Source organism: Methylogaea oryzae (genome assembly GCF_019669985.1).
Classification (GTDB): domain Bacteria; phylum Pseudomonadota; class Gammaproteobacteria; order Methylococcales; family Methylococcaceae; genus Methylogaea; species Methylogaea oryzae.
In genome coordinates this window covers 581,094-636,274 of record NZ_AP019782.1, presented here as the reverse complement: position 1 = coordinate 636,274, position 55,181 = coordinate 581,094, and the positions used below count along the sequence as shown (strand labels likewise).

Annotated in this window: 60 protein-coding genes (2 of these 60 cut by a window edge); 14 read left to right on the top strand and 46 right to left on the bottom strand. The window is 62.2% G+C overall.

The window, feature by feature from the left end; translation table 11 throughout:
- Together K5607_RS03205 and K5607_RS03200 are read left to right on the top strand one after the other, a co-directional pair.
- A protein-coding gene (locus K5607_RS03205) for an SPFH domain-containing protein (protein ID WP_054774578.1) crosses the window boundary here: on the top strand, positions 1–1,216 show its 3' portion. Its footprint begins 8 nt before the window's first position; the window shows 1,216 of its 1,224 coding nt (coding positions 9–1,224); its start codon lies off the left edge, out of view; the stop codon is at positions 1,214–1,216.
- A 24-nt stretch (positions 1,217–1,240) separates the two neighbouring features.
- Positions 1,241–2,083 (top strand): sterol desaturase family protein, encoded by an 843-nt coding sequence (locus tag K5607_RS03200; protein WP_246598942.1) that lies wholly within the window; start codon positions 1,241–1,243, stop codon positions 2,081–2,083.
- Positions 2,084–2,222: 139 nt separating this feature from the next.
- On the opposite strand, the gene K5607_RS03195 is transcribed toward K5607_RS03200, so the two are convergent.
- The 4 genes from K5607_RS03195 to K5607_RS03180 form a co-directional block, all read right to left on the bottom strand.
- A complete protein-coding gene (locus K5607_RS03195; protein ID WP_221048172.1) occupies positions 2,223–3,266 on the bottom strand; it encodes a methyltransferase domain-containing protein in 1,044 nt (347 codons plus the stop codon).
- 31 nt (positions 3,267–3,297) lie between these two features.
- Complete coding sequence (locus tag K5607_RS03190; RefSeq protein WP_221048171.1) at positions 3,298–4,311, bottom strand: Gfo/Idh/MocA family protein; 1,014 nt, start codon at positions 4,309–4,311, stop codon at positions 3,298–3,300.
- A 78-nt stretch (positions 4,312–4,389) separates the two neighbouring features.
- Positions 4,390–4,767, bottom strand: coding sequence for a helix-turn-helix transcriptional regulator (locus K5607_RS03185; protein WP_221048170.1), 378 nt, complete (start codon positions 4,765–4,767; stop codon positions 4,390–4,392).
- A gap of 387 nt (positions 4,768–5,154) precedes the next feature.
- Positions 5,155–5,922, bottom strand: coding sequence for a Nif3-like dinuclear metal center hexameric protein (locus tag K5607_RS03180; protein WP_054774149.1), 768 nt, complete (start codon positions 5,920–5,922; stop codon positions 5,155–5,157).
- 169 nt (positions 5,923–6,091) lie between these two features.
- Here K5607_RS03180 and K5607_RS03175 point away from each other — a divergent pair, with 169 nt between their 5' ends.
- The gene (locus K5607_RS03175) at positions 6,092–7,240 is read left to right on the top strand and encodes a phosphoserine transaminase (RefSeq protein WP_221048169.1); all 1,149 of its coding nucleotides are present in this window, start codon (positions 6,092–6,094) and stop codon (positions 7,238–7,240) included.
- Positions 7,241–7,244: 4 nt separating this feature from the next.
- Entirely contained in the window at positions 7,245–7,901 is a 657-nt protein-coding gene (locus tag K5607_RS03170; protein ID WP_221048168.1) for an HAD-IB family phosphatase, read from the top strand.
- A gap of 98 nt (positions 7,902–7,999) precedes the next feature.
- Here K5607_RS03170 and K5607_RS03165 read toward each other — a convergent pair whose 3' ends face one another.
- The 10 genes from K5607_RS03165 to cysM are packed head-to-tail and all read right to left on the bottom strand — an operon-like array spanning position 8,000 to position 17,458.
- The gene (locus K5607_RS03165) at positions 8,000–8,587 is read right to left on the bottom strand and encodes a PqiC family protein (protein ID WP_221048167.1); all 588 of its coding nucleotides are present in this window, start codon (positions 8,585–8,587) and stop codon (positions 8,000–8,002) included.
- A gap of 5 nt (positions 8,588–8,592) precedes the next feature.
- The gene (locus K5607_RS03160; protein WP_221048166.1) at positions 8,593–10,194 is read right to left on the bottom strand and encodes a PqiB family protein; all 1,602 of its coding nucleotides are present in this window, start codon (positions 10,192–10,194) and stop codon (positions 8,593–8,595) included.
- Positions 10,187–10,813 carry a paraquat-inducible protein A gene (locus K5607_RS03155; protein WP_221048165.1) on the bottom strand — a complete coding sequence of 209 codons (627 nt, stop codon included), beginning with the start codon at positions 10,811–10,813 and terminating at the stop codon, positions 10,187–10,189. The genes K5607_RS03160 and K5607_RS03155 overlap by 8 nt, the downstream gene beginning before the upstream one ends.
- Positions 10,814–10,824: 11 nt before the next feature.
- Entirely contained in the window at positions 10,825–11,469 is a 645-nt protein-coding gene (locus K5607_RS03150) for a paraquat-inducible protein A (RefSeq protein ID WP_217994918.1), read from the bottom strand.
- A gap of 52 nt (positions 11,470–11,521) precedes the next feature.
- Positions 11,522–12,613, bottom strand: coding sequence for a redox-regulated ATPase YchF (gene ychF / locus K5607_RS03145; RefSeq protein ID WP_054773327.1), 1,092 nt, complete (start codon positions 12,611–12,613; stop codon positions 11,522–11,524).
- Between the two features lie 55 nt (positions 12,614–12,668).
- The gene (locus K5607_RS03140) at positions 12,669–13,859 is read right to left on the bottom strand and encodes a GGDEF domain-containing protein (protein ID WP_221048164.1); all 1,191 of its coding nucleotides are present in this window, start codon (positions 13,857–13,859) and stop codon (positions 12,669–12,671) included.
- Positions 13,856–14,722, bottom strand: coding sequence for an HDOD domain-containing protein (locus K5607_RS03135; RefSeq protein WP_221048163.1), 867 nt, complete (start codon positions 14,720–14,722; stop codon positions 13,856–13,858). Before K5607_RS03135 ends, K5607_RS03140 begins: the two co-directional genes overlap by 4 nt.
- A 14-nt stretch (positions 14,723–14,736) precedes the next feature.
- Positions 14,737–15,234, bottom strand: a complete 498-nt coding sequence (locus K5607_RS03130; protein WP_054773324.1) for a L,D-transpeptidase — start codon at positions 15,232–15,234, stop codon at positions 14,737–14,739.
- Positions 15,234–16,568 carry a 23S rRNA (uracil(1939)-C(5))-methyltransferase RlmD gene (gene rlmD / locus K5607_RS03125; RefSeq protein WP_221048162.1) on the bottom strand — a complete coding sequence of 445 codons (1,335 nt, stop codon included), beginning with the start codon at positions 16,566–16,568 and terminating at the stop codon, positions 15,234–15,236. The genes K5607_RS03130 and rlmD overlap by 1 nt, the downstream gene beginning before the upstream one ends.
- Complete coding sequence (gene cysM / locus K5607_RS03120; protein ID WP_054773323.1) at positions 16,568–17,458, bottom strand: cysteine synthase CysM; 891 nt, start codon at positions 17,456–17,458, stop codon at positions 16,568–16,570. Before cysM ends, rlmD begins: the two co-directional genes overlap by 1 nt.
- 258 nt (positions 17,459–17,716) lie before the next feature.
- Here cysM and K5607_RS03115 point away from each other — a divergent pair, with 258 nt between their 5' ends.
- Complete coding sequence (locus tag K5607_RS03115) at positions 17,717–18,778, top strand: agmatine deiminase family protein (protein WP_246598941.1); 1,062 nt, start codon at positions 17,717–17,719, stop codon at positions 18,776–18,778.
- A gap of 56 nt (positions 18,779–18,834) precedes the next feature.
- Positions 18,835–19,722, top strand: coding sequence for a carbon-nitrogen hydrolase (locus K5607_RS03110; RefSeq protein WP_054773322.1), 888 nt, complete (start codon positions 18,835–18,837; stop codon positions 19,720–19,722).
- Between the two features lie 195 nt (positions 19,723–19,917).
- Here K5607_RS03110 and K5607_RS03105 read toward each other — a convergent pair whose 3' ends face one another.
- The 14 genes from K5607_RS03105 to K5607_RS03040 all read right to left on the bottom strand — a co-directional run bounded on the left by K5607_RS03105 (position 19,918) and on the right by K5607_RS03040 (position 31,137).
- Positions 19,918–20,274, bottom strand: coding sequence for an H-NS histone family protein (locus tag K5607_RS03105; RefSeq protein WP_343222962.1), 357 nt, complete (start codon positions 20,272–20,274; stop codon positions 19,918–19,920).
- Positions 20,275–20,392: 118 nt separating this feature from the next.
- On the bottom strand, positions 20,393–21,160 hold the full coding sequence (locus K5607_RS03100) for a TatD family hydrolase (RefSeq protein WP_221048161.1): 768 nt from the start codon (positions 21,158–21,160) through the stop codon (positions 20,393–20,395).
- 148 nt (positions 21,161–21,308) lie between these two features.
- Entirely contained in the window at positions 21,309–22,310 is a 1,002-nt protein-coding gene (locus tag K5607_RS03095) for a DNA polymerase III subunit delta' (protein ID WP_221048160.1), read from the bottom strand.
- Positions 22,292–22,918, bottom strand: coding sequence for a dTMP kinase (tmk, locus tag K5607_RS03090; protein WP_054773938.1), 627 nt, complete (start codon positions 22,916–22,918; stop codon positions 22,292–22,294). The genes K5607_RS03095 and tmk overlap by 19 nt, the downstream gene beginning before the upstream one ends.
- Positions 22,915–23,913, bottom strand: coding sequence for an endolytic transglycosylase MltG (gene mltG / locus K5607_RS03085; protein ID WP_221048159.1), 999 nt, complete (start codon positions 23,911–23,913; stop codon positions 22,915–22,917). Before mltG ends, tmk begins: the two co-directional genes overlap by 4 nt.
- A 74-nt stretch (positions 23,914–23,987) precedes the next feature.
- The gene (gene pabC, locus K5607_RS03080) at positions 23,988–24,833 is read right to left on the bottom strand and encodes an aminodeoxychorismate lyase (RefSeq protein WP_221048158.1); all 846 of its coding nucleotides are present in this window, start codon (positions 24,831–24,833) and stop codon (positions 23,988–23,990) included.
- Positions 24,834–24,900: 67 nt separating this feature from the next.
- The gene (gene fabF / locus K5607_RS03075; protein WP_221048157.1) at positions 24,901–26,139 is read right to left on the bottom strand and encodes a beta-ketoacyl-ACP synthase II; all 1,239 of its coding nucleotides are present in this window, start codon (positions 26,137–26,139) and stop codon (positions 24,901–24,903) included.
- Positions 26,140–26,221: 82 nt separating this feature from the next.
- Positions 26,222–26,452, bottom strand: a complete 231-nt coding sequence (gene acpP, locus K5607_RS03070) for an acyl carrier protein (protein WP_054773941.1) — start codon at positions 26,450–26,452, stop codon at positions 26,222–26,224.
- 148 nt (positions 26,453–26,600) lie between these two features.
- Positions 26,601–27,338: a 3-oxoacyl-ACP reductase FabG gene (gene fabG / locus K5607_RS03065; protein ID WP_221048156.1), complete on the bottom strand. Its 738-nt coding sequence runs from the start codon at positions 27,336–27,338 to the stop codon at positions 26,601–26,603.
- A complete protein-coding gene (gene fabD / locus K5607_RS03060) occupies positions 27,335–28,285 on the bottom strand; it encodes an ACP S-malonyltransferase (protein ID WP_221048155.1) in 951 nt (316 codons plus the stop codon). Before fabD ends, fabG begins: the two co-directional genes overlap by 4 nt.
- A 70-nt stretch (positions 28,286–28,355) precedes the next feature.
- Complete coding sequence (locus K5607_RS03055) at positions 28,356–29,324, bottom strand: beta-ketoacyl-ACP synthase III (protein ID WP_221048154.1); 969 nt, start codon at positions 29,322–29,324, stop codon at positions 28,356–28,358.
- Positions 29,321–30,367: a phosphate acyltransferase PlsX gene (plsX, locus tag K5607_RS03050; RefSeq protein ID WP_082411326.1), complete on the bottom strand. Its 1,047-nt coding sequence runs from the start codon at positions 30,365–30,367 to the stop codon at positions 29,321–29,323. Before plsX ends, K5607_RS03055 begins: the two co-directional genes overlap by 4 nt.
- A 55-nt stretch (positions 30,368–30,422) precedes the next feature.
- Complete coding sequence (rpmF, locus tag K5607_RS03045; protein ID WP_054772701.1) at positions 30,423–30,614, bottom strand: 50S ribosomal protein L32; 192 nt, start codon at positions 30,612–30,614, stop codon at positions 30,423–30,425.
- Between the two features lie 25 nt (positions 30,615–30,639).
- Positions 30,640–31,137, bottom strand: coding sequence for a YceD family protein (locus K5607_RS03040; protein WP_054772700.1), 498 nt, complete (start codon positions 31,135–31,137; stop codon positions 30,640–30,642).
- A 24-nt stretch (positions 31,138–31,161) separates the two neighbouring features.
- Here K5607_RS03040 and K5607_RS03035 point away from each other — a divergent pair, with 24 nt between their 5' ends.
- A complete protein-coding gene (locus tag K5607_RS03035) occupies positions 31,162–31,800 on the top strand; it encodes a Maf family protein (protein WP_246598940.1) in 639 nt (212 codons plus the stop codon).
- 6 nt (positions 31,801–31,806) lie between these two features.
- Here the strand turns inward: K5607_RS03035 and K5607_RS03030 are convergent, their stop codons facing one another.
- From K5607_RS03030 to K5607_RS02950, 17 genes are all read right to left on the bottom strand, one after another.
- On the bottom strand, positions 31,807–32,661 hold the full coding sequence (locus K5607_RS03030) for an HDOD domain-containing protein (RefSeq protein ID WP_054772699.1): 855 nt from the start codon (positions 32,659–32,661) through the stop codon (positions 31,807–31,809).
- A gap of 6 nt (positions 32,662–32,667) precedes the next feature.
- On the bottom strand, positions 32,668–33,210 hold the full coding sequence (locus K5607_RS03025; RefSeq protein WP_343222959.1) for a lytic transglycosylase domain-containing protein: 543 nt from the start codon (positions 33,208–33,210) through the stop codon (positions 32,668–32,670).
- 110 nt (positions 33,211–33,320) lie between these two features.
- Positions 33,321–34,520: a formate-dependent phosphoribosylglycinamide formyltransferase gene (purT, locus tag K5607_RS03020; RefSeq protein ID WP_221048152.1), complete on the bottom strand. Its 1,200-nt coding sequence runs from the start codon at positions 34,518–34,520 to the stop codon at positions 33,321–33,323.
- Between the two features lie 19 nt (positions 34,521–34,539).
- Positions 34,540–35,460, bottom strand: coding sequence for a tetratricopeptide repeat protein (locus tag K5607_RS03015; protein WP_162232274.1), 921 nt, complete (start codon positions 35,458–35,460; stop codon positions 34,540–34,542).
- A gap of 57 nt (positions 35,461–35,517) precedes the next feature.
- Entirely contained in the window at positions 35,518–36,474 is a 957-nt protein-coding gene (locus tag K5607_RS03010) for a type II secretion system F family protein (RefSeq protein WP_221048151.1), read from the bottom strand.
- Between the two features lie 3 nt (positions 36,475–36,477).
- The gene (locus tag K5607_RS03005) at positions 36,478–37,455 is read right to left on the bottom strand and encodes a type II secretion system F family protein (RefSeq protein ID WP_221048150.1); all 978 of its coding nucleotides are present in this window, start codon (positions 37,453–37,455) and stop codon (positions 36,478–36,480) included.
- Positions 37,456–37,470: 15 nt separating this feature from the next.
- Positions 37,471–38,895: a TadA family conjugal transfer-associated ATPase gene (locus tag K5607_RS03000; protein WP_221048149.1), complete on the bottom strand. Its 1,425-nt coding sequence runs from the start codon at positions 38,893–38,895 to the stop codon at positions 37,471–37,473.
- Positions 38,892–40,079: a CpaE/TadZ family protein gene (locus K5607_RS02995; RefSeq protein WP_221048148.1), complete on the bottom strand. Its 1,188-nt coding sequence runs from the start codon at positions 40,077–40,079 to the stop codon at positions 38,892–38,894. The genes K5607_RS03000 and K5607_RS02995 overlap by 4 nt, the downstream gene beginning before the upstream one ends.
- A gap of 72 nt (positions 40,080–40,151) precedes the next feature.
- Complete coding sequence (locus K5607_RS02990) at positions 40,152–40,631, bottom strand: TadE/TadG family type IV pilus assembly protein (RefSeq protein ID WP_054772692.1); 480 nt, start codon at positions 40,629–40,631, stop codon at positions 40,152–40,154.
- Positions 40,628–41,167, bottom strand: coding sequence for a TadE/TadG family type IV pilus assembly protein (locus tag K5607_RS02985; protein ID WP_082411322.1), 540 nt, complete (start codon positions 41,165–41,167; stop codon positions 40,628–40,630). Before K5607_RS02985 ends, K5607_RS02990 begins: the two co-directional genes overlap by 4 nt.
- Before the next feature lie 36 nt (positions 41,168–41,203).
- A complete protein-coding gene (locus K5607_RS02980) occupies positions 41,204–42,601 on the bottom strand; it encodes a TadE/TadG family type IV pilus assembly protein (RefSeq protein WP_221048147.1) in 1,398 nt (465 codons plus the stop codon).
- 64 nt (positions 42,602–42,665) lie between these two features.
- Positions 42,666–43,028: a hypothetical protein gene (locus K5607_RS02975; protein ID WP_054772688.1), complete on the bottom strand. Its 363-nt coding sequence runs from the start codon at positions 43,026–43,028 to the stop codon at positions 42,666–42,668.
- Entirely contained in the window at positions 43,025–44,434 is a 1,410-nt protein-coding gene (locus tag K5607_RS02970) for a type II and III secretion system protein family protein (protein WP_221048146.1), read from the bottom strand. Before K5607_RS02970 ends, K5607_RS02975 begins: the two co-directional genes overlap by 4 nt.
- Before the next feature lie 86 nt (positions 44,435–44,520).
- Complete coding sequence (cpaB, locus tag K5607_RS02965) at positions 44,521–45,315, bottom strand: Flp pilus assembly protein CpaB (protein ID WP_221048145.1); 795 nt, start codon at positions 45,313–45,315, stop codon at positions 44,521–44,523.
- A gap of 365 nt (positions 45,316–45,680) precedes the next feature.
- Positions 45,681–46,247: an A24 family peptidase gene (locus K5607_RS02960; protein WP_221048144.1), complete on the bottom strand. Its 567-nt coding sequence runs from the start codon at positions 46,245–46,247 to the stop codon at positions 45,681–45,683.
- A 109-nt stretch (positions 46,248–46,356) separates the two neighbouring features.
- Complete coding sequence (locus K5607_RS02955) at positions 46,357–46,548, bottom strand: Flp family type IVb pilin (protein ID WP_221048143.1); 192 nt, start codon at positions 46,546–46,548, stop codon at positions 46,357–46,359.
- A gap of 161 nt (positions 46,549–46,709) precedes the next feature.
- Positions 46,710–46,898 carry a Flp family type IVb pilin gene (locus K5607_RS02950; protein ID WP_054772683.1) on the bottom strand — a complete coding sequence of 63 codons (189 nt, stop codon included), beginning with the start codon at positions 46,896–46,898 and terminating at the stop codon, positions 46,710–46,712.
- Between the two features lie 209 nt (positions 46,899–47,107).
- Between K5607_RS02950 and K5607_RS02945 the strand changes: the two genes are divergently transcribed.
- The 6 genes from K5607_RS02945 to K5607_RS02920 all read left to right on the top strand — a co-directional run bounded on the left by K5607_RS02945 (position 47,108) and on the right by K5607_RS02920 (position 54,445).
- Positions 47,108–48,640, top strand: coding sequence for a hypothetical protein (locus tag K5607_RS02945; protein ID WP_221048142.1), 1,533 nt, complete (start codon positions 47,108–47,110; stop codon positions 48,638–48,640).
- A 41-nt stretch (positions 48,641–48,681) separates the two neighbouring features.
- The gene (locus K5607_RS02940; RefSeq protein ID WP_221048141.1) at positions 48,682–50,151 is read left to right on the top strand and encodes a hypothetical protein; all 1,470 of its coding nucleotides are present in this window, start codon (positions 48,682–48,684) and stop codon (positions 50,149–50,151) included.
- 115 nt (positions 50,152–50,266) lie between these two features.
- Complete coding sequence (locus K5607_RS02935) at positions 50,267–51,220, top strand: glycosyltransferase family 2 protein (protein ID WP_217995110.1); 954 nt, start codon at positions 50,267–50,269, stop codon at positions 51,218–51,220.
- Between the two features lie 3 nt (positions 51,221–51,223).
- A complete protein-coding gene (asnB, locus tag K5607_RS02930) occupies positions 51,224–53,089 on the top strand; it encodes an asparagine synthase (glutamine-hydrolyzing) (RefSeq protein WP_221048140.1) in 1,866 nt (621 codons plus the stop codon).
- Positions 53,090–53,165: 76 nt separating this feature from the next.
- Entirely contained in the window at positions 53,166–54,095 is a 930-nt protein-coding gene (locus K5607_RS02925) for a class I SAM-dependent methyltransferase (RefSeq protein WP_221048139.1), read from the top strand.
- Positions 54,092–54,445, top strand: a complete 354-nt coding sequence (locus K5607_RS02920) for an EamA family transporter (protein WP_054773393.1) — start codon at positions 54,092–54,094, stop codon at positions 54,443–54,445. The genes K5607_RS02925 and K5607_RS02920 overlap by 4 nt, the downstream gene beginning before the upstream one ends.
- 9 nt (positions 54,446–54,454) lie before the next feature.
- On the opposite strand, the gene K5607_RS02915 is transcribed toward K5607_RS02920, so the two are convergent.
- Complete coding sequence (locus K5607_RS02915) at positions 54,455–54,781, bottom strand: hypothetical protein (protein ID WP_054773392.1); 327 nt, start codon at positions 54,779–54,781, stop codon at positions 54,455–54,457.
- A gap of 191 nt (positions 54,782–54,972) precedes the next feature.
- On the opposite strand from K5607_RS02915, the gene ettA reads away from it, so the two are divergent.
- Positions 54,973–55,181, top strand: partial view of an energy-dependent translational throttle protein EttA gene (gene ettA / locus K5607_RS02910; RefSeq protein WP_221048138.1) — the start only. Its footprint extends 1,459 nt past the window's final position; 209 of the gene's 1,668 nt are visible here — the first part of the coding sequence; it begins with the start codon at positions 54,973–54,975; the stop codon falls past the right edge of the window.

The following is a 55,181-nucleotide window of genomic DNA, read 5'->3' as shown; positions in this document are numbered from 1 at the left end:
AACAGCCACGCCGCGCCCGGCCACGGGCATGCGCAAATTCACCGGCATCAGCCTGTCGCTGTTGCTGTTGTTCGTCGGCCTGTGGTCGTCCACCAACCTGGTGGAAATGCTCGACTCCACCGAGGTGATGGTCATCCAATACCCCAACGGCACGCTGATCGCCGCCACCGAACCGGGCTGGTATATGCAGTGGCTGGGCCGGGTGCAGAAATATCCGCTGCGCAAGCAGTTCTCCTTCGCCGAGTCCGACAACGAAAGCCTGCGCATCCGCTTCAACGACGGCGGCCACGCCAACGTGTCCGGCGTCATTTCCTGGGAAATGCCCACCGACAGCGAACACCTCATCATGATCCACCGCAAGTTCGGCAATCCCCATGCGGTGGAGCAGCAAATCGTCCGCCCCACGCTGGAGTCGGCCGCCTACACCTCCGGCCCGTTGATGTCGTCCACCGAGTCGGCGGCGGAAAAACGCAATATGCTGCTGCAATTCATGCAGGACCAGGCCAAAAACGGCACTTACAACACGCGCATGGTGTCGCTGCGCGTGCCGGATCCCCTGACCGGCATCGAAAAAACCGTCAATTCCGCCGAAATCGTCATGGAGGGCGGCAAGCCGGCGCGGGAACAGGAAAGCCCAGCCAAGGTGTTCGGCATCAACCTGCTGCCCATGACCATCAATGCGATCAAATACGACGCCGCCATCGAGCAGCAGATCACCAACCGGCAGATCGCCATCCAAGGCGTGCAGATCGCCCAGGCCAACGCCCTGAAGGCGGAACAGGACGCCATCACCACGGAAAAGACCGGCCAGGCCAAGGCGGCGGAAGCCAAGTGGGCGCAGGAAGCCATCAAGGCGCAGAAAGTCACCGAAGCCCAACAAAAGCTGGAGGTGGCCCAGTTGGAAGCCCAGGCCGCCGAACAGTACAAGCGCAAGATGATCCTGGAAGGCCAGGGCGAGGCGGAAAAGAAACAGCTGGTGATGAACGCCGACGGCGCCCTGGACCAGAAGCTGGCTGCCTACGTGGCGATCCAAAAGGCCTACGCCGACGCCATCCAAAACTACAAAGGCAACTGGGTGCCGCAGTTCGTGACGGGCGGGGGCGCCGCCGCCGGCTCCGGCGCGCAGCAGATGATCGACCTGCTGTCCATCAAGGCCGCCAAGGACTTGGGCATCGACATGTCGATCCAGGGCGCCGCCAACACGGCGAAAAAATAGCCGGCGACCCAGCTCTTCCTGCCCGTGGAACAACTACTCCGCTTCGAGCCGGCCATCCGGCTGGCCTGTTTCCTCGGCGTATTCGCCGCCATGGCGCTGTGGGAAACCCTGGCGCCGCGCCGCGCCCGCCTGCTCAGCCGCTGGGCGCGCTGGCCCAGCAACCTGGCCGTATCCACTCTCAACAACCTGCTGCTGCGGCTGCTGCTGCCCACCACCGCGGTCGGCCTGGCCGCCGCCGGCGGCCAACAGGGCTGGGGCCTGCTCAACCACTACCCGCTGCCGGCCTGGGCCGCCGTCGTCCTGTCGGTGACGGCGTTGGACTTGATCATCTATTTCCAGCACATCCTGTTCCATGCGGTTCCCGCCCTGTGGCGGCTGCACCGCATGCACCACGCCGACCTGGACCTGGACGTGACCAGCGGCTCGCGCTTCCATCCCCTGGAAATCGTCCTGTCCATGGGCGTCAAGCTCGGCGCCGTCGCCGCCTTGGGCGCGCCGGCTACGGCCGTGCTGATTTTCGAAATCCTGCTCAACGCCACGGCCATGTTCAACCACAGCAACGTGCGCCTGCCCGCGCGTCTGGACCGTATGCTGCGCCGGATACTGGTGACGCCGGACATGCACCGGGTACACCACTCGGTGTTGCCCGAAGAAGCCAACAGCAACTTCGGCTTCAACCTGCCTTGGTGGGATCGCTGGTTCGGCACCTACCTCGATCAACCCGCCGCCGGCCACGAGGGCATGACCGTGGGCCTGGAGCAGTTCCGCACAGCGCGCGACCATTGGCTGGACCGGATGCTGCGACAGCCCTGGCGCGAAGACCGGGGCCGCTACACCATCGGCCGGCAGCCGCCGGCGGCGGGGTAGCCGGGCGAGAAACGATTGGAGGCCAGGTCGCAGAGAACCCGGCCAAGCGGATAGCTCCCTCTCCCGAGGGGAGAGGGGACAGAAAGGCAATGATTTCTGGGTTAAGGACAGAGGAGAGGGATTCCGAACACCGAGCCGGCTAACAACAAGCCCCGAAGCTTTCGCCGCCGCCGGCCGGCGGGCCGCAATCGAACAAGCCGTAGTGGGTGGACATATTGCCCTCGACGCGGAAATGCCCGCCGTAGCGGGTGTCGCGCAGCATGGCGGCGGTGTTGCCGCAGACCAATAGCGGTTGGCCGGTTTTCAGCAAGTGATGGTCGTCCAGGGCGAAAGCGTGGGGATGGCCGGGGATGCTGCCCAGGTAATAAGCCACCTGGCCGTAGTCCTCGCAGCGGTCTTCCAGATCCAATTTGAAAGCGCGCACGGTCATGGAGCGGAAGCCGATCATGCCGGCTTTCGCCTCCACCTCCGGGTCGTTCAAAGCGATACGGGCGCTATGGGTGATGCGGTAGTCCAGGCAGCCGATGGCGGCCATCAGGCGGCGGAAATCCTCCACATAGAGGGCGCCGCCCAGGCACTCGCCCAACAGCACCGGATCCCGCGCCAACGGGGCCGGCACGCGGCGGTCGGCGAACACGTCGGAGAAATACAGCTCGCCGCCGGGCTTGAGCACCCGCCAGATTTCCGAGAACACCCGGCCCTTGTCCGGCGACAGGTTGAGCACGCAGTTGGATACCACCACGTCCACCGAGGCGTCGGCCAGGCCCAGGCTTTGCAGGTCTTCGATGTAACCCTGCAGGAAACGCACATTGGGCCGCTGGTAGCCGAATTTTTCCGTGTGGTAGCCGATGTGGCGGTTGGCCACCGCCAATTGTTCCTCGGTCATGTCCACGCCGATGACCCGCCCTTGCGCTCCCACCAGCTTGGAGAGAATGTAGGCATCCCGCCCCGACCCGGAGCCCAGGTCCAGCACCGTGCGGCCCTCCAGCAGCGGCGGAATGGGCGAGCCGCAGCCGTAGAAGCGCTCCTTCACCTCCGGATGCAGCTCCGCCAGAATCGCCCGCAAGGGCTCGGGCATGGCATCGCCGGTGCAGCAGGCGCTGGTTTTCAGGTCGGCTTTGGACGCCAGCACTTTGCCATAGTAGTCCTGGATGGCGGCGCGGGTGAGATGTTCGCTCAGCATCGGCGCAACTCCTTCGATATTGCCGGCGGCCTCAGCCGATTTTCACCGTACGCCCTTCCGCAGCCGATTGCAGCGCCGCCACGATGGTGCGGCAGTTGGCCTTGGCGTCGGCGAAGGTCAGCCGGGTAGGCTTGCCGTTCAGCACGCAGTCGCTGAAGTGTTCGATTTCCAGGTTGAAGTGATTGGCCGCCGGCAGCCGCTCCTCGCTTTGCCGGCCGTCCTCCGTCCACCATGAAATCACCGGTACATCGCCCGGCAACTGCCATACCACGTGGCATTTGATGCCGCCCTTGGTGCCGGTGATTTCGTATTCGGTGCGGCGGGCCCGCTCGAAGCTGATGTCGAACTGGGCGTGCCGGCCGCTGCCGAAGTCGAGGACGCCGCTGGCGGTAACGTCCGCGCCGCTTTCCACGTATTTCGCCAGGGCCGTCACCGCCAGGGGATCCGTATCGAACCACTGGCGCGCCGAGTGGATGGCGTAGCAGCCGATGTCCCACATGGCGCCGCCGCCCTGCTCGACGCTGTCCGCCAGGCGGTACATGCGCGCCGGCCGCATCATGAAGGAATAGCTGGCGCGCACGCTGCGCACTTCGCCGATGAGGCCGGAATCCAACAGCTCGCGCACCCGGGCGTGCTGGGGATGGAAGCGGTACATGAAGCCTTCCATGACGGTGACGCCCCGCTGTTTTGCCGCCGCCTCGATGGCGTCGATGTCGGCCACCGTCAGCGCCATGGGCTTTTCCACCAGCACGTGCTTGCCGCGGCCGATGGCGCGCAGCGCCCACTCGGCGTGTTCCTTGTTGGCCATGGGGAGATAGACCGCCTGAATGTCGGCATGGTCCAGCAGCCGGTCCAGATCGTCGTAACACTGCACGCCCTGCTGCTGCGACGCGTATTTGGCCAGGGTTTCCGCAGCGGCGCCGGGGCGGCGGCTGGCGATGGCCACCAGTTCGGCATTGGGCGCTTCGACGATGGCCGGCAGCAGACGCTCGTTGACGCGGGCCGCGCCCAGGATGCCCCAGCGGAGTTTGGTTGGATTGGTCATGCACTCGCCTCCTCTTCGTTCTTGCTCGATCCGCGCATGATAACGGAGGCGGCGGTTCGATGCCGCTCCGGCGGCGAATCAGGCGCCGGCTTTGCGAAACGCCTTGGGCGTCACGCCGTAAGCCTTGCGGAACGCGCGGGTGAAGTGGGCGTGGTCGTAAAAGCCCAATTCCAGGGCGATGTCGCAGATGGGGCGATGGAGGGCGTTGGGATCGGCCAGCTTTTCCCGCGACAGCTCCAGGCGGCGGCGATGGATGTATTGGCAGAACGTGCTGCCGCTTTCGGCGAAAATCTTGTGCAGATAGCGCTGGGAAATGCCCAAGGCTTGCGCGGCCTTGAGCGGGCTGAGGTCGGCGCTGTACAGGTGGCGGTCCACGTACTCCTTGATGGCTTCGCAGCTGACCCGCTTGCTGGCCTGCCTGGCCAGATTGAGGTTTTTTTGGACGTCGCCGCTCAAGGCACGATCGGTTTTAAGCCCTGTCGAGCCCTCTCGTCGCCGTTCGTGTAGCGTCTGTTTCATAGCTTCTGCGCAGGCCTGAGGCAACCGTTCGCGGAGCCGCAAGATTGTTTTTGTTATCGGGGTCAGGCCCTAACCATCCTCCGCGCAACGGTAAGCCTGCGGTTCGATGCCTTGCGTCGGCGCCGATTCGCAACGATTCTAGCGCCCCTCCAAGGGTGCACTTGTAAGCCTAAGCTGATATGCGTGTAAGCCTAGGCTTACAAATTTCCGAAAATATGGATCAAAGCCTGAACATTCCGGCATTTGCCTTATTCATTGTTTTTCCTTATTAGTAACAAGGTCAAACCTGTGCTAGCGACCCGGCGTGATCGCTCGATCTCGCGATCACGCCGGATTGTCGCTGCCGATATAGAAACACTCCACCCCCAGCTCCGATCGCACCCGCTCCATCAGCGCCTGTATGCCGAACTGCTCGGTGGCGTGATGGCCGCCAGCGTACATGTGGATGCCGGCTTCCTGCGCCTCGTGCCAATCGTGCTCGCTCATTTCGCCGGTGAGGTAGGCGTCCAGCCCCTCCCGCGCCGCCTGCCGCCACTCGCTGTTGGCGCCGCCGGTGATAATGCCCAGGCTGCCCACCAAGGCGTCGGGATCGGCGGAGGCCAACAGCACTTCATGCTCCAATACTTGCCGCAAGCGCTGCCGTAACAGGGCGGCGGCCATGGGCTGGGCCAACACGCCCTTGACCCCGGTGGGAGAACCTTGGTAATCGCCGAAAGGCTGCTGCTGCTCCAACCCGATCAAGCGTCCCAGCGCCGCCGCGTTGCCCACTTCCGGATGGCCGTCCAGGGGCAGATGGTAGGCGAACAGGTTCACGTCATGTTTCACCAGGGGCGCCACCCGCTTGGCGTAGGGCCCGACGATGGGCCGAGCGCCGTGGAACTTCCAGAACAAGCCGTGGTGCACCACCAAAGCCTGCGCGCCGCCCGCCACCGCCTGGGCCACGGAGTCGGCGGTGGCCGACACGGCAAAGGCGATCCTGTCGATCCGCTTGCCCCCCTCCACTTGCAGGCCGTTGGGTCCGTAGTCGGCGTAACTTTCCGGCTGAAGCAGTTGGCTGAAAAATTGTTGCAGTTGGCGGCGGGTCAAGCTCATGGCGGCATCCGGGAAAAGAAAGGCCGCCGCAGCTTAGCGGCAAACGCTCGCCGCCTCAACGGCGGCAAAAACCGCATTGCACGAGCGAAAATCGCCCGGTTTGGGTAGACTGGCGGCAGTTTTCAACGAGAACCCACTCCCCATCGGGAACCGAGCAGAAAGTCCATCCATGAAACCGACCAGCAAACCGCAAAGACCCTTTTTCTCCTCCGGCCCCTGCGCCAAGCGTCCGGGCTGGACCACCGCAGCCCTGGACGGCGTCTGCGCCGGCCGCTCGCACCGCTCCAAGCCCGGCAAAGCCAAGATCACCGAAGCGCTGAACCTCAGCCGCGCCGTGCTGGGCCTGCCGGACGACTACCACATCGCCATCATGCCCGGCTCCGACACCGGCGCGGTGGAAGCGGCACTGTGGTCGTTGCTGGGCGAGCGCGGCGTGGACGTGCTGGCCTGGGAAAGCTTCGGCGAGGGCTGGGTGACGGACATCGTCAAGCAGCTGAAACTGACCGACGTCAATGTTTACAAAGCCGGCTACGGCGAGTTGCCCGACCTGTCCAAGGTGGACTGCAACCGCGACGTGGTATTCACCTGGAACGGCACCACCTCCGGCGTACGCGTGCCCAACGGCGACTGGATCGCCGCCGACCGCCAAGGCCTGACCATTTGCGACGCCACCTCCGCCGCGTTCGCCATGGACCTGCCCTGGAGCAAGCTGGACGTGGTTACTTACTCCTGGCAGAAAGTGCTGGGCGGCGAAGGCGCCCACGGCATCCTCATCCTGTCGCCGCGCGCCGTGCAGCGCCTGGAAAGCTACACGCCGCCCTGGCCGCTGCCCAAGCTGTTCCGCCTGACGGCCAAAGGCAAATTCGCCGCCGGCATCTTCCAGGGCGACACCATCAACACCCCCTCCATGCTGTGCGTGGAAGACTATCTGGACGCCCTGCGTTGGGCCGAATCCATCGGCGGCCTGCCGGCCTTGATCCAGCGTTGCGACAGCAACTTCGGCCTGATCGCCGACTGGGTGGCGCAAAGCAACTGGGCCGGCTTCCTGGCGCAAGCGCCGGAAAGCCGCTCCACCACCTCGGTGTGCCTGTCCGTGGTCGATCCGGCCTTCCAGAAACTCTCCCCGGAAGAACAAGCCGCCTTCACCAAGAAACTGGCGGCGCTGCTGGACAAGGAAGGCGTGGCCTACGACATCGGCGGCTACCGCGACGCCCCGCCGGGCCTGCGCATCTGGGCCGGCGCGACCGTGGAAGCGGACGACCTCCGCGCCCTGCTGCCCTGGCTGGACTGGGCCTACGCCGAAGCCGCCGCGGCTTAAGCCCATGGTCAGCGCAACCCCCTACGACGCGGTGCTGTTCGATTGCGACAGCACCCTGTCGGCCATCGAAGGCATCGACGAACTGGCGCGGCAGGCAGGCCTGTACGACAAGCTGGCCCCGCTCACCGCCGCCGCTATGGAAGGCAAGCTGAGCCTGGAAGCGGTCTACCGCCAACGGTTGGACGCCATCCGTCCGACCCTGGCGGCGGTGGCCGCCCTGGGCGAATGCTATATCCGCCACGTGGTTCCCGGCGCCGGCGAAGTCATCGCCGCCTTGCAGCAAAGCGGCAAGCGCGTCCACATCGTCAGCGGCGGCCTGCGCCAAGCCGTGCTGCCCCTGGCCGCCTACCTGGGCGTGGCGGCGGAAAACGTCCATGCCGTGGACATCTATTTCGACGAAGAAGGCCAATACCGCGACTTCGACGAAGCCTCCCCCCTGGCCCGCAGCGGCGGCAAAACCGTGGTCTGCCGGCAAGTGGCGGAGCGGGAAGGCAACATCGTGCTAGTGGGCGACGGCATGACCGACTTCGAAGTCACCGAATCCGGCGTGGACTTCATCGGCTTCGGCGGCGTAGTGAAACGAGAGTCGGTGCGGCACAGCGCGCCCCGCTACATCGAAGACGCCACGCTGCTGCCGGTGTTGGATTACGTGCTGGCCTAACCGCTAGAACCGGACCCTGCCCGCGATGGCTCATATCGCGGGCAGGCCCCACTCCCACAACGGCTGCCCAACCCCGCAATTCTTCCGCCGCAACGGCCTCAGCGCCGCTCCGCCCTGCGCACCGTCGCGGCGATTTCCTTGCTGATCTGCGCCAGGGCGTCGCCGTAGGCGGCGGCTACGGCTTGGTAGTCCGTGCCCGGCAGTTTGGCGCGGGCGCCGGCGCGGCCGTGCAAGGGCGGGGCATCGGGCGCGCCGCGCACGGTCCACAGGGCTTCCACGACGGCGTCGCCGCCCAGGGTGGCTTGCAAGTCGACGATGTCCACGGCGACGCGCAGATCCCCTTCCACCCCGGTGGCGGTGCCGAACACGGACACGCGGGGCGTGCCCAGTTCGCGCGCCAGGTTGGCGGCCAGCACGCGGGCCACTTGGCTTTTGAGAGGCTCGGCCCAGCGGTGGGCGTCGCTGATGTCCACGGTGTTGTCGCCGCTGCGCAGCACCAGTTGCACCCGGTCCACCGCTTCCGGCAAATTCACCGGTCCCACCACCACGCCGGCTTGCGCCTTGTCGGAAGGCTGGCCGGCGGACGCGGGCGGCATTTGCAAGGTGTAGTAACGGGGTTTCGGCGAGCTGCCGCAGCCGGCCAAAGCCAGGCAGGCGATGAGGACGCGGAAGGTTCTGGTGGTCATGGGAATTAGTCCTCTTTGCCGCGAATCAGCGCTTCCGGTTGGGTGTCCAGGGTGTCGGTGAGGGATCTGAGCGCGCGGGCGGCCCTGGCGGTTTCGTTGAGGGTGTCGCGCAGTTCCTGTTGCAGGGGCGAATCGGCTTTCAGCGTGCGGCGCAGTTCTTCCAGGGTGGCGCGGGCTTCCGGCGCGGTTTCCTTGTCCAACCGTTGCAGCAGCTGATCCATGCTGGCGACGGTGCGGTTCAAAGTTCCCAGGGCGGCGTTGACGTTGCCGCCGATCTGCTCCAACGGCACTTTGTCGACTTTCTTCAACAATTTGGCCAGGGACATTTGCAGTTCTTCGATGCTGCCCGGCACGGCGGGCAATTGCAGCGGCTTCCTGGCCCAGTTGATCTTGAACGGCGGCACGTCGGGGAAAAAGTCCAACGCCACGTACAGCTGCCCGGTCAGCAGGTTGCCGCTGCGCAGCTGGGCGCGGAAGCCGCGGCTGACCATGGCGTCCAGCAGCTCGTTGCCGCCGCCTTTTTCCGTTTCCGCCAGCTTGCCTTCGCCCAGATGGGCGCGCATGCGCTCCGGATAAATGGCGATTTCCACGGGAAAGTGAAACCACTGGCCTTGCTTCTGGTACTCCACGTTGATGGACACGACTTCGCCGACGACGATGCCGCGGAAGTCCACCGGCGCGCCGACGGTGAGCCCGCGCAGGGACTCCGGGAAATGCAGGACGAAGCGCTGCGGCTCGCCGTCGGGCGGTTTCATGGCGGCAGCGTGGTCCGGATAGAGGACGAACTGGGCGTCGTCGCTCGGCGCAGGACTTTCGCCGGCGTCGGGCAAGGTTTCGAACGCGATGCCGCCCAGCAGCACCGAGACCACCGACTGGGTGTGTACGTGCATGCCGCTGGCATCCAGGGAGACGTCCACGCCGCTGTCGTTCCAAAAGCGGGTGGCGCGGGTGATGAATCGGTCATAGGGCGCATGGACGAAGACCACCACATGCACGTCGGTGCCGTTTTTGTCCAATTCGTGGGCGATCACTTCGCCGGCCTTGATATGGCGGTAGTACACCGGGGAACCGATATCTAGCGACCCCAGGTTGCCGGCTTGCAGGGTGATTTTGCGGCCGGGCAGATCGCCGGTGAGGATAGGCGCCACTTCCAGCCCGGTGAATTCGCGCCGGGGCTCGTCGGACTTGCCCACGTCCACGCCGATATAGGCGCCGGACAACAAGGTGCTGACGCCGCTGACCTGCCCGCCGGTGACGCGCGGACGCACCACCCAGAAGCGGGTGTCCTTCATCAGGAATTTCTCGGCGTCCTTGTGGAATTGGGCGGTGACGATAATGTGGCTGCGGTCGTCGGAAATGCCGACCTCCGTCACCTCGCCGATGTCCACGTCTTTATAGCGGATGCGGGTTTTGCCCGGCTCCAGGCCTTCGGCGGTGAGGAAGCTGATGGTCACGGTGGGGCCGCGCTGCATGACGGCGTGTATCGCGATCCAGCCGCCGATGAGCGCGGCGACGATGGGCACGATCCAAACCAGCGGCAACGGCGCGCGTCGGCGCGGCAAGGCGATGGCTTCGGGAATATCTTGCAATGGCGGTATTTCAGGCATCGTCGTTATTCTGCGTGTCCCAAATCAGGCGCGGATCGAAAGCCTTGGAGGCCAGCATGGTCAACACCACCACCGCGCCGAAAGCGATGGCGCCCGGCCCGGCGCTGATGGTGGCCAGGGAGCGCAGCTGCACCAAGGCGGAAAGTATCGTGATGACGTAAACGTCCAGCATGGACCAGCGGCCGATAAATTCCAGCAAACGGTAAAGCTTGGTGCGCTCCAGCGGCCGCCAGGCGGAATCCCGTTGCACCGACACCAGCAAAAAAGTCAGCGAAGCCAGCTTCACCAAGGGCACCACGATGCTGGCGAAAAACACCAGCGCCGCCAGCGGCCAAGAGCCGCTGACCCAGAGGTAGACGACGCCGCTCATGATGGTGTCCTGCTGGGTTCCGGTGAGAGAGGCGGTCCGCATCACCGGCAGCAGGTTGGACGGAACGAACAGGATATAAGCCGCAATCAGCAAAGCCCAGGTGCGCCCGATGCTATCCCGCTTGCGCCGGTGCACGGCGGCGCCGCAGCGCGGGCAGAGCGAGCCGTGCGCGCCCGGCGGCGCGCGCGACACCAATCCGCACACGTGACAGGTTTGCAAACCCAAATCCGCCGCCGTCAAGGGAGGCATGGCCTGGCCGCTCATCGACCCGCCGGTATCCGGTCCCACAGGCCGTGGGCGTCCAATGCCGCCGACGACGCGGCCAGCAGCACCATCAAAGCGGCGTAAGCCCACAGCGCGATGCCCGGCACGATGCCGGCGAGATGCGACAGCTTAACCACCGACACCAGCACGCCCAGCATGAACACCTCGATCATGCTCCACGGCTCCAGCGCCAAAACCACGCGCAACAACAACGGCAGCGCGCGCAACGCCACGCCAAAATACAGCAAACCCAACACGAAAATGGTGATAGCCAACTCAAACGCCGGTGCCAACATGGTGGTGAAGAACACCAAGCCGGCCACCAGGGGCATGTCCTCGTCCCACAGCGTCAGGACGGCGCCGAACAAGGTGGTGGCGTTGTGATTGCCCTTCGCCTCGATGCCGACGATGGGGAAAGCGTTGGCCAGGACGAACACCATCGCCGCGGCCAACAGCAGGGCCAGAGGACGGTCGAGGCTGGCCGAACCGTTGCGGTACAGCAATGCCCCGCAACGGCAGCATATCGCCGCCCCGGCGGGCGGCAGCGGGATTTCCCGCTGCAATTGGTCGCATTCGTGGCAGGCGATGAGCTTGGCAGCGGAACACACGTCAATCACCGCGCCGGCATGGCGTCGATTCACCGCCGCGGGCTACAGCACGAAAAACCGCCGCCATACTGACGATGCTTTTTGCTTAGACGTTGAAGCGGAAATGCACCACGTCGCCGTCTTTCATGACGTAGTCTTTGCCTTCCAGGCGCCATTTGCCCGCTTCCTTGGCGCCGGCCTCGCCGTTGTATTGCACGAAGTCCTCGTAGGCGATCACTTCGGCGCGGATGAAGCCTTTTTCGAAGTCGGTATGGATGACGCCGGCCGCTTGCGGCGCGGTGGCGCCGACGGGGATGGTCCAGGCGCGCACTTCCTTCACGCCGGCGGTGAAATACGTGTAAAGATTCAGCAGGCTGTAGGTGGCGCGGATCACGCGATTCAGGCCCGGTTCCTCCAGCCCCATGTCGGCCAGGAAGTCGCCTTTTTCCGCGTCGTCCAACTGGGCGATTTCCGCTTCCATGGCGGCGCACACGGGCACCACTTGGGCGTTTTCGGCAGCGGCCATGTCGCGCAGCCGATCCAGCAGGAGATTGTTGTCGAAACCGTCCTCGTCCACGTTGGCGATGTACATCATCGGCTTGATGGTGAGCAAGTGCAGGTCGCGCAGCAGCACCGCCTCTTCCGGTGTCAGGGACAAGGTGCGGGCCGGCTTACCGCTGTCGATGTGCTGGTAGAGGGCCTCCAGCACGCGCTTCTTTTCCAGTTCTTCCTTATTGCCGGTTTTAGCCACCTTGCTGGAGCGTTGCAGGGCTTTTTCCACGCTGGCGAGATCCGCCAGCCCCAGTTCCGTGTTGATCACCTCCACGTCGGACAGGGGGTCCACTTTGCCGGAGACGTGCACGATATCGTCGTTCTGGAAACAACGCACGACGTGGGCGATGGCGTCGGTCTCGCGGATGTGGGCGAGGAACTGGTTGCCCAGGCCTTCGCCCTTGGAAGCGCCGGCCACCAAACCGGCGATGTCGACGAACTCCACCACGGCGGGCTGGATCTTTTGCGGCTTGACGATGGCGGACAAGGCGTCCATGCGCGGATCGGGCACCGGCACCACACCGACGTTGGGGTCGATGGTGCAGAAAGGGTAGTTTTCCGCGGCGATGGCGGCTTTGGTGAGGGCGTTGAACAGGGTGGATTTGCCCACGTTGGGCAGGCCGACGATTCCGCAGTGTAATGCCATGATAATGCTAGGTAATTAGAGAAAAATTGAAGGCGGGCCCAAGGCCGACGCCGGTTTAGGGGAAGCTGGAGCTCACCACCCGATCGCGCCCTTCCCGTTTGGCTTGGTATAGCGCCCGGTCGGCTTGGGCCAGCAAATTGTCGAAGGCCCAGCCTTCCCGTTGCGCCAGGTCGTGATCCAGGGCCGCGACGCCGATGCTCACGGTAACGCACAACCGCAAAGCGTCCACGCCGACGGTCAATGCGCGCGCCGCTTGGCAAAGCCGCTCGGCGAATTTTACCACCTGCTCGGCATCGGTAACGGTGGCGACGATGGCGAACTCCTCGCCGCCCATGCGGCCGAGGATATCGACCTCCCGCGATTCGCGCTGCAGCATGGCGGCGAAACCGCTCAGCACTTCGTCGCCGGCGGCATGGCCGTGCTGGTCGTTGATGGATTTGAAATAGTCCAAATCCAGCAGCATCACGCTCAAAGGCTCGCGATAGCGCAGGGCGCGAACGAAAGCGGTCTGCGCCTGCGGCATGAGGTAACGGCGGTTGTATAGCCCGGTCAGCTCGTCGACGAAGGACAGCGCCTCGAAGCGCTGCTTGAGGGTGCGCGCCTCATCCAAAGCCTGCTGCAACTCCAGGGTGCGGGCATGCACCGCGCCTTCCAATTGGTGCAACAAACGGCTGTTGCTCAACATCAGCGCCAGCAGCGCGCAATAAACGTCCAGCAACCGCTCGTGCCATTCGGTGAAATGGTTGGCGTGGGGGTGGGAAATATTGAGCACCCCCATCAACTCCCCTCCCGACAAGATGGGCGCCGAAATCAGGCAGCCCGGCCCGGTGGCGGCTTCGCCCTTGGCGGCGAATCTATCGTCGTTCTTGCAATCGCGGCAATGCTGCAATTTGCGCGTTTGCGCCGCCCGCCCCATAACGCCCTCGCCCACGCCGAATTCCAGCGGACTCACCGCCTGGCGGACGGCCGGCTCCAGGCCCAGCGGCTCGGCGCACTCGTCCCAGTCCACGCCGGTGACATTCACCAAGCGCTCGCCCTGGAGCAGGAACAGCGAGCAGCGCTCCATGTCCTGGTTGCGCATCAAGGCGATCAGCGCGTGCCGCACCAGCGTGCGTTCGTCCAGGAGCCGCACGTCCAAGCGCATCAGCTCGTGCATGGTAGAGAGCGAGCCGATCAAGTCGATGAATTGAACGCCCAGCTCGCTGCCGGCCGACTTCAGCTCGCCGATGAAACTGTCCGGCATCATGGCGGATTGCCCAGCAAGCGAGCGCTTTCGGCCAATTCCAGCCGCTTGGCCTTAACGGCCTCGAGCACGCGCGGCAAGCCGTCCGCCTCCAGCCCCAGCTCCTCGGCCAAAGCCTCGTACGCCTGACGGTCGTCCTCGCCCCGGTAGCACTGCTGCGCCAGGCAACGGGCCAAACGCACCACGGAAGCCAAAGGCGAAGCGGCCTGGGAGCCGCCGTCGGCCATGGACATGATGGCCAGGCATAAAGCGTCCGGGAAATGCCAACGCGACGCCAGCCAAGCGCCCGCGCGGTACTGATCCATGCCCAGCTCGCCGCGCAACTGTTGGGACAAACGGACGCCGCTTTCCTCCGCTGCGCGGAACATGGCGGCCATTTCCTCGGGAAAGGTATGCACCAGGGCCAATAGGCCCAGATTGGCCAACAAGCCGGTGGTATAGGCCACGCCGGCATCCACTTTGGCCTGGCCGGCCAAGCGTTGGGCGAAAATGGCGGTGAGCAGCGATTCGCACCAGAATTGCTCGCCCTGAAACGCGGCGCAACGGCTGGTATCCAGCGTTTGCGACAGCAACTGGGTGTACACCAGGCTTTTGACGGTATTGAGGCCCAGCACTTGGTAGATGGCCTGGCGAATGGTGCTGACCGCGCCGGACTGGCCGAAATAGGCGGAGTTGGCCAGCCCCAGCAGGCGGGCCGTGAGCGCCGGGCTGTTTTCCACGGCGACGTAAAGCTGATCCAGAGTGGTCTGCTCGTCGCGCACGATTTCCAGCAGCCGCTGCAGCTCCACCGGAATAGGCGGCAGCAGCCTTAGCTTATGGATCGCTATTCGGGCGGTTTTAGGGAAATCGTGACTGACTGAGCCCATGTCGCCGTCGATGGTTAGGGTTGTTCCGAGATAAGAACGCGCACTCCGACAGGAATCCGATCATACAACTCTAAAATATCCGCATTTTTCATGCGGATGCAGCCGTGCGATGCGGGTTGCCCAGGGACGCCATGGCCGGGGCTGCCGTGAATGTAAATGAAGCGCCATGCCGTGTCCACTTCGCCGTAGCGGTTGCGGCCCGGCTCCAGGCCGCCCAGCCAGAGGATGCGGGTCAAAATCCAGTCGCGCAGCGGATATTGCGCCTCTAGTTCGGGACCGTAAACCTGGCCGGTCGGCCGCCGGCCGACGAGCACCGCGCCCGACGGCAGGCCGCCGCCGATCTTGGCGCGGACTTTATGCCAGCCGCGGGGCGTGCATTCGCTGCCGCGTTTTTCCCCTGGACCGTTCTTGGCGGTGGATACCGGATAGGTCCGTTCCACCCGGCCATCCCGCAGCACGTCCAGGCATTGACGCGGTATGCTGACGCGCAGGTAAAAATCCGGCGTCTCCATCAACGCTCGAACACAGCGATGGATTCCACGTGGGCGGTGTGGGGAAACATGTCCATGATGCCGGCCCCCAGCAAACGGTAACCCAGTTCGTTGACCAGGATGCCCGCATCGCGCGCCAAGGTGGCCGGGTTGCAGGAAATGTACACCACCCGGCCGGCGCCGAAGCGCGGCAACTGGCGGACGATTTCCTGGGCGCCGGCGCGGGCCGGATCCAGCAGGATTTTGTCGTAATGGCGCTGCGCCCAGGGCGCTGCGGAAACGTCGGCGAATAAGTCGGCGGCGAAAAACTCCGCGTTGCTTATGCCGTTGCGCTGGGCGTTGTCACGCGCCCGCTGAACCAGCGGCGCGTCGCCTTCCACGCCGGTGACGGACTTCGCCTGCCGCGCCAGGGGCAGGGTGAAATTGCCCAGGCCGCAGAACAAGTCCAGCACATCCTCGTCCGCCGTCGGCGCCAACAGCCCCAGGGCGCGCGCCACCATGGCGCGGTTGATGGCCGGATTGACCTGGGTGAATTCGGTGGGGTTGAAGTGGAAATGCACGTCCGCCTCCGGCAAGGCGTAGGACGGCAACGCGGCGCTGTCTTCATGCACCGGCTCGATGCTGTCCGGGCCTTGCCGCTGGGTATAGACGGCGTAACCATGCGCCTCGCCGAAAGCGCGCAACGCCGCCAGATCCTCCGCCGCCGCGTCCTGCAGAATGCGGAACACCAGGGCGCAATGATTATCGCCCACGCCGATTTCGATTTGCGGCAACTGCTCGCGCACCGTCAGGCCGGCCACCAGCTCCGCCAGCAGGGACAGTTTTTCCCCCACCGCCGGATGCAATACCGGGCAAACGTCGATGTCCGCCACGAACGGGCCGCCCTTTTCGCGGAAGCCCACCAGCGCACGGCCCTTCTTGCGCACGTATTTCACGCTGAGCCGCGCCTTGTGCCGGTAGCCCCACAGCGGCCCGCGCAAAACGTCGAACACCTCCGCCGGCTGCACCTTGCCGATGCGGCGCAATTGCTCCAGCAGCAGTGTCTGCTTGTGGCGGATTTGCGCCTCGTGCTCCAGGTGCTGCAAGCTGCACCCGCCGCAGATGCCGGCGTGGGGGCAATGGGGCGCGATGCGCTCCCCGGAGGCCTCCAGCACCGTCGCCACCTGGCCTTCGGCATAGTCGCGGCGTATTTCGGTATAAGTGAACGTGACGGTTTCGCCCGGCAGAGCGCCGTCGATGAACACCACCTTGCCGTCCATGTGGGCCACGCCGCGCGCGTCGTGGTTGAGGGACTCGACGACGGCTTGGCGCGGCTCTTTCGGCAGGGGCTTGCGGTTGTAGTTTCTGCGCGCCATCAGTCTGGAAACACCCCGGTGGACAGATAACGGTCGCCCCTATCGCAGACGATGGCGACGATGACGGCGTTCTCCAACTCTTGCGCCAACCGCAAAGCCGCCGCCACCGCGCCGCCGGAGGAAACGCCGCAGAATATGCCTTCTTCCCGCGCCAGGCGGCGGGTCATTTCCTCGGCGGTTTGCTGATCCATGTCCAGGATGCGGTCCACCCGCTCCGGCTGGTAGATTTTCGGCAAATACTCCTGCGGCCAACGGCGGATACCGGGGATCTTCGACTCGCCTTCCGGCTGCACGCCGATCACCTGGATGGCCGGATTGACCTCCTTTAAATAGCGCGACGTGCCCATGATGGTGCCGGTGGTGCCCATGGAGCTGACGAAGTGGGTAATCGCGCCCTGGGTGTCGCGCCAGATTTCAGGTCCCGTGCCTTCGTAGTGGGCGCGGGGATTATCCGGGTTGGCGAACTGATCGAGGACTTTGCCTTCGCCGCGCGCTTCCATGGCCCGCGCCAGATCGATGGCCGCTTCCATGCTGCCTTTTTCCGGCGTTAGGATGATTTCCGCGCCGTAGGCCTTCATGCTGGCGCGCCGTTCCGCGCTCATGTTTTCCGGCATGATGAGGGTCATGCGGTAGCCCTTGATGGCCGCTGCCATGGCCAGGGCGATGCCGGTGTTGCCGGAGGTGGCTTCGATCAACCGGTCGCCGGGCTTGATGTCGCCGCGCGCTTCCGCGTGCTTGATCATGCTCAGGGCCGGGCGGTCTTTCACCGAACCGGCCGGGTTGTTGCCCTCCAGCTTGACCAACAGGGTATTGGAACCCTGTCCCGACAAGCGCTGCAAACGCACCAAGGGAGTATTGCCGACGAAAGATTCCAGGGTAGGGTAATTCATGTTTGCACCAAGGTTCACAACGAGGCCGCATACTCCAAACATTAACGACGAGTCCGGAGGGCGGCGCCCCTGTCGCAGGTAAGCGGCACAAATCGGCGCGCTTGCCGGCACAGAAAAGTCGGCACGGCAGCGCGCCGGGGAAAAGGATCGCCATTATAGCGTACGGCAGGACGAATCCGGCCCACGTCCCATCCAACAGGGTTGCACTGAGCTAGATCGGGTAAAATGCCGCCCATTTGACTGCAGAGGCGCACTATCGTGAACAATCCTACCGGCTCGCAACTCCCGCCCGAATGGGCGCCACAAAGCGCGGTTTTGATGGCTTGGCCGGAGCCAGGCGGCGATTTCGGCCCCTGGCTGCCTCAAGTGGAGCGCAATTATTGCGATGCGGCCCGGGAAATCAGCCGCCGCCAGGGTTTGATCATCGCCTGCCGCGACAGCGGCCACCGCAAGCATATCGAAGGCTTGCTGAGCGGCGCGGCGGACATGGCGCGGGTGATCTTCGTGGAATTTCCCTATAACGACTGCTGGGTGCGCGATACCGCCCCCATCACCGTGTTAAGCGACGGCCAGCCGCTGTTGCTCGACTTCCAATTCAACGGCTGGGGCGGCAAGCACGATTGCGCCTTGGACGCGCAACTGGCGCAAAACCTCATCGCCACCGGCATCTTCGACGGCGCCGCCCAAGAAAAAGTGCCCATGGTGCTGGAGGGCGGCAGCATCGAGGTGGACGGCCGCGGCACGCTGCTCACCAGCAAGCGCTGCCTGCTCAACGTCAACCGCAACCCGTCCATGACCCGCGACGACATCGAAGCGGCGCTGACGCAGCGTTTCGGCCTGTCGCGCGTCCTATGGCTGGATTTCGGCCACGTGGAAGGCGACGACACCGACTCCCACATCGACACCCTGGCCCGCTTTTGCAGCCCTGACACCATCGCCTACACGGCCTGCGACGACCCCGAAGACTCCCACTACATCGAATGCGGGCTCATGCGCGACCAATTGACCGAGTTCGCCACGGCCGACGGCAAGCCGTACACACTGGTGCCCCTGCCCATGCCCAAGGCGATCCACGATGAAGACGGGCTGCGCCTGCCGGCGGGCTATGCCAATTTCCTCATCATCAACGGCGCGGTGCTGGTTCCGGTATACGACGATCCGGCGGACGCCGTGGCCCTGCAACGCTTGGCCGGCTGTTTCCCCGACCGCGACATCGTGCCTATCGACTGCCGGCCGCTGATCCACCAATACGGCAGCCTGCATTGCGCCACCATGCAATTTCCGCAAGCCTTGAGCATTGCGGCCCTGCGGAAGCCTTAAATAATCCCGCGGAGCGCGTCCGTTTCCCACAAGCCTTTTAATACCAAGGTTCCATCATGAACGACAAACTGACCGTTGCACTGGTGCAACAAGCCTGCGGCGCAAGCAGGGAAGAAAACCTGGCGGAATCGATCGCGGCCGTGCGCGAAGCCAAAGCGCAGGGCGCCGACTTGGTGCTGCTGCCCGAATTGCACCTGGGGCCGTATTTCTGCCAAATAGAAAGCACCGATTTTTTCGACTTGGCCGAACCCATCCCCGGCCCCGCCTGCGAAACGCTCGGCGGGTTGGCCAAGGAACTGAAGCTGGTCATCGTCGGCTCGCTGTTTGAAAAGCGAGCGCCAGGCCTGTACCACAACACCGCCGTCGTATTCGACCGGGACGGCGGCCTGGCGGGCAAATACCGCAAAATGCACATTCCGGACGATCCGGGTTTTTACGAAAAATTTTATTTTACGCCGGGAGACTTGGGCTTCAGCCCCATTCAAACCTCGCTAGGCAAACTGGGTATCCTGGTGTGCTGGGACCAGTGGTATCCGGAAGCCGCACGCCTGATGACGCTGGCCGGCGCGGAGCTGCTGCTCTACCCCACCGCCATCGGCTGGAACCCGGACGACGACGCGGCAGAGCAACAACGCCAGCTCGACGCATGGATCACGATCCAACGCGCTCACGCCGTCGCCAACGGCTTGCCGGTGCTGTCCTGCAACCGCATCGGCCATGAGCCGGATCCCAGCGGCCACAGCAACGGCATTCGGTTTTGGGGCAATAGCTTTGTCGCGGGTCCGCAAGGAGAACTGCTCTGCAGCGCCGGAGCGGAAGAACGCAAGTTATTGCTGGTGGAAATCGATCGAGCCCGCACCGAGTCGGTACGGCGTATCTGGCCTTATCTCAGGGACCGCCGCATCGATGCCTACGAAGGCCTGGTGAAACGCTATCTGGACTAAGCGCTGCCGCCGCCTTGACGGCGCGGCGCGAAAGCGACGGACAAAAAAATGCCGGGGAATCCCCGGCATTTTTTTCGGTATAGGGCCAGCGCAATCGTTCGTTCGGCCTACCCTATTGTCCGGTGCCCTGCGCTTTGCGCAGAGAGCCGGGATAAACAGGAAGCGGCGCCGAACCGGCCGAGCCCTTATTTCTCTTTAGATGGCGAATTCATCGATACTGCGGCCGCTGTTGAGCAGGTCGCGCAGCCACACCGGCTTCATGCCGCGGCCCGTCCAGGTTTGCGACGGGTTGGACGGATTACGGTACTTCGCGGCAACCTTACCCGTACGGGTGGCGCGGCTCGGCTTATCGCCTTCGGAAATTTCAACGGTCACTCCGACGGAAGCCGCCAGCCGACGAATTTCGGCGAATACTTCTTTGCGACGGCTCTGTTGCTTGTCACGCAAGGCGCGATGAGCATTCTCAATCACTTCTTGCAATTGCGTTTCGGAAAGCACGTTCAGATTTTGTTCCATAATCAACACCTTTTCAAAATGGGTCAGTTCGTCCACCGCGCATGATTATATATTAGCGATGCGCTAAGACAAGCCTTCCCCGGAATAATACCCCCGCCATACGAAGAAACGCAAGCCTATATCTCCCAGCCGCGCCGCGGCACTACCGGCCGCGTCAAGCGAACAATCGGCGGTAATTTTCGCTGCTTTGCCGCGCCACGTCCTCGGTGGAAACACCTCTCAATTCGGCAAGAAACTCCGCCACACGCCGCACGTAAGCCGGATAGTTAGGTTTCCCTCGATGGGGGGTTGGCGCCAGATACGGGGAGTCCGTTTCTATTAAATAACGATCCGCCGGAACTTTGCGCGCGGCCTCCTGAATTTGCCCGGCGCTGGCGAACGTAACAATGCCGGAAAACGAAATATTAAAATTGAGATCCAAGGCACGCCGCGCCGTATCCCAATCCTCCGTAAAGCAGTGCAATACGCCGCCCACTTCGCCGGCGCCCTCCTCCTCGAGAATACGCAGCGTATCTTCCCGCGCCTCTCGGGTATGAATGATGAGCGGCTTGCCAACACTGCGCGCCACGCGAATATGGCGGCGAAAACGTTCTTGCTGCCAGGAAAGTTCCCCTTCGCTGCGGAAATAATCCAGCCCGGTTTCCCCTACCGCGACCACCCGGGAATCTTCCGTCAAAGCTTTTAACTGCTCCTCGCTGGGCTCAACGCCGGAAGTTTCGTTAGGATGCACCCCCACCGATACGGAAATCCCGTCGTAGGGTGCGACTAATTGCCGCATGGCGGGGTAAGACTCCAGGTTAATGGCCACACACAACATGTGGCTTACCCCTGACTCATGGGTTTCCCGCACAAAGCGGCCGAAATCGCCGCCATAAGGTTTCAAATCCAGGCGATCCAAATGGCAGTGGGAGTCGATAAGCATGGGAGACAATGTTACTTGTTATGAAAAGAATGAAAAATGTCGCGTTTTTACCGATTGGAATTAGCCGCGACAAAGTACCGGATTACGTTATCCGACCGCACGCGGCCGAAAGGCCGCCAAGGCGGCGGCAAGCCGGAAAAACCGCGCGTCACTCCGTCAGCCGTCGCCAGGCGATCAATACTTCTTCCAGCAACAGCTGGCGATTGAGCTGGGCGTTGACGGCCAGTTGGCGCCTGCAACGCAGCAGCGTCTCCACCAGCAAGGCCAGACCGTCCGGATGCGCGCGCTGCGCGACCGCTTGGAGTTGCGCGGCCCGGTCGCTGTTGACCAAAAGGCGCAACGGCGCCGATTGCGTCAATTTGAGCGCGTCGCAAGCCCAGGAGTACAACCAGTCGATCAGCACCTCCAACGGCACGTTGGCCAGCTTCTCCGCCGCCTGCACCGGCTCGGCCCTACCTTGAACGAACGCCGGCCATAAATCGAACAAGCGCGCGCGCTGCTCCAACATGCCGGAGCCCGCCAAGTCCAACGCCTTCAAAGGTGCGTCGCAGGCGGCGGCCAAGGCGGCTTGCGCCGCAATGGAGGGCTGTTGCGCTTGCAGCCATGCCAGCGCCGTCTCGCGGGGCGGCGGCGCCACCGGCAAGCGCTGGCAGCGGCTGGCCAGGGTGGGCGGCAACAGGCTGGGCATGGCGCTGACCAGCAGCATCAAGGTGCGTTCCGGCGGCTCTTCCAGGGTTTTCAACAGCGCGTTGGCGGCGGCGGCGTTCATGGCGTGGGCGGGGTCGAACAAAACCACCCGATGGCCGCTGTATTGCGGCTTCAGGGACAGCTTGTCGATCAGCGCCCTGACCGTATCGATGCCGATCGCTTTGCCCGGTTCGGCCGGCTGGGCCAGCAGATAGTCCGGATGGGTTTCCGCCGCCAGCAAGCGGCAACCGGCACATTCGCCGCAGGCGGCGTCCCCCGGCTGTTGACACAATAAATACGCGGCGAAGGATTCCGCCAAGCGGCGCTTGCCCAACCCCTGGCGGCCCGTCAACAACACGGCGTGGGGCAATCGCCGCTCGTGGTGATAGCCCAGCAAGCGCCGCCAAGGCTCGGCCAGCCAGGGATAGGGCGCACCCGTGGCGGTCAAAGCTTGCTCAACCATTGCTCCAGCACGGCCGCGATGGCCTGCTGCACTTCAGTCAGGGGACGCGAGGCGTCCAGCACCTTGATGCGTTGCGGCTCGCGCTGGGCGCGCTGCAAATAAGCCTGCCGCACCCGTCCGTAAAACCGCTCGGTCTCCGTATCGAAACGGTCCGCGTCGCCGCGTCCGTTGGCCCGCGCCTTGCCCAACTCCGGCGGCGTATCGAGCAACAAGGTCAGGTCGGGCCTTATCCCCTCCTGCAGCCAATTTTCCAAATAAGCGATACGGTCGACGTCCAAGCCGCGGCCGCCGCCTTGATAGGCGTAGCTGGCATCGGTAAAACGGTCGCACAGCACCCAGGCGCCCCGCGCCAGGGCCGGTTGAATCACTTGGCGCAGGTGCTGCACCCGGGCGGCGAACACCAACAGCAACTCCGCCTCGGGCGCCAGGGAGTCCTGTTGCAAAAACAGGCGGCGGATTTCCTCGCCCACCGGCGTGCCGCCCGGTTCGCGAGTGCTCACCACCTCCGCCCCCGTGCGAGCCGCCAGCCAATCCCGCACAAACGCCAGATTGACCGATTTGCCAGCGCCCTCCCCACCCTCCAGCGTAATGAAACGTCCCGGCGTCACGGATGGGGCTCCCGATGCAGTTGATATTGCTCGACAGCCTTTTGATGCGCTTCCAGGCTGTCGGAAAAAACGTGGCTGCCGTCGCCCTTGGCGACGAAATACAGGCTGCTACCCGGTTCCGGGTGCAACACCGCGTGGATAGCGTCCCGCCCCGGCGTGGCAATGGGGGTGGGGGGCAAGCCAGCGCGCGTATAGGTATTGTAGGGCGTGTCCCGCTCCAAATCGGCGCGGCGGATGTTGCCGTCGAATTGCTCGCCCAGGCCGTAAATCACGGTAGGATCGGTTTGCAGGCGCATGGCCTTTTGCAGGCGGCGCACAAACACCCCGGCGATGCGGGGACGTTCGGCCGGCACGGCGGTCTCTTTTTCCACGATAGAGGCCAAAATCAACGCTTGGTAAGGCTCAGCGAGCGGCAACCCCGCTTCCCGTTTGTCCCACTCCTCCTTAAGCAGCGCCTGCATCTTACCGTAGGCTTGCCGCAACAGGCCCGTTTCCGAGGAGCCCTTGGGGAAGTAATAGGTATCGGGGTAAAAACGGCCCTCCGGCTGTTCGCCGGCCACGCCCAAAGCCGCCATCAGGCCGGCGGCGTCGGTGAAATCGTGATTCAGCGCGGCTTGGCCTTTGAGCACCTCGAGGTGCTGGCGGAACGTGCGCCCCTCGATCAAAGCCACGGCGTGCTGGCGCACTTTGCCCGAGGCGAACAAATCCATCACTTTCTCGGCGGTCATGTCGGGGCGAATCTCGTATTCGCCGTATTTCAGCCGCGGTGCCACGCCCCGCCAGCGCGCGGCCACGGCGAACCATAGGGCGGACTCCACGATGCCCTCGTCCCGCAAGCGGGCCGAGATATCCTGCAAGCCCTCTCCCTTGGCGATCTCGAAATAACGCACCTCGTTCAGCGGCAACGGCCCGTATATGGCGTCCTGATAATCCATCCATAGCCAACCGCCCAACATGCTGGCGATCAATACAATGATACCGACTAAGCGATGCATGTTTGCCTGCCTTTAAACTTCCGCTGCCTCGCGGGAAATGTCGCCCGTAACACGATGGAATGAAGCCTAGTCCGCTACGGCTGCGCCGCAAGGAACTCCTGAACGGCGCCGGCCTTAGCCTGCTCCACCGCCTCGGCCAAGCGGCGGGTCAGCGAACCCACCGGCCACGCCCTGTCGTCCAGGCGCCGCACCGGCCAAATGCCGATCAGGCTATTGGTCACGAACACCTCGTCCGCCTCCCGCAGCCGGGACAAGCGGCAACGCCCTTCCCGTACCGCGATCCCCATCCGCCCCGCCAACTCCGCAACCAATTCCCGCATGACGCCGGCCACGCCGCAGCGATTCAGCCTCGGCGTCTCCAGGCGGCCGTCCCGGACCATGAAGACATTGGACATCACCCCTTCCGTGACCCATCCCTGAGCGTCCAACAACAGCCCTTCGGCGATTTCCGCATCGGACCACTCGCTGCGCGCCAGCACCTGTTCCAAACGATTCATGTGCTTGATGCCGGCCAAGGCCGGATTATTGCCCAGGCGCATGCGGCATACCCGCACAACCACGCCGGACGCCGCCCACTCGCTAGGGTAGACCGGCCTGGGATAAAAACCGAGGATGCGGGACGCCTGGGGAACGTCCGGGCAACGATAACCGCGGCCGCCCGCACCGCGCGTCACAATGATTTTGAGGACCCCGTCGCGGCCGGCCTCAGCCAAGGAACGGGCCTCGGAAACCACTTGGTCGGCGCAATCGTAGGGAATCTGCAAACGCGCGCAATCGCGCGACAGGCGGGCTTGGTGCCGCGCCAGGAACAAAGGGGCGCCATCGCGCACCTCGAGCGTGGTGAAACAACCGTCGCCGTATTGGAAGCCGCGGTCGGCCACCGGAACGGAAAGGCCTTCCCGGCCGTTGACCAGCATCATAACGGCTGCGCCCCTTGCAACGAATACGGCCTCGACGGGACTGCCCCGGCGAGGCCGCAACGCGCCATTAGGCGCGCTTGAAGATCAGCGTGCCGTTGGTGCCGCCGAAACCGAAGGAATTGGACATGACCACCTCCAGCTTCATTTCGCGCGCGGTATGGGGAACGTAATCCAAGTCGCACTCGGGATCCGGATTGTCCAGGTTGATGGTGGGCGGCGCAACCTGGTCGCGCAGCGCCAGCAACGAGAAAATCGCTTCCAACCCGCCGGCCGCGCCCAGCATATGACCGGTCATGGACTTGGTGGAGCTCATGGCCAACCGATAGGCGTGCTCGCCGAACACCGACTTGACCGCCTGGGTCTCGGCGATATCGCCGGCCGGGGTAGAAGTGCCGTGAGCGTTGATGTAGTCCACCTGAGCGGGGTCCAGCCCGGCGTCGCGCAGCGCGTTGCGCATGCAGCGTCCCGCGCCTTCGCCGCTGGCCGGCGGCTGGGTCATGTGGTACGCATCGCCGCTCATGCCGTAGCCGATGACTTCACCGTAAATGGTGGCGCCGCGCTTCTTGGCATGTTCGTATTCCTCCAGCACCACCACGCCCGAGCCGTCGCTCAAGACGAAACCGTCGCGGTCCTTGTCCCACGGACGGCTGGCATGCACCGGATCGTCGTTGCGGCGGGACAAGGCCTTGGCCGAGGCGAAACCGCCCAGCGCCGTCGGGGAGCTGGCCATTTCCGCACCGCCCGCCACCATCACGTCGGCATCGCCGTACTGGATGATGCGATAGGCTTCGCCGATACAGTGGGTGCCGGTGGCACAAGCCGTCACCACAGCGAAATTCGGTCCCTTCAGCCCATATTTGATGGACAGGTTGCCGGAAATCATGTTGATGATATTGGCGGGAACGAAGAACGGCGAAATTTTACGCGGGCCGCCGGCGAGAAAGCCGTCGTGGCCGTGCTCGATGCCGGTGATGCCGCCGATGCCCGAACCGATGGCGACCCCAACGCGCTCGGCGTTGGCCTCGGTCACTTCCAGACCGCAATCCTCGAAAGCCTGGCTGCCGGCAGCCATGCCGTAATGGATGAACACATCCATCTTCTTGAGGTCTTTGGGCGGAATATAAAGGGAGGCGTCGAAATTTTTGACGCTGCCGCCAAACCGGGTGGTAAATTCCGACACATCGAAATGTTCGATGGGACCGATACCGCTTACCCCGTTCAGCACGTTGCGCCACGCTTCGGGTACGCTCACGCCCACCGGAGAAACCGCGCCGAGTCCTGTCACGACGACACGTCTCTTGCTCATGGCTGGTTCCTTAAATTTTAGACGTAGAAAATCACTGCCGGGCTATGCGCCCGGCAGTCGCATGATGCGTTACGGAATTGGATTAGGTGTGGCTCGTAACGTAATCGATGGCTTGCTGGACGGTGGTGATCTTTTCGGCGTCCTCGTCGGGGATTTCGCATTCGAATTCTTCTTCCAGCGCCATCACCAATTCCACCGTGTCCAGGGAGTCAGCGCCCAGATCGTCGACGAAAGAGGCCTCATTGGAGATTTCCTCTTTCACGCCGAGTTGCTCGGCTACGATCTTCTTAACACGTTCAGCAACGTCACTCATTATCTATCCTCGGTTTTATGGTTCTAACGCATTTGGCTGTGCGCGGGCACTATTCTATAGAAAGTCCGCAGCCTGTTACAAAACATTTTACGCATCCCGCGCACCTGCTCATTCCATTAAAATTCAATAACTTACTAAAAGCGCCTTTTTACGGCATATACATCCCGCCGTTGACGTGCAAGGTCTCTCCGGTGATGTAGGACGCCCCCTCGGAACAGAGGAACGCCACGGCATGGGCCACCTCTTCGACGTTGCCCAGCCGCCCCAAAGCGATGTTAGCCAACAACGCTTGACGATGGGCCTCGGGCAGTTCGCGCGTCATGTCGGTGTCGATAAACCCAGGCGCCACCGTGTTGACGGTCACGTTGCGGCTGCCGATTTCCTTCGCCAAGGACTTGGTAAAACCGATCAGGCCGGCTTTGGCGGCGGCATAATTGGTTTGGCCGGCGTTGCCGGTAGCCCCCACCACGGAGCCGATATTGACGATGCGCCCCCAGCGTTCCTTGCTCATGGCGCGCATACAAGCCTTGCTCATGCGGAAAATCGACGTGAGGTTGGTTTGGATCACCGCGTCCCAGTCATCATCCTTCATGCGCATCAACAGCGTGTCGCGGGTAATGCCGGCGTTGTTCACCAGGATGGCCGGATCGCCGTATTGCTCGCCCACCGCTTTCAGCAACACCGCGATGGACTCCGCATCGGACACGTCCAACACCATCCCTTGGCCTTTATAGCCTTGAGAGAGCAGCGCTTCGCTAATCGCTGCGGCGCCCGCCTCGCTGGTGGCGGTGCCGATCACCGTGTGGCCGGCTTCCGCCAGCTTCATCGCGATGGCGCGGCCGATACCGCGGCTGGCGCCGGTTACTAAAGCGATACGCGAAGTCATTTCACCATCTCCAAAGCTGCTGCCAACGAATCGGCGTCAAAAATACAATGGCTGCGGGCATCGCCGGCGATGCGCTTGTTGAGGCCGGTGAGCACTTTGCCCGGACCACACTCCATGAACAACGACACGCCCTGTTCATGCATGAATTTCACCGACTCCACCCAGCGCACCGGGCTGGACAACTGCCGCGCCAACACATTGCGGATCACGTCGGGCGCGGCATGCGTGCCGACGTCGGCGTTGTGCACCACGGGAATGGCCGGCGCCTGAATCGGCGTTTGCGCCAACAACTCCAACAACTTGTCCGCCGCCCCGGCCATTAACGGGCAATGGGACGGCACGCTGACGGGCAAAGGCAAGGCGCGCTTGGCGCCCGCGGCCTTGGCCGCCTCCACCGCCTGCGCCACCGCGGCGGCGTCGCCGGCGATCACAACCTGCCCCGGCGCGTTGAAGTTGGCGGGCGATACGCGACCGCCCGCAGCGGAAATCTCTCCGCAAACCGCCACCACTTGGGCGTCGTCCAAGCCCAGAATGGCCGCCATGCCGCCTTCGCCGGCCGGCACCGCTTCTTGCATCAACCGAGCCCTTTCCCGCACCAGCTTGACGGCGTCCTCGAACGCCAAAGCGCCGGCGCACACCAACGCGGTGTATTCGCCCAAGCTATGGCCGGCCATCCAGCCCGGCAACGCGCCGCCTTGCTTGCGCCACACCCGATAGGCGGCCACGCCGGCCGCCAGCATGGCCGGCTGGGTATTCACGGTGAGGTTGAGCTGGTCCTCGGGGCCTGCGCCGACCAGCTTCCACAAATCGAAGCCCAATACGGCGGAGGCCTGGGCGAAAGTCTCCTCAACCTCGGGGTGGGCCGCCGCCAAACCGGCCAACATGCCGACCGCCTGCGATCCCTGCCCTGGAAATACCACGGCTAGAAAGTTGTGCTGTTGTTCCATCGTTGCTCGTTTCGTTTCGTGCGCCCCTCCAAGCGAGGGGCCGGGGTAGGAAAATCGTCGCCTGCCGGACTCAGTAGCGCACCAGGGCGGAGCCCCAGGCAAACCCCCCGCCAAAAGCCTCCATCAGCACGCGCTGGCCGCGCTCGATGCGTCCGTCGCGCACAGCCTCGTTGAAAGCCAGCGGAATGGAGGCCGACGAGGTGTTGCCTTGCGTTTCCACCGTGACAACCACGCGCTCCATGGACATCTTCAGTTTTTTGGCCGTGGCGCTGATGATGCGGATGTTGGCCTGGTGCGGCACGAGCCAGTCGATATCGGATTTTTCCAATCCGTTCGCCGCCAGGGTTTCGTCAACGATCTGGCCCAAGGTGTTGACCGCCACTTTAAAGACCTCGTTGCCGGCCATTTGAATGTGAGGCACGCTGCTTCCGTTCAATTTGCCGCCGATGGGGCTGGGCAGATACAGCAAGTCCTGGAACTGCCCGTCGGAATGAATATGGGTGCTCATCACGCCGGGCTCCTTGGACGCCTCCAGCACCATGGCGCCGGCTCCGTCGCCGAACAGGATGCAGGTGCCGCGGTCGGACCAATCCACCACGCGGGAATTGACTTCGCTACCCACGACCAGCACCCGCTGAGCACCGCCGGCCCGGATGTACTGGTCGGCGATACTCAGCGCGTAAACAAAACCGGAACAAGCCGCCTGCACATCGAACGCGGCGCACTGACGCACGCCCAAGCGGTGTTGCAGCAGGCAAGCGGTGCTGGGAAAAATCCGGTCGGGCGAACTGGTCGCCACGATGATCAAATCCAGGGATTCCGGCTCCAGCCCCGCCGCCGTCAGCGCTTCGCGGGCGGCGTGTTCGCCCATGCTGGACGCGGTTTCGTCGATGGCGGCGATACGGCGCTGGCGAATACCGGTGCGCTCCTGGATCCACTCGTCGGAAGTGTCCACGCCGCTGTCGGCGATCTGTTGATTGGTCAACACCCGCTCCGGCAGATAGCCCCCGGTGCCGGCGATACGGGCGTAGAGGCTCATGCGCTCTTCCTTTTGGATTCGTCGCCCTGCGAATCGGCGAAAATCGATTCGATACGCTGGCCAATCAACATCGGCACACCTTTTTCGACCTCGATTACCGCCATGCGTATGGCGTTGGCAAGCGCCACCCTGTCGGCATTACCGTGGCTTTTCACCACGATGCCGCGCAGGCCGACAAAACTGGCGCCGTTGTATTGGCGCGGATCAAAGCGCTTCTTGAATGCGGACAACACCGGCATAGCCGCCAGCCCAGCCAGCTTGGTGAACAGATTGCGGCCGAAGGATTGCTTCAAGGCTTCGCCGATCATTTTGGCCAAGCCCTCGCTGGTCTTCAGGCTGATGTTGCCGACGAAACCGTCGGCAACAACGATATCCACCTCTTCCAGATAAATATCGTCGCCCTCCACATAGCCGATGAAATTCAGGTAGGAATCCTCCAGCAACTTGTAGGCCTGCTTGACCTGCTCGTTGCCCTTGATTTCCTCTTCACCGATGTTCAACAGCCCAACCCGCGGCCGGTCCAGGTTTTCCAGCGCCCGCACCAATTCGTAGCCCATCACCGCGAATTGGTATAGGTTTTCCGCGGTGCAATCCACGTTGGCGCCCAGGTCCAGCATGTGGGTGTGCCCGTGCCGCGAAGGCACGGCGGAGATAATCGCCGGCCGATCGATGCCGGGAAGGGTCTTCAGCACGAAACGGGCGAGCGCCATCAACGCGCCGGTATTGCCGGCGCTGACGCAGGCATCCGCCACGCCGTCGCGGACCAGGTTGAGGGCCACGCGCATGGACGAATCTTTTTTGTTGCGCAGCACTTTGGCCGGGGAATCGTCCATTTCCACGCGCTCCGAAGCGTGGTGGATGGACAAACGCCCGGCAAAGCGTCCGTCGGCGGGCAAGCGTTTTTTCAATTCGCTTTCATCGCCGACCAGGATCACACTCAGGTCGGGATTTCGTTCCAAGCTATCCAGCGCCGCCGGCACGGTCACGTCGGGACCGTGGTCGCCACCCATGGCGTCCAGCGCAATCGTCGGCTTCTTAGTCAAGACCGGCCTTCTCGGTAGGGATACGTAGAGACTGCATCAAGGCTAAAACGAGCGTTTATTCTTCCGCCGTTTCGCCCTTGGCGACGATCACCTTGCGGCCGCGATAGTATCCGTCCGGGCTGACATGGTGACGCAGGTGGGTTTCACCGGTGGTCGGCTCGATGGAAATCGCGGCGCCGGTCAGCGCATCGTGGGCACGACGCATGTCGCGCTTGGAACGGGATTTGCGGTTCTGGGGGACTGCCATGGTTTTCTCCTAGTAACTGTAAGTGTCAAACTTTCTTCAACGCGGCCAAAACGCCGAACGGATTTTTGCGGCCGGGCTCCTCGAGGGATTCCGGCTCGGCATGGGCCCCGCAGCGGGAATGCTGCGGAATGATCGGCAGAGCCAATAGCAGCTCGTCTTCGACGATATCCAGCAACCGAACCTGCGGGTCATCGCCGATCAATAGCGGTTCATGGGTTTCCGGCAACAGATTCGCCTCTTCCAGCGTCGCCACCACACCCAACTTGACCGGGCTGTCCACCCGCCAAGCCAACGGGCCTAAACAGCACTGGCATTGCAAGGTTAAGTCCGCCGAAACGCGGCCTTCGATGGTCGGCACACGGCCTTCCCGCCGGAAATGAAGCTCGATTTCGACCTCGCCCACCGGCTCCATCACCGCCTCGACCAACCGCGGCATCTGAGCAACGGCGGCGGTTCCCCGCATATCCGCCTGCTTTTTGACCAGGCCCAGCGGGTCAATGAAATCGGGCAATCGCTCGGTCATAATCGTAAAATGATACGTGGAAACGTGAAAACCTGTCAAAAACGCGCGCAAATCGCCCAGCCATTCATGCCGAAATCCAACGCCCATCCCCCCTTGATCTTGGCCTCCAGCTCCCCCTATCGGCGCCTGCTGCTGGAAAAACTCGGCCTGCCTTTCCATTGCGCCTCGCCGGACGTCAATGAAAGCCGGCTGCCGGGAGAAGCCCCCGAAACGCTGGCGCGGCGGCTGGCGGAAAGCAAAGCGCGGGCGCTGGCGGCGGATTTTCCCGACCACTTGGTCATAGGCTCGGACCAAGTGGCCACAGTCGACGAACGGGTGCTGGGCAAGCCCGGCGGACGCGAGGCCGCCATTGAACAATTGCAGCTGGCCGCCGGCAAAGCGGTCAGTTTCCATACCGGGCTTTATGTGTGGAACTCAAGGGAACAACGCGGATTGGGCGACCTGGACACGACCACCGTGCATTTTCGCCCCCTCACCCGGCGCCAAATCGAAGCCTATGTGGAGCGCGAAGCCCCTTACGACTGCGCCGGCGGATTTAAGTCGGAAAGCCTGGGCATTGTACTATTCGAACGCATCGAAGGCGACGACCCCAACGCGCTGGTAGGGCTGCCCCTGATCCGATTGGTAACGCTTTTGCAGCGATTCGGCGTCGCTGTGCTCTAGCCGCGCTCACGGCCCTTCCAACAGCGACAGCGCCTCCTCGGCTTGTTCGGGCACGGCGGCCAAGACCGACAACACATCGCCCTCGTCGATCTCCACCACGCCGGCGCCCCGCGCGAGTATGTCCGCCACGATTTCCGCGGCGGTCGCATCGCCCTGGAAAATATAATTTTTCAGCCGATAGGCCAAATGCAGCAAAGTGGCGTCGAAGCGATACTCGCCGGCCTTCTCCGGCTCGATATGGCAGCCGATCATGGCGCACAAATTTTCCGGCAAACGCCATTGGCGCGCGAGTTCGCCACCGACATCGGCGTAGGTGAATCCCCAGCGGGCCCGCTCCGCGTCGAAAACCTGCCAAAACCGGCCCTCGGCCTGCAACAACATCTCGCGCGACTCGTCCGGCATGCGGTCGTATATCAGCAGCGCCCCCATTTGATGCAGCAAGCCCCCGACAAAGAATCGCTCGATATGCAAAACACCGCTCAGCTTGGCGAATTGCCTCGCAATCACCGCGCAATAAACGCTGTGCACCCAAAAATCCGTGGTATTCACCAGCGAGGACGGAATGCGCTTGAACATGTCCGCCGCGCAGGTGCTCAACAGCAAATGATGGAAGTCGTTCAAGCCAACGACGGCGATGGCCCGGGAAATGGTGCTGATGCGGGACGGGTGCCCATAGATGGGGCTGTTGACCACTTTCAGCAAACGGGCCGCAAGCCCGGCGTCCAGCGCCACCACTTCGCCGACATCCTGCAGCGAAGCATTCTGGTCGTTGATCATGCCGTTGATGCGCAGAAAAACATCCGGCAAAGACACCAGATGGGGGGAGCCTCGCACCAAGCTCTGCGGACTGGGACTCACCATGAGCGCTTATCGGTAATACTGGCCTAACACCCGCGAAACATACTCCTGAGTCTCCGGATAAGGGGGGATCTGGTTGCCATGGCGAATGACGGCGTTCTCGCCGGCGTTGTAGGCGGCCACAACCAGCTTGAGGTTTGCCCCGAACATGCCGATCAAGTCGCGCAGATAGCGCGCGCCGCCTTCGATATTGGCGTTGGGATCGTGACGATCGCTGACGCCATAGCGGGATGCCGTATCCGGCATCAACTGCATCAAGCCGACCGCGCCCTTGGGGGAAACCGCTCTGGAATTGTACCCCGACTCGGCGCGGATCACCGCGTGCAGCAATGCCGGATCAAGGCCGTATTTGGAGGCCACGGCATCGATCACCGGGGCATACAAACGACGGTTTTTTTCCAGCTCGCGGTAGGTCACGGTAACGCCGGAAAAGGTCTTTATCAGCAACCGATAGCCGGAATGACTGGGCCGGTCCGTGTAGTACACGTGGCCGCTGCTGCGATCGGTAAACTTATAAACGTCGGCCCGCGCCGACGAAACCGCCGCCAGCAAAGCCGCCAGCGCCAGCGGATATTTACGGCACGAACGCATTTCGCCCCCCATCAACCGGGTCCACGGCGACGTCTTACGCCGTTATCGCACCAGCCTGCCGCCGACAACCGCTACCCCGCCACCATCGGCCGCACCCTAGCCGCAGCCTCTCGCGCCCGCCGTCTAGCCTCGTCCACGCCATCGGCCGATGCCAGCGCCACGCCCATGCGCCGCTTGGGAAACGATTCCGGCTTACCGAACAGCCTCACCTCGCTGTCGGGCACCAGCAAAGCCCGATCCAATCCGGCAAAAGCGACGCCCTCGCCCTCGACTTGCCCATAAATCACCGCGCTGGCACCTGGCGCCAGCAACCGAGAACATACCGGCAAGCCCAATATGGCGCGGGCATGCAATTCGAATTCGCTCTGGCGCTGGCTGACCATGGTCACCATGCCGGTATCATGGGGTCGCGGACTCACTTCGCTGAACCACACGTCGTCGCCGCGCACGAACAGCTCCACGCCGAAGACGCCACGCCCCCCCAAAGCGGCGGTCACCGCCTCGGCAATGGCCTGAGCCCGTTGCAAAGCCACAGCGCTCATGGGCTGGGGCTGCCAACTTTCCACATAATCCCCGTCTTTTTGGAGATGGCCCACCGGCTCGCAGAAATAGGTTCCAACGCCGCCTTCGCCGTCCGACGCCCGCACCGTCAGCAAAGTGATCTCGAAATCGAATTCGATCTTGGCTTCCACAATCACCCGACCCTGGTCGACCCGACCGCCGCTGCGGGCGTGTTCCCAAGCCGCGGGCAAATCGTCCGGCCCCTTGAGCATGGACTGCCCCTTACCCGAGGAAGACATGACCGGCTTCACGAAGCACGGATAGCCGATCCCGGCCGCCACCGCCGCCGCCAACTCTTCCAGCGACCCGGCAAAAGCGTAACGCGACGTGGGCAACCCCAGTTCTTCGGCAGCCAGACGACGAATACCCTCCCGGTTCATGGTAAGACGCACCGCTCGCGCGGTAGGCACCACTTCAGCCAGACCCTCGGCTTCGATGCTCTCCAGCGCGTCGGTGGCGATGGCCTCCAACTCGGGCACGATGAAATGGGGCCGCTCCCGCAACACCAACTCGCGCAACGCCGCGCCGTCGGTCATATCGATAACGTGGCCGCGATGAGCCACCTGGTGAGCCGGCGCATTGGCGTACCGATCGACCGCCACCACCTCCACGCCGTAACGCTGTAGACAAAGGGCGACTTCCTTGCCGAGCTCCCCGCCCCCCAACAACAAAACCCGCGTAGCCCCGGCAGCGAGAGGGGTCCCTATCATGGTGAACTGCGACACTGCGTTAGTTACTCCTCATGCGCTGTAGCGCCTTCAAATTCTCGTTAGCGATCACATTGTACTTCGGCGAAATTTCGATGGCCTTGCGAAAAAACGCTTCCGCCTCGTCGTACTTGCCTTCCATCATGCACAGGTAACCCACGTTGTTGTAGGCCGCATCGGGCTCCATGAGCTTGCCGAACAGGGCAACGGCCTCCTGGTAGCTCCCCAGCTTGGCGGTAACCAAGGCCAAATTGTACTGGGCGCGCTGAAAAGACGGATCGGCGCTCAAGGCCTGCTGGAACCGCGCTCGCGCCTGCTCCAAGTCTCCCGCCAAGTAATAAGAATACCCCAGGTTGTTGAGCACCATGGGCGACACGTGCACTTTCAGCGCCGCCTCGTAGTGGGCCACGGCCCCGCCGTGATCTCCGCGCAAATCGGCCAGCACGCCCAGGGCATCATGCGCTTCCCAGCGCGCCGAGTCGAGCCGCAATGCCTCCTCCAACAACTGCTCGGCGGCGACGCGATCTCGCTGATCCAGCTTAACCAAGCCAAGATCCGCCCGGGCTTCGGCGCTGCTCTGCTCCAAATCCAAGATCGACCGCAAAGCGAGTTCCGCCAACTCCAGCTCGTGCCTATCGCGATGCAAACGCCCCAAGCGCAGCAACACCGGGATATTGTTCGGCGACAGCTTATAACTTTGCAGATAGGCCAACATCGCCTCGTCCTTGTCGCCTTTCGCGCGCAGCTCGTCCCCCCGTTTGATCCACTCGTCCAGCGTCAGCGAACCGGCCTCCTCCGGCTGCCGCGACTCCAAGACCTGCAAAAACGGCGCTAAAACCTTGTCGTAAGGCCGCAAGTCCGGCTGAGCGATCTGGGTCGTCGGCGCGCAAGCCGCCAGCAATAAGGCGCTTCCACCAAAAAACAATATTTTTAAGTAACCCATAAACGACTTTATCCCAGACAGGCCCATGGCAACCGCGTTCTTAATGCGGCGGCCACCTTAGTGCAGCGACAACAGCATGTTTTTCAACCCGACAAGGGACGGCCCCAAGGCGACGATAAAAAATCCCGGCAAAAAACACATGGCTAAAGGGAAAATCATTTTTATCGGCAACTTGGCCGCCAGCTCCTGGGCCGCCTGCATTCGCTTATCGCGGAACTCCCCGGCGTAAATCCGGAGCGAGTCCGCAATGCTGGTACCGAAGCGCATGCTTTGCGTCAGCAGGCTCACGAGCCCGCGGATATCCTCCATCCCGGTCCGGGTAGCCAGGTTGCGCAAAGCGACCACCTTATCCACCCCCGCCAGCATTTCAGCATTCACTTGCACCAGCTCCGCCGCAAGCATCGGGTGGCTTATCAACATTTCCCTCGACACCCTTTGCAAGGCGGACTCGAGTCCCAACCCGGCCTCCGTGCATACCACCAGCAAATCCAGCACGTCAGGCAAACTGGCTCTCAACTCATACTGACGGCTGCGAATACACCAATCCAAAAAAAAGCTGGGGGCGACAAACCCGGCGGCCACGGCAAAAATCGTCAGCATCACCGTCGCGCCGAGCTGCAGGGACAACACGCTTCCCACCATGAAGACGGCCAAAGGCAGCGCGATCAGCCCAAGAAAACGTATGGCGTAATAATACGGAACGGCCGCCTGTCTTCTAAACCCCGCCTGCTGTAGACGAAGCCGCATTTTGTCGGCTTTGCCTTCTTCCTTCGGCGAGACCAGCATACCCAACCGATCCAGCTCGCTCAAAAAAAGCCATTCCCGGGGAGTCGCGACGGTCGTTTTGCCGGCGACCCCCTGCAAGCGCCTCCGCACCGGGTCGAACCGGTAACCCCACCAAAAGAGCACCGCCAACCCCAGGCAAAAGACCGAAAGCGCCGCAAACACGATGATTGCCAGTTGCGCCAAAGACAAGTCGAACAGCGTCATGGCAAACCGCGAGGTCGTATCCATAAACTACACCTCGATATTGATCAAACGGCCGATCCAGAGCATGCCGACCACCATCAAGCCGATCCCCAGCTCCGCCAAAAAAACGCCCGTCTCGGTTTGGAAAAACTTTCCGTATACCTCCGGTTGCAGCATCCCCATCGCGCCAAACAGAATCACCGGAATCAATCCCAACACCCAGGCCGACAAGCGCCCCTCGGCGGTCAAAGTACGGATCTGCCGTTGAAAACGAAAACGCCCGCGCAAAAGCTGGCTGATTTTCTCGAGCACCTCGGCCAAATTACCCCCGGTTTCCCTTTGGATGCTGATGGACGTGGTCATAGCCATAAGGCTCAAGCTGGGCACGCGCAACATCAATAGATTGAACGCCTGCGGCACATCTCGCCCGTAGTTGATCTCATCGAAGGTCAATCCAAACTCCTCCGCCACCGGTCCGCCCATTTCCGCCGACACATACGACATAGCCGCGCTGAAAGGCGTTCCGGCCCTGAGGGCGCGCACCATAAAATCCAGGGCATCGGGCAGCTGCTCCTCGAATTGCTCCAACCGCTTATTTCTCTCCTGGCGGAGCTTCATCAGCGGCAAAAAGCCGGCGATCGCAGCCACCAACAACACGACCCAGAAAGCCGGGGCAAACAACCACGCCCCCAAAGCGGCCACCGAAGCCAGCGCCATCATCAACAACACCACCCGATAGGCGGGCGTGCGCCGCCCGGTTTGGTCCAGCAACCGTTGCAACGGCCTCATCATGGGCATCGAATTCAACCGCCGCTCGAAAGGGCCCATGCGCCGCAGCTGCTCTTCCCGCACGAGGGACGTAACCGCCGCTTCGCGATTTTGATTGTCGATTTCCAGCAAACGCTGGCGTAGCCGCCTGCTCTCCTGCGCGCTGCTGCCAAAGGTGGGAATAATGATGATTTGCGACAACAACAGTACCGTGCCGAATACCATCAACAGAAAAATGACTAAGGTATTCTGGTCCATCCGTCCCCCTGCAACTTAAACGATTTTCGAAGTCGGCATGAACACGTGCATGTCCAAATCGATGCCGCGCTTTCGGATGCGATCCAAAAATTTAGGCACGATCCCGGTCGCGGCATACGCGCCCATGACGTTGCCCTGGGCGTCCACGCCTTGGCGCTCGAATTTGAACACCTCCGCCAACGTGATGATCTCTCCCTCCATGCCGCTGATTTCTTGAATGCTCACCACCCGGCGCCGGCCGTCCTCCATGCGCTCCAACTGCAAAATCACATTGATCGCCGAAGCGATCTGCGTGCGCACCGCCTTGACCGGCAACTCGAACCCCGACATGGACACCATGTTTTCTATACGGGCCAAAGCGTCCCGCGCGGAGTTGGCGTGAACGGTGGTCAAAGAACCGTCGTGGCCGGTATTCATCGCCTGCAACATGTCGAACGCTTCCTCGCCGCGCACCTCGCCCACCACAATACGGTCAGGGCGCATACGCAGGCTGTTGCGCACCAAATCGCGCTGCGTCACCTCGCCGCGCCCCTCGATGTTGGGCGGACGCGTTTCCAAGCGGACGACGTGCTCCTGCTGCATTTGCAATTCGGCCGAGTCCTCGATGGTGACGATGCGCTCTTCTCGAGGGATGAAGTTGGACAGGGCATTGAGCATGGTGGTCTTGCCCGACCCGGTGCCGCCTGAAATCAGCACGTTCAGCCGCGATCTGACCACCGCCTTGAGCACGTCGCTCATGGACTGATCCAACGTGTGGAGCGCCACCAGATCCTTCATTTCCATGCGATCCACCGAGAAACGCCGGATGGAAAGCACCGGACCGTCCAGGGCGAGAGGCTGGATAATGGCGTTGACGCGAGAGCCGTCTTTCAAGCGGGCGTCGACCATGGGCGACGACTCGTCGATACGGCGCCCCACCCCGCTAACAATGCGGTCGATAATTTTCAACAAATGGGCATCGTTGCGAAAATGTATCGGCGTGGCCTCCAGCTTGCCGAAGCGCTCGACATAAACCGACTTGGAGCCGTTAACCAAAATATCCGACACCGTGGGCTCGTGCAGCAGCGGCTCGATAGGCCCCAACCCCAGAATTTCGTCGAGAATGGACTTCACCACTCGGTCGCGGGACTGCGCGCTCAACGGACAAGTCTGCTGATCCATCAGGCGATAACACACATCCGTGATTTGCCGCCTCGCTTCGACCGCCTCCATGCTCGCCAACAACGACAAGTCCAAAATACGCAATAAGTCCTGATACAGCTTTTCGCCGTATTCCGACTCGCGCTCGGTGCAAAGGGCTATCGCCAACGGCGGAACGGCGAGCGAGCGAGGGGCCGGTTCCCCCACCCCTTCGCCCAACGGGTCGTCGCCTCCCGTATGGCCGACTTCGATGCCTTCATCCGCAACGGAAAAAGACTTCAAACGATCTTTTAAATTCATCGCGCCTCCGACGGCTTGAATAAACGGGACAAAAAGCCTTGGCGCTCGGGAACGCTCCTACCGGTCAAATGCTGGGCAAACTCCAGCAGCTCCAGCGTAATGGGCGCGGAAGGCGCGTAGTTCGACAACGGCGAGCCCAAATTCACCGCCTTGGCCACGTGTTGGTAATCGTTGCAAATCGTCGTGACGGCGACATTGGGCAAGGATTTGGCGATATCCTCAAGAGACACGTCGGCCTTCTTGTCGTAACGGTTAATCACCACGGTAATCCGGGAAGGCAAAATACCTAAGTCCGCGGTCATGATATGGTGCAGCCGCATGGCGTCGCGTACATGCGCGATGCTCTGCTGCACTACCACCACCACGTGGTTGGCCTCTCCGAGGACAAAAGTCGTCAACGGATCGATCAGCCGGGGTAAGTCCAGCACCACATAGGGAAATGCCGCCCGTAAAAGCCGCAACAACCTCGCCAGCCTCTGCGGCGCCACCTCACCCGGCAAAATCACGTCGTCCTGACGCGTCAACAAGACTTCCAACCCACTGCGGTGACGGGTGAGATACGACCTGATCGCCACGGCGTCCAGCTCGTCGATGATATTGATCGCCTCCAGAAGGTGGCGTTCCGGCGTCAAATCCAAATGGGTGGCCACCGACCCGAACTGCAAATCCAAGTCCACCAAGCAAGTGGGCAATTTGAGGGTGGCTGCCATCAAATCCGCGACGTTGCATGCCAGCAAGCTCGAGCCGGAACCGCCTTTCGCGTTTATGAACGCGACCAACTGCCCGGCGCCGCCGAGGGCCGAATTCGCCTGCCGCTGGAAAAGCACGTGCCGCACCGCGTTGTAGCATTCTTCGTCGTCGGCCGGCGCCACCAAATAATCTTTCACGCCAAAGCGCATGGCTTTACGCATCAACTGCGTGTTGTCCCCCGGCCCTACCACCAAAATGGGCACATGCGCAAAATTCGAAAGCTGCTCCAATACCCCTAAATCCTGCTCCGCCCCGGTATGGCTCAAAAACAGCAACAACACATCGGGGAGCGTGTCCTGCCCCAAATGAGGCAACTCGGATACCGGGCAAACTCTTACGTCATAGCCGCCACAACGCCGAAAATGATCGGCCAGCGCAGCCTGCCCGATTTCTCCGTCACCGGATATCAATAATTGATGGTTGTGGTTTTCCATTTTTCAATCCAACGATCACTTAAATTGAGTGTTTGTATTATGAGTCCATTACATTGATCAGGCATGCCTGTATCAAAAACATGACCGGCTGTTTATATCGTCCAACGAGTCGCGTCCTAAGCTCTCCGCAGCCAGGGTGGTGCTGAAGGGCGGCGAAGAAACCGCGCCGATCAAAGGAATGTTGTACGTTAAACTGTAGTTCTGAATCGACACACGAACAAACTTAATATTGTCGTAAGTCGGCGCACCCAATACCGATCCGTCTTGCCCAAGGTATTCGACAGCGACATTACCGACATCCAGATCTGGGAATAATGGGCTGTCAGTGCCGGTGCCGGAAAATGGGTTTATAAAAACCGTCACCCTCGCGATAGCCGGATCGTTAATCGGGCATACCGCCGCGACTCTTGCGCCTCGGCGCGTGGCCTCCGTCATGGAGTTCCATAAATACATCCAGCGGGCGAATTCCAGCGCGGCAAACAAGGCGATAAAAAGCAGCAATCCGGCAAATGCGAATTCCACCAGTGTCGAACCGCGCTGCCCGCTTTTCATAACAGCCTCATGGTTTCGGATACCGTCATAGGGATCGACACGGGCAAGCCATTGCCGGTATACCAAAAGAAATGCACCGTATGGGTGAAAGAAGCGGAAATCGTGAAATGATCCTGCCATCCCCCATCCGTCGCGATTAAGCTCATAAAAGTCGGATTAGTCACGGTCACCGTGTCGAACCCCGTCATCAACGGGGAGCCGCCGGTAGGAACGCCGTTCCTTACGAGATTGGTCGCCTCCTGCAGCAGAGAAGCGGGTATAGCCAAAGTTGACGAGGCGTCGTTGTAGCACGCCGATGGCGGCGCGGCCGGATACATGCACTGGTCCTGAATATAACGGGCGGCGTCGCGCAGCGACTTCCGCAAGGTGTTGTATTCCATAAAAGTCAGGCCAAGCTCTACGGTGCCGGCGACGATCAACAACAGCAAGGGCAACACGAAAACCAACTCAACGAAAGCGCTGCCCCGCGACAATCGTTGGCTATTGGCCGGTATTCGCGCACGTTTACCGAGCGATAGCGGCGATGGCCTTTTCATTAGCCGCTACTCCTGTCGAAACATATAGAAAACATGCTAGGAATCCCCGCTTAAAGGATCTTTCCACAACATCATTCGAATAGGCTGAAGCACGCCGATATTGGACCCGCCGCAGTTTTCCCCAAGGTACTCCGCGTAAATATTATTCCCCGTGCCGCTCTGCTTTACCGGCCTGGTGATGAAGAACCCGCCGATGCCGGTAACCCTTACGGGAACCTGGGTGCCGCTCATAACGGCCGGACACTGGACAAAGGCGACGCAAATCTTTCTGCGATTATGCACTACCGCGGAAGTCGCTCCTGCCGGCGGCGGCGGCTCTATCCCCGCCGTGTAATACGGGGTATTGGCGGGCTCGTTCGCATTGTTATAAGCGGCCGGCTTTTGCCCGGCGACTTGCCACGCCTGATAACCCGCGTACGTCAAATGATCCTGCGGGCAAGGCGGCCAGCCGCAACCGCTGTTAAAAATGTTGTTTAGGATCCAGGCCTGCCCTCCGGTGCTGTTCCCCGGCGGGCGCGAGCTGAAATCGCTGGGAACGGGATAGGTAACCTCGTCCCTGAAAAGCGGGTCGCCCGGCCCCGAGGGGATGCCGAAAAAGGTATTCATCCCGTTGGCTACCGGGCCGGCCGAAACACCGGTTTTCAGCTGGCCCACGGTGCTGCTGAGACAAGCGGCCGAAGTAAAACCGGCGAAGGAGTCCTGGATGCTTTTCGCCCCTTGCGCCGACGCGGCGGTTTGCAAGAGGTTGAAATTGCCGTTCATCACCGTCGTCCCGCTCGCGCAGGTTTCGGTGCTGCTCGACCGGATACAAGCCTCCTGGCCTACGACCAGGCTGGAGCGGAAGCTGTCGCAAATCAACACCGGCAGTATCTTGGCCGGACAACGCTCGGGCCCGGCCACCGCCGAAGCCGCGGTAGTCGGGCCGCTCGCCTTATTCGGTGCAGGGACCTGGGCATCTTGCGGCACTTGCATAAAAAACCGGCGGAGCGCGCTGGTTTCGGTACTGACGCGCACGAAGCGGGGCGGATTGAGCGGGTCCAGGCAATCGTAGGGAGGAGAGGTCTGAAAATCGCCCAAATGATCGGAGAACTGATAGACGACGTTGTCCAGCGTGACATGGCTGGATATGTCGGCATTGCCGTTTTCAGCCAAAAAACGGCTCAGCGTGGCTTTACTTTGGGTCGTCGCCTCGTCGCAGGAATAGCCGGCATTGATTGCCGCCGCGGCGCTCAGCGCGGCGGTATCCATGGCGTTTTGCAAGCCGGTCTTGTTCACCAGGAGATGGCTCGTATCCAGCGCCAGCCCGATCATGCCGATCAATACAAATAGGCTGATAGCGGTTATCACCACCACCGACCCGCTTTGGCGGGCCGGCCGAACATTGAGGGCGCGGGCTTGCGAGTAACGCCATGCAACCATTGTTTCAGTGTTCATCGCCAACACCTCGCTAGATACTTTCGGCGCCTACGCTAGCGAAACCGAAAATCGGTTTGCTTGCTTAGTTGCCGCCGCCGGAACCGCCGCCGCTGGTGCCGCTGCTGCCGCCGCTACCGCCGCCGATATTCCCGATGGTGATGGTTGGCATGCCGATTCGCTGATTTCCTTGCGCCGCACCGGTAACGTAGTCCTTCATGACCCTTTCGCCCCGCTCGCCGTTCAGGCTGTTGGGCGCTTCCGCGACGGGATTGCTTGCCGCCTGCGGGTCGGCGATTTGGGCGTGTTTGACGGCGTTGGCCGACTCGCCGAAATGCCGATCCAGGCGTTGCGGGTCCACGCGGAAGGTGCTGCACCCCGGCAGCGCCACAACCAAGGCCGCCACGGCCGCACTCAACAGCAGGATATTGTGTCCGTTGGATTTCATTGCGCACCTCCATCGGTCAAGGTATGACCATATTCGCCCACCAAACCGCCCTGTTTGTCGGATGCATGGGATTGCTCGGCGGAGGATGGAACCTTACGTCCCTCCAATCGGCCCATCAGGTAAAACTCCTGATCGTCGGGCGCCACGAAATAATCCGTCGGAGAGCGAATGTCTTCCCTTTTCAACGGCTTAGCCAGATGCGGGGTGGCGAATATCACCAATTCGGTTTTATTGCTCTGGTATTCCTGGCTACGGAACAACTGTCCCAGCACGGGAATATCCCCCAGATAGGGAATGCGCGAGGCATTGGCGCGGGCATTGTCGCTGATGAGGCCGGCGATGCTCATGGTTTGCCCATCGGATAACTCCAGCGTGCTGGCGGCTTTGCGCGTACGCAAGGATTTAATCGGGGTCCCGTCGGCAAACAGCGAAACCTGGGCCTCGTCCGACAACTCGCTGACCGAAACGTTGGTCGTCAAATTGATGCGGTTGCCGGACAGCACCACCGGCAGAAACTCAACGCCGACGCCGAATTCCTTGAACGCCACATTGAACCCGCTGCCCCCGAGGGTGCTGCCGCTGAACACCGGTATCGGGAACTCGCCACCGGAGAGGAACGCCGCCTTCTTGCCCGACTGGGTGGTCAGGGTGGGTTCGGACAGGATCTTCACCAGACCGGTTTCCTTGTTCGCCTCCGCCTGAAGCTGCATCAGCAAGCCGGCGCCGCCAAAATAATTGGCGAACAAGCCGGCGCCGCTTTGGAATAGGTTGGCGAATTGCGATGTGCTATCGGCATTGGCAGTGCTGTTGAGCCCCTGCACCACGCCAAAAGTCGTGTTACCGTCCCTATCCCTGGAACGGAAGCTGACACCCAGCTTGCGCCCCAGCGTCCGATCGATTTCGGCGACTTTCACCTCCAGCATCACCTGGTCGGCGCCTCCCACGTGCATCATGTTGTGCACTTTGCCGCCCATGGCGAACCCCTCGGCAAACTTGGCCGCCATGTCCATCTTTTCCAGGCTGGAAACTTCGCCGCTCAGGATAATGTCCTTACCCGCGGCCGATACGGCGATCTGCTCGCCGGGCATGAGCTGGTGGAAACGCTCCTTGAGCGAATCCTGGTCATGCACCACTTCAATGTCCAACACGCGGAGCACTTGATTACCGGCTCCCATGATCACCACGTTGGTGGAACCCAGCGATTTCCCCTGTATGAGGAAATTGCTGGGGCGCATCAGCACTACGTTGGCCACGCTAGGATCGCCCATGGTGACATTGCCGATGGCTTGGCCGGCATTAAACACCAGCGATTTGCTCAACGGCACCTGGTAATGCTGCGTGCGCATTTCCCAAAGCTTCGGCGCCCCCCCCGTAGGCAGGTCGGCGGCCTCGGACGGCGGCGCCACCAAAATCAGTCCAGCGGTCGCAACCACCGTCGCGAACCAGCAGGATGTTGCATTCCGTAATTTCATCGGTCGATCCCCCAGATCGTTCAGCAGGTTGCGTTGTCGCAGGCGCGAGGCGTTTTGCCATCCCAGTCGTACACGCGCACGCCGCGGCTTTTTTTCGCCGGCGCCACACGGGGCTCCGACGGGGCGACGGGAGTTGCCGGCGGCTGTGCTTTGGCGGGAGCCTCCTCAGCCGTGGAAGCGTCCAACGGATTGCGCAGGGCGAATTGCAGCGGCCCCTTGCGCATGGCTTCAACCAAAAGCTCGGCTTGCGCCGGCGTCACCTCCAAAGTCAAAGCCCGAACCACAATGGGCTTGTCCTTCTCCGGCGAAGCCTCCTGGTCGATAGCCAGCACGTTCACGTTCCGCAGCAACGTATAAGTCGTTCCCTCCCGCGTCGCCAGCATGTCAACCCGATTCTCCGGCATGATAAAACCGGCCACGCCAGCCACGTCGTCCACCCGCACGGTCACGGCGCGCATGCCTTCCTTGATCAAGGACGACAAGGTGCTGCCCCCCAGGTGCTCCCTCACGCGCTGGGGATAGACCAATTCACCGGGCACCATGGAACGGGTTACGATTTTGCCCACCACCGGCTTGATGTCTTTGTAATATTCGGCGGGCAAGCTGGCTTTCGGCCATTCGGCGATTTTCATGTCCTGCTCTTCCAGCCGCTTGGCGAACGGGATCGGCAAGGCCGCCACCACCACCGGCACGGTGTCGGTCCTGGAGGCAAAGCTCTCCGCCTCTTTGGAAAGCACCCACCGGTAGGCCAAAGTCGCCGCTCCCGCCGCCAAAAGCAGTGCGAAAATGAACATGATCAAGACTCGGCTATTCATGATTCGTCCTTAGTTATTTTTGTGGACACGCCACCCTCTAATACGCGGCCATTCAAGCGTCTGTGGCCACACGGTGATTTTTAGTTAAGCGTAGAACGCGTTGTCACCGTTTGCTGCTGAATCGCCCCCGCGTTCGCGCTCCTCGCATGACGGGCAATGAAAGAGCGCTTAACCGCCTTGCATTCCGCCTTACGACGGCCAATCGGCGGAAATCCGCGCCGAAATTGGCGAAAACTCCACCGCCCTTCGCCCACCCGAAGGTACGCAATATTGGGTAAGAGCCCTCTAATTTGGGTGCGTTGGCCTTCATCTCTCGCGTCAAGCGCGAAACGCCATTAGCGAATGAAAGGCCGCCTTACTTATATTTATGGCAGGAAAGGCAGCCAGTCAGGCCGCCAAAACACAACCACGATTGCCCCCACCGCAATGGCCGGCGCGAAAGCCACGCGCTTGCCGGCCCAATCGCCCTGGCGCGGCGGCAAATAGGCCACCTCTTGCGCAACGACCATATGGGTCAACATTGCGCCATAACGACGGCATAACGCCGGCAATTCTCCACGGACCAGGATAACCGCCACGGACGCCACCGCTGCCGCGGTGACGCTAACCGCAGCGATGAGAAGAACTTTCGCCGCACCGACAAAAGCGCCCACCACCGCCATCATTTTCACGTCGCCCGCACCCATGCTCGCAAAGGCATAAAGCGGCAGCAACGCCAATAATCCTGCCCCCATCCCCAGGCCGGCATCGGTCACGCTCTGCCACTGATCGATCAGTCCCGCGGACAACAAGGCGGCGCACAAACCAATGCCGTTGAGCCAATTGGGAATACGGCGAGTGAAGACATCGTAGATCACCCCCAGCGCCATAAACGTGCAAAAAAGGATGTTGGCTCCGAACTCGCCCCACACGCCATTATCGAACAACGCCACGCCACCTTACCTTCAAATCGGCCGTCAATATATCAACAAAACCGCAAATAATTCTTTTAAACTGCGGCATCACCCGCATCGGCCAATACCCGCTCTCACTAGGTGAGGATCAAGTGCAGGATGACGCATTCTTGATGCAATTACCTATCCTTGCATACCCACTGTTTATCTCATCACGCAAAAAGGCTACCGCAGCGGCTATACCAAGCACCACTAATGCGACGAACACGATCCATTCCACCAATTCTGCCCCTTCTTCGTCACGAAGAAAGTTTTTTAGCAAGCCAGTTGCAACGTGCATGACACAACTCCGTAATCGATTATTCCCAAATATTCCTGAGTGACATATGACGGGTCGCCGCGCGCGGAGATCGATTATTACTGAGGACTTCGCCGCGACCGCATCCCCGCCATATGCACCGAAAGCGCCCACCCCTGCGTGGGTCTTTTAAAGTTTTATCGTTAGCAGCTGCTGGTATTTTTTATGCAGTTGCCAATACGTTGATATCCGCTTTGTATCTCGCTCCGCAGGAAAGCTACTGCGCCGGCGATACCCAGCACCAGCAACGCCACAAACACGATCCACTCCACTAATTCCGCGCCTTCTTCGTCACGCAGAAAGTTCTTTAAAAATCCAAGAGAATAATTCATTTCAAATACCCCTTTTCGCTCGGTTTAAAAATCGGACTGTATCCATTCACTAACGCCATACGCTTGATGGCCCCTGCACTTTGAGCATAGCACAATTCCTCCAAGTGCAAGGCGCGTCACACTTCATGCTAAGCTGCGAAAAAAGGGGGCCTCTCCCCAGCCCTCGGAACCGAGACACCTAACGATTAAAAACCGCAAAAAGATCGACGATGACCACCCCAAACACCGGTAGCTTCCTAAATGGGCAAGACCAAGGCTTGCCGGCCGAATATCGACCCGCCCCCTGGCTGCAGCCGCTCCTGGCTTTCGCCGCCACGTTCACCGCCGTCCTTGCCATTGTTAACCACAGCCGCAATTCGGTGCCGTTCGAGAGCGATACGCTCTGGCACGTCGCCGCCGGCGAATGGATGCTGGACCACGGTCAAATCCTGACCTGGGACATTTTTTCCTACACCGCGGCGGGCAAGCCTTGGTTATGCCAAGAGTGGTTGAGCGAAGTCCTCATGGCTTGCATTTACCGCCTGGGAGGCTGGGAAAGCCTGTTCTTCCTCGCCGCCGCCGCGTTCGCAGCCACGCAGGCGCTGCTGGCGGCGCGCCTGCAAAAGCGGCTGACGCCTTATTTCGTGCTGACCTTTGCGATGCTGGCCTTTTTCTTCGGCATGTTTCACTTCAAAGCCCGCCCGCATGTCATCGCTTGGCCGGTATTGCTGTTGTGGCTGGCCAACGTCATCGAGGCGGCGGACCGGGACGAGGCTCCCGGCTGGTGGAACATTCCGCTGATGGCGTTGTGGGCCAATCTGCACGGCAGCTTCGTCATCGGCCTGGGCCTATTGCCGATTTTCGTGGCGGAAGCCGTCGTGCCCCGCGTGATGGCGGGCCGGTGGCGCGACCCGACGGTGCGGCGCTGGCTGGCGTTTGCGCTGGGCTGCCTGGCCGCCACCTTGATCAATCCCTATGGCATCAATCTGTTGCTGCAGATCGGCAGGTTTTTGCTGAACGGCTCGCTGGCCAGCGGCGGCGAATGGAGCTCGTGGGACTTCAGCCAAGTCAACCTGTTCGGGCCGTGGATCGTCCTCGCTTGGGGCGTCGCCCTAGTGCAGGGCATTCGCCTCCCGTTCTGGCGAACCCTGGCGTTCCTGCTCATCGTCTACGTGACCTTGCGCCATCTGCGCAACATCAACCTCATCGCCTTTGTCGTCCCCGTGCTCCTGGCAAAACCTTTGGGACAACACTGGGCGGCGCGTCGACTGAACAGCGTCGAGCGGCTGATGGCGCGGACTCGTCCGCAACACGGCCCCGTCGCGCTGGCGGCGGCAGCCCTCTTCGTCCTGGGTATCGGCAGCTTGCACGCCCGCTACACGCCGGTCGCCCCCAGCGACTACGAAACCGCCCAAGGGGCCCTGACCGCCGTGGAAAAGGCCGGCATCACCGGCCCCGTGCTGAACGACTCCTATACCAGCGGCGCGTTGATACGCCGGGGCGTCAAGGTGTACATCGATTCCCGCGGCGATCTGTACGGCGCCGACTTCGTGACGGCGTTCAGAAAAATGGCTTGGCTGGACGAAGGCGAGGCGGCAAAGCGGCTCATTCAAGGTTGCAGCGTAGGCTGGACCATCTTCCCGCCCACCATGCCGCTCAACGCCTATCTGGATATCGCGCCCGGCTGGCGCCGTCTTTACGCCGACGATTTTTACGTGGTCCACACCAACGATAAATGCGGCGGGCGGTTCGCCTCGCCATAGGCCGGCATGCCGTTCCGATCCCCCACCCGCAGCGTGGCGTTATGAAAATCAGCTTGCCCCAAATCTCCCTACCGACCCTGGTCGGCCTGTTGGTGTTCTGCGCTCTCGTCCACCTGGACGCCACGGAAGGGGACACCTATTGGCACGTCAAAGCGGGCGAATGGATCTACGCCCATCGGGACGTTCCCCGCCAGGACGCCTTTTCCTACACCAGGAACGGCGCCCCCTGGGTGGACTTCGAATGGCTGGCCGAAATCGTCCTTTATGCAGCCTATGCGCTGGACGGGTGGAACGGCTTGCGCGTGCTAGCCAGCCTTGCCGCCGCCACGGCCATCGCCGGCATCGCTCATATCCTGCTGACCCGGCGCGGCAGCCCCTATTTGGCCATCGTCTCCGCCGTCATGGCATTCGCCCTGTGTCACGCGCACTTTTGGGCCAGGCCGCACGTCTTGGCCTGGGCGCCCCTGGCGTGGTGGGCGGCCTGGCAGGCGGACGCCGGCGCCAAAGGCACGCCGCCGCCTTGGTGGACCGTTCCGGTTCTGGCCGTATGGGCCAATCTCCACGGCAGTTTCACGCTGGGGCTGGTGTTGGCGGCTCTCGCCGCCGCCGAAGCGGCCGAACGCTTATGGCGGGACGGCCGGCTATCCGTCGCCGCCGCAAAACCGTGGGGGTTATACCTGCTGGCGCTGTTCGCCGCGGCCATGGCCACGCCTTACGGGCTCGATGGGATATTGATAACCCAGCAGACTTTCAGCATGGAGAAATCCATGGCGTATATCGCCGAATGGCGGTCCCCCGACTTCCAGGGGGGAATGCACGCATTCGAATTCTGGCTGCTGCTGGTCATCGCCGCGGCGAGCTTGAAGCGGCTCGACGTGCCCTGGGCACGCTGGCTGCTGCTGTTCTTCCTCATCGACACCGCGCTGCGCTACCAGCGCAATGCGGTGCTGTTCGGCTTGCTGATCCCCGTTTATTTCGGCAAGGCCGTGGACGAAACCTGGATCAGCGCTTACGGCAGCGCGGTCAACCTCACCTTGAACCGCTGGCCTCGGCGCACCAGCCCAGCGGCGTGGTGCGCGGCCGCCGCCATCGCCTTTTATTTCGCGACGGCCCCTTTGCCCCTGCGGGACACCGGCGCCGCCCGGGGCTTCGACGCGGCGGAAGCGGTCGGTGCCGTTCGCGCCTGGAGCGCCGGGGGCGATCCCGGCCCGGTATTCAACGACTACGGCCTCGGCGGCTACTTGATCTTTGCCGGGATCAAGCCTTTCATCGACGGACGCAACCTCCTCTACGGCGACGACTTCGTGGCGCGCTACGCGGAAGCCGAAAACCTCACCTCGCCCTCCGCGTTGACCGGCATCCTGGCCGAGTACGACATCCGCTGGACGCTTTTGAGCGCCCAATCCCCGGCCGCCGCATTGCTGGACCATCTGGACGGCTGGCGCCGTCTATACTCAAACAACCGGCACGTGGTCCACGTACGTGAATCGCCCGCCTCCCCCAAACCCTGACCACGCTCAACCGACAACAGCGCATGTCCAAAGGCTTCCTCCCTCATTTCGCGTCCGGCGGCGCCATGGGACGAGGAAGTGCCCATCATCCGACGCACCACCGATGGATCCCCCGATGTCTATGATTTCCATCATCGTCCCGATATACAACGAAGCGGAAAACGTAACGACCCTGGCGGAAGCGTTGCTCGCCGAGCTGGACCGGTTGCAGCGCCCTTTCGAAATCATTTTCGTCAACGACGGCAGCGCGGACGACAGCGACCAAAAAGTCGCCGCCATGGCCGCCAAGGATTCCCGCGTTCGGCTGATCAACTTGAAACGCAACTTCGGGCAAACCGCCGCCATGATGGCCGGCATCGACCACGCGCAGGGCGCCATCATCGTGCCCATGGACGGCGATTTGCAAAACGATCCGAAAGACATTAAGCGCCTGATCGACAAGCTCGACGAGGGCTACGATGTGGTGTCCGGTTGGCGCAAAAATCGTCGGGACCCGCTGTTCCGCCGCAATATCCCCAGCCGCATCGCCAACCGCATCATTTCGTGGATTTCCGGCGTGGTGCTGCACGATTACGGCTGCTCCCTCAAAGCCTATCGGCGCGAAATTCTCGACGACGTCAAACTTTACGGCGAAATGCATCGCTTCGTTCCCCTCTACGCCAGCCTGAACGGAGCCAGGGTCGCGGAAATCCCCGTCTCCCACCATCCGCGCATACACGGCGCGTCCCATTACGGTTTGGAGCGGGTCATCAAGGTTTTGCTCGATTTGATCGTCATCCGCTTTTTGGCGCGTTACGCCACCAAGCCCATGTACGTCTTCGGCGGCTTCGGCTTCCTGTCCTTGGCCTTCGCCTCGTTAACCGGCTCCTACGCCCTGTACCTTAAATTTTTCGAAAACACCTCCCTCATCCTGACCCCCCTGCCCCTGCTGACGGCCATGGCCATTACCACCGGCATCATGTCGATTTTGATGGGCTTATTGGGCGAGTTGCTGGCCCGCACGTACCACGAATCGCAAAACAAGCCCATTTACCGGATCAAAAACACCATTAACCTGGATAAGCGTTGACCCATGTGCGGCATCGCCGGTTTCGCGGGAGAAGGCAGCAGGGAAGACGTGGTCGCCATGAACACCGCCCTCGCGCATCGGGGACCCGATGGCGAGGGCTACCACGAAGACGCGGCGCGGCGGCTGTTCCTAGCCCATCGGCGCCTGGCCGTGCTGGACATTCAGGCCGGGACGCAGCCCATGTGGAACGAAGACGGCCGGGTTTGCGTGGTCTTCAACGGCGAGATCTACAACCACGCCGAACTGCGGCAGGAACTGCTCGGCAAGGGGCACGTTTTCCGCTCCCACCATTCCGACACGGAAGTGCTGGTGCACGGCTACGAAGAGTGGGGCGACGGCTTGCCGCTGCGGCTCAACGGCATGTTCGCCTTCGCCGTCTATGACGCCGGCCGCGGCCGTCTTTTTCTGGCGCGGGACCGCTTCGGCGAAAAACCGCTTTATTACTTCAGCAGCCCCAAACTCTTCGCGTTCGGCTCCGAAGTCACCGCCTTGCGGCGTCACAGCGGCATCAACCCCGCGATCGACACGCTGGCGTTGCAAAAATTTTTCGCCTATTCGTTCATTCCCGCGCCCCACAGCCTTTATCAAGGCATCCGCAAACTGCCGCCCGGCCACGCCTTGAGCTGCGACCTGGCCACTTTGCGGACCAGCGAGCGGGAATATTGGCGCTTTCGCATCGAACCGTTCGAAACCGTTCCCGCCGACGCCGAATCCGCTTGGCGCGAGGAGCTGCGCCATTTGCTCCGGCAGGCGGTCAAGCGCAGGCTGGCGAGCGACGTGCCGCTGGGCTTGTTCACCAGCGGCGGCATCGATTCCAGCGCCATGCTGGCCTACGCCGCCGCGGAAAGCGGCGCCCAGCCCATCGAGACGTTCGCCATCGGTTTCCGGGAAGCCAGCTACGACGAATCGCCCCACGCCCGGCGCATCGCCCATGCTTTCGGCAGCGCGCATCACGAGGAAATCCTCGATATCGACAAAGCGCGGGAACTCATCCCCGACGTGTTGCGGCGCCTCGACGAACCCATGGCCGACGCCTCCATCGTACCCACCTACCTGCTATGCAAATTCGCTCGCCAACACGTTACCGTGGCCTTGGGGGGCGACGGCGGCGACGAGCTGTTCGCCGGCTACGATCCGTTCCGCGCGCTGAGGCTCGCCGGCTGGTATCGCCGGCTCGTGCCCGGCTGGGGACATAAGCTGATCCAATCCTGCGCCGCCGGGCTGCCCGTGTCCGACGCGAACATGAATTTCAGCTTCAAATTGCAGCGAGCGCTGCGCGGCGCGGGCCACGGCCCCGCATTTTGGAATCCGGTATGGCTGGGCGCGGTGGGCCCGGACGAACTGGAGCAGCTGTGCAACGAGCCGATCAGCCCCGAAGCGCTGTATCAAGAGGCCATCGCCGCCTGGGAAAGCTCCTCCGCCGACAACGTCGTCGACCGCAGCCTGGAGTTTTACACCCGCTTTTACCTGCCCGACGACATCCTCACCAAGGTCGACCGGGCGTCCATGATGGTGTCGCTGGAAGTGAGAACGCCTTTTCTCGACAACGACCTGGCGGACTTCGCCCGCCGGCTGCCGCACACGTTCAAATTGCGGGGCGGTTGCGGCAAATACCTGCTCAAGCAAGCGCTGCGCGGCGTCATCCCCGAAGCCATTATCCGGCGCCCCAAAAAAGGCTTCGGCATGCCCATCGCCCGCTGGCTGCGCGACTGGCCGATGCCCGCCGCGCCCGCGGCGGCCGCGGGGTTGAATAGCGACTGGATGCGCGCCCGCTGGGACAGCCACCGGGCCGGCAGCGCCGACCATCGCCAGCTGCTGTGGGCATGGCTGGCGCTGTGCCGGCATTTGCAAACCGAGGAAGCGCAATAGCGGCTTGAAAGCTAATATTCCCTCGCGGCGCATGCGCCGCGTCCGTACCCCCTGACTCCGCGACGCCCTAACCGCCATGCATCACCTCGACTTGCTCGCCTGCCCCCTCACCGGCTCCGCCCTGCGGCGAACCGGGGACGCCCTCGTCGGCGCCACCGGCCACCGCTACAGCGTCACGCCCAGCGGCATCCCCTTGTTCGCCGAGCAGCACTGCTCGGAAGACGCCAAACGCCAGCAAGCCCACTACGACCGCGTCGCGGCGGCGTACATCGCCAGTCTGGCCTATCCCCACACCTTGGAATACATGGATTATCTCGACACCGCGTTCCTCGACGCGGTGGGCGACGCGCCGCTGGATACCGTGGCCGAAATCTGCTGCGGCACCGGCGAAGCCTTTCGCCTGCTGGGAAGCCGCGTCGGCAGGGGCGTCGGCGTCGATATTTCCGTGGCCATGCTGGAAGCGGCGGTAAGCGCGCGGGAAAATCCGCGACTGGAGTTCACCCAAGGGGACGCCACCCGTTTGCCCCTCAGGTCCGGGGCTTTCGACGCGGTGTTCATGTTCGGCGGCATCCACCACGTCAACGACCGGCAAAAGCTTTTCGGCGAAATCGCCAGGATACTCAAGCCGGGAGGCCGCTTCTATTGGCGTGAGCCGGTCAGCGACTTCTGGCTGTGGCGCGCCTTGCGGGCCGTCATTTACCGCCTTTCGCCGGCCTTGGACCATGCGACGGAGCGTCCGCTCCTCTACGAGGAAACGGTGCCGGTGCTGCAAGCGGCCGGCTTGCGCCCGCTCCAGTGGCGCACTTACGGATTTTTCGGTTTTTGCCTGTTCATGAATAGCGACGTCCTGATATTCAACCGCGCCTTCCGCTTTATCCCCGGAATCCGCCGGCTCACCCGCTGGGCGGCGGCGCTGGATGACCGGATCACCCGCACGCCGACCATGGGCAACGCCGGGCTTCAAGTGATCGGCTGCGCCGAAAAACCCCGGGGCGAACCCGCGTGAAAATCTTTTTCACTCTCTGCGGCATGGTGGGATTCACCGTGGCCGCCAATATCCTCATGAAAAAAAGCGCCATGGAAAGCGGCGGCGCCGACTCCTGGCTCGCGGCCATGGTCAGCTGGAAACTCGCCGCGGCGCTGAGCTGCTTCGCCGCGGGCGTGCTGCTCTACGCGGTATTGCTCCGATGGCTGCCGCTGAGCGTCGCCCAATGCTTCGCCGCCGCGCAGTTCGTCGGCGTGATCTTGGCGTCCATGCTGATTTTGTCCGAGCCCATCGCCACGGGGCAGTGGATCGGCATCGCGCTGATCGCCCTGGGCATCATAGTGGTGGGGCTGACGAGCCCGACCGTTTAGCCGCAACGGTCAGCGCCGCGGATAACAGTCCCAGGCTTTTTCGTATTCGCCGGTGCGCCGATTGCGATACCCCTTGGCGCCGGCCGGTTCGTAGTATGTGCCGGTGGACTTGTCCAGCAGGCCGCCCCCGGAGGGCACCAGCTTGCTCGTGTCCTCCGCGCTTTTGCCCTTGTTCGCAGCAGCGGCGGACTTCGGCACCCTTACCTTGATGTTGCCGTTCTCGTCTTCTTCAATGACGATGCTGCCGCCCCCCTCGTCGCCCTCGTTGTCGTCCGCCCACGCGTAATTCGACACGGCCAAAGCCAGCGCCGCCAACAATAAAAACCGCCTGCCCATCCGCATCTCTGGTCGCTCCTCGCGGCTTAAACCGCAACGTTAGTCACATGGCTATCGGCGTGTCCGGCACAGTCGCGGCGGCGACTTCCGCCGAACGGGATAACCTCGAGAAGCCCCGCCCCACCCTCATGCGCCGGCCTCCGGATCATGGAATAATAGTTCCATCCTTCTTCAATTCCACAGACACGCCCATGGCCCAATACATCTACACCATGAACCGGGTGAGCAAGATCGTGCCGCCCAGCCGTTTCATCCTGCGCGACATCTATTTGTCCTTCTTCCCCGGCGCCAAAATCGGCGTGCTGGGCCTCAACGGCTCCGGCAAATCCACCCTGCTGCGCATCATGGCCGGCATCGACACGGAAATCGACGGCGAAGCCCGTCCCCAGCCCGGCATCAA

Excerpts from the sequence above, each read along its gene's own strand:
- K5607_RS02985 (WP_082411322.1), bottom strand. The coding sequence starts at position 41,167 with ATGAAAAGGCCATCGCCGCTATCGCTCGGTAAACGTGCGCGAATACCG.
- rlmD (WP_221048162.1), bottom strand. The coding sequence starts at position 16,568 with ATGGCGCGCAGAAACTACAACCGCAAGCCCCTGCCGAAAGAGCCGCGC.
- K5607_RS02915 (WP_054773392.1), bottom strand. The coding sequence starts at position 54,781 with ATGGGCAGGCGGTTTTTATTGTTGGCGGCGCTGGCTTTGGCCGTGTCG.
- fabD (WP_221048155.1), bottom strand. The coding sequence starts at position 28,285 with ATGGAACAACAGCACAACTTTCTAGCCGTGGTATTTCCAGGGCAGGGA.
- purT (WP_221048152.1), bottom strand. The coding sequence starts at position 34,520 with ATGATAGGGACCCCTCTCGCTGCCGGGGCTACGCGGGTTTTGTTGTTG.
- K5607_RS02950 (WP_054772683.1), bottom strand. The coding sequence starts at position 46,898 with ATGAATTATTCTCTTGGATTTTTAAAGAACTTTCTGCGTGACGAAGAA.
- cpaB (WP_221048145.1), bottom strand. The coding sequence starts at position 45,315 with ATGAATAGCCGAGTCTTGATCATGTTCATTTTCGCACTGCTTTTGGCG.
- K5607_RS03100 (WP_221048161.1), bottom strand. The coding sequence starts at position 21,160 with ATGCTTATCGACTCCCACTGCCATTTGGATCGCCTGGATTTGAAACCT.
- K5607_RS03195 (WP_221048172.1), bottom strand. The coding sequence starts at position 3,266 with ATGCTGAGCGAACATCTCACCCGCGCCGCCATCCAGGACTACTATGGC.
- K5607_RS03140 (WP_221048164.1), bottom strand. The coding sequence starts at position 13,859 with ATGATGCCGGACAGTTTCATCGGCGAGCTGAAGTCGGCCGGCAGCGAG.
- K5607_RS03015 (WP_162232274.1), bottom strand. The coding sequence starts at position 35,460 with ATGGGTTACTTAAAAATATTGTTTTTTGGTGGAAGCGCCTTATTGCTG.
- K5607_RS02990 (WP_054772692.1), bottom strand. The coding sequence starts at position 40,631 with ATGAAAAGCGGGCAGCGCGGTTCGACACTGGTGGAATTCGCATTTGCC.
- K5607_RS03160 (WP_221048166.1), bottom strand. The coding sequence starts at position 10,194 with ATGCCTGAAATACCGCCATTGCAAGATATTCCCGAAGCCATCGCCTTG.
- K5607_RS03010 (WP_221048151.1), bottom strand. The coding sequence starts at position 36,474 with ATGGATACGACCTCGCGGTTTGCCATGACGCTGTTCGACTTGTCTTTG.
- K5607_RS03040 (WP_054772700.1), bottom strand. The coding sequence starts at position 31,137 with ATGACCGAGCGATTGCCCGATTTCATTGACCCGCTGGGCCTGGTCAAA.
- K5607_RS02995 (WP_221048148.1), bottom strand. The coding sequence starts at position 40,079 with ATGGAAAACCACAACCATCAATTATTGATATCCGGTGACGGAGAAATC.
- mltG (WP_221048159.1), bottom strand. The coding sequence starts at position 23,913 with ATGCATCGCTTAGTCGGTATCATTGTATTGATCGCCAGCATGTTGGGC.
- K5607_RS03135 (WP_221048163.1), bottom strand. The coding sequence starts at position 14,722 with ATGGGCTCAGTCAGTCACGATTTCCCTAAAACCGCCCGAATAGCGATC.
- fabG (WP_221048156.1), bottom strand. The coding sequence starts at position 27,338 with ATGACTTCGCGTATCGCTTTAGTAACCGGCGCCAGCCGCGGTATCGGC.
- acpP (WP_054773941.1), bottom strand. The coding sequence starts at position 26,452 with ATGAGTGACGTTGCTGAACGTGTTAAGAAGATCGTAGCCGAGCAACTC.
- K5607_RS02940 (WP_221048141.1), top strand. The coding sequence starts at position 48,682 with ATGAAAATCAGCTTGCCCCAAATCTCCCTACCGACCCTGGTCGGCCTG.
- ychF (WP_054773327.1), bottom strand. The coding sequence starts at position 12,613 with ATGGCATTACACTGCGGAATCGTCGGCCTGCCCAACGTGGGCAAATCC.
- pabC (WP_221048158.1), bottom strand. The coding sequence starts at position 24,833 with ATGATGCTGGTCAACGGCCGGGAAGGCCTTTCCGTTCCGGTGGCCGAC.
- K5607_RS03130 (WP_054773324.1), bottom strand. The coding sequence starts at position 15,234 with ATGGAGACGCCGGATTTTTACCTGCGCGTCAGCATACCGCGTCAATGC.
- K5607_RS03005 (WP_221048150.1), bottom strand. The coding sequence starts at position 37,455 with ATGGACCAGAATACCTTAGTCATTTTTCTGTTGATGGTATTCGGCACG.
- asnB (WP_221048140.1), top strand. The coding sequence starts at position 51,224 with ATGTGCGGCATCGCCGGTTTCGCGGGAGAAGGCAGCAGGGAAGACGTG.
- K5607_RS03055 (WP_221048154.1), bottom strand. The coding sequence starts at position 29,324 with ATGAGCCTCTACGCCCGTATCGCCGGCACCGGGGGCTATCTGCCGGAG.
- fabF (WP_221048157.1), bottom strand. The coding sequence starts at position 26,139 with ATGAGCAAGAGACGTGTCGTCGTGACAGGACTCGGCGCGGTTTCTCCG.
- K5607_RS03095 (WP_221048160.1), bottom strand. The coding sequence starts at position 22,310 with ATGGTTGAGCAAGCTTTGACCGCCACGGGTGCGCCCTATCCCTGGCTG.
- K5607_RS03000 (WP_221048149.1), bottom strand. The coding sequence starts at position 38,895 with ATGAATTTAAAAGATCGTTTGAAGTCTTTTTCCGTTGCGGATGAAGGC.
- K5607_RS03030 (WP_054772699.1), bottom strand. The coding sequence starts at position 32,661 with ATGGTGAGTCCCAGTCCGCAGAGCTTGGTGCGAGGCTCCCCCCATCTG.
- K5607_RS02980 (WP_221048147.1), bottom strand. The coding sequence starts at position 42,601 with ATGAACACTGAAACAATGGTTGCATGGCGTTACTCGCAAGCCCGCGCC.
- K5607_RS03175 (WP_221048169.1), top strand. The coding sequence starts at position 6,092 with ATGAAACCGACCAGCAAACCGCAAAGACCCTTTTTCTCCTCCGGCCCC.
- K5607_RS03155 (WP_221048165.1), bottom strand. The coding sequence starts at position 10,813 with ATGCCTCCCTTGACGGCGGCGGATTTGGGTTTGCAAACCTGTCACGTG.
- K5607_RS02935 (WP_217995110.1), top strand. The coding sequence starts at position 50,267 with ATGTCTATGATTTCCATCATCGTCCCGATATACAACGAAGCGGAAAAC.
- K5607_RS03110 (WP_054773322.1), top strand. The coding sequence starts at position 18,835 with ATGAACGACAAACTGACCGTTGCACTGGTGCAACAAGCCTGCGGCGCA.
- K5607_RS02955 (WP_221048143.1), bottom strand. The coding sequence starts at position 46,548 with ATGCACGTTGCAACTGGCTTGCTAAAAAACTTTCTTCGTGACGAAGAA.
- K5607_RS03180 (WP_054774149.1), bottom strand. The coding sequence starts at position 5,922 with ATGAGCTTGACCCGCCGCCAACTGCAACAATTTTTCAGCCAACTGCTT.
- rpmF (WP_054772701.1), bottom strand. The coding sequence starts at position 30,614 with ATGGCAGTCCCCCAGAACCGCAAATCCCGTTCCAAGCGCGACATGCGT.
- K5607_RS02975 (WP_054772688.1), bottom strand. The coding sequence starts at position 43,028 with ATGAAATCCAACGGACACAATATCCTGCTGTTGAGTGCGGCCGTGGCG.
- K5607_RS03170 (WP_221048168.1), top strand. The coding sequence starts at position 7,245 with ATGGTCAGCGCAACCCCCTACGACGCGGTGCTGTTCGATTGCGACAGC.
- cysM (WP_054773323.1), bottom strand. The coding sequence starts at position 17,458 with ATGAATTACCCTACCCTGGAATCTTTCGTCGGCAATACTCCCTTGGTG.
- K5607_RS02925 (WP_221048139.1), top strand. The coding sequence starts at position 53,166 with ATGCATCACCTCGACTTGCTCGCCTGCCCCCTCACCGGCTCCGCCCTG.
- K5607_RS03190 (WP_221048171.1), bottom strand. The coding sequence starts at position 4,311 with ATGACCAATCCAACCAAACTCCGCTGGGGCATCCTGGGCGCGGCCCGC.
- K5607_RS02945 (WP_221048142.1), top strand. The coding sequence starts at position 47,108 with ATGACCACCCCAAACACCGGTAGCTTCCTAAATGGGCAAGACCAAGGC.
- K5607_RS03165 (WP_221048167.1), bottom strand. The coding sequence starts at position 8,587 with ATGACCACCAGAACCTTCCGCGTCCTCATCGCCTGCCTGGCTTTGGCC.